Below are 55484 nucleotides of genomic sequence, written 5' to 3'. Positions count from 1 at the left end.
ACTAATTTCCCGACTGAAAGTATATTCCGTCACGTTGAACTATACTGGCAGGTAACGTTGGTGATGTTGAAACAAGTCATTGAGACTTCCATTGTCCAACGCGTGTAACCAATATTTGCGACTTCCTGCTGAAAGAATCTGCTATTAACCTTTAAAAATTTACCTGCTCTTTTGTAAATTGTCTGTTGTGTTGTAACCTTTTTCTAAAATTTTAGTCTCTATATACCTGCCTGAACATCTGCGAAAGGATGCTGTTGTTTCCAATTTCTAATAGCCAAAAAACGACCCACTAAAAATAAATGTTATGAAAAACCTCCATCAACTCGACCGCAGAGATTTTATGAAATCTGCTGCTATATTTAGTTCTGCTTCCTTTGGATTATCTTCAGTGCCTGATGTTTCGATGGCAACATTTTCGATTGCGGATGACCGTCCAAATGTTATAGGACCCAGAGATGGATTTTCTCCACATATAGGCACATTACTCTCTATGATGACCTGGATGCGCACCACTATACTTCGTCCTGTAGCAAAAATGACAACCGAAGAACTGGACTATATACACGATGAGAAATCCAACTCAATAGGTGCCATGCTGCTTCACTTGGCGGCTACGGAACGGTTCTACCAGATCCATACTTTTAATGGTAAAAAATGGGGCGACTGGCCGGAACAGGACAAGAAGCGTTTTGATGTAGCGATGAGTTTAGGAGACGAAGCCCGAAAAGCAATTAAAGGTAATAATCTCGATTATTACCTGAGCACACTAAACGAAGTTCGCGAGAATACTATGAACGAATTTAAAAAGCGTGATGACAAATGGCTGCTTGCCGTAGACGAAGCATGGTACTGGGGGCCAACCAATAACTATTGCAAGTGGTTTCACGTATGTGAGCATGAGTCTAACCACAATGGCCAGATAAAATGGATCAAGGGCAGACTGCCTGGCGCGAAGAGTGGTAACGACTAATAAAAAGATATATAGTGAGGCAAATGAATTGCCGTTTTAGAATTGTATGAATTATATAGTGTTTGATTTGGAAGCTACTTGTTGGGAAGGAGTAGATGTAGGACAAAATGAAATTATTGAAATAGGTGCTGTAAAGATTAATGATCAGAAACAAATTATTTCTGAATTCGAAAGATTTGTAAAGCCGCTCAAATATCCTATACTGAGCGATTTCTGTATGAGCCTGACTTCGATTACGCAGGAAGACGTAAACAACGCAGAATATTTTAACACTGTAGCCGAAGAATTCAAGGATTGGATCGGATATGGTGCGGAGAATTATATACTCTGTTCATGGGGACTCTACGATAAAAAACAATTCGAAAGTGATTGCCAGTTATTCAGTATGGATACCGACTGGGTATTGCCTCATGTAAATCTCAAACAACAACATGGCAGCATCCGGAAATTGCAGCGTGCTATCGGAATGAAGAATGCCCTCCACTTGGAGGGTATACCGTTGGAAGGCACCCATCATCGTGGAATTGATGACGCCCGCAACATCGCTAAGATTTTTCTCAGGTATTTTGATAAATGGTCTTTTGAGACAAATAAAGTATAACCATTTTATTCCGGTGTGTTGAAGAAATGCTAGCTTGTATAGTTCTGAAAAAAAACTGATTATCGTTTATGCGGGTTCTGTTAATTATTGACATGCAGATAGCAATGTTTAGTCCGGATAGTCAGATGTTTGATCTGGATGCCGTGATCGAACGAATCAATTTACTTGCCGATATACTCCGTAAACGTGGCGACCAGGTTATATTCATTCAACACGATGGCTCGAATGAAGAATTTTGTATGCCGGGTACAGAGGGGTTTGAGATACTGCCTGCGTTATCGGTAGGTGAAGATGATTTGCTCATATCGAAAACAGCGAACGATTCATTCTATAAAACCAAACTACAGGAGCAACTCGATCGTCCCGATCTTGATGAACTGATCATAACAGGTATATCCACAGATTTTTGTGTGGATGCTACGATAAAATCCGCTATCGTAAAAGATTATCATGTAACGGTGATCTCGGATGCTCACACGACCGATGACAAGCCACACCTCCGGGCCGAGCAGCTGATCGATCACTACAACTGGGTATGGACGATGATGCCGCCCACTACATCGAAAATCAATGTCACCAGCTTTAATGACTATATAAAGTTTATAAATAACTAATTTAGCCACAAGATATAGTAACAGTAAACATGAGATCTATTGGTGAAAAGGGTTTTGTTCTGGGTGGTTTGGTGATTTTGTTAGCTGCTTACAGCATGTCTGACTCAAAGACGTTGATTCCAACCTCTATAAAAATTGTCGGAGGTATATTCCTTATTCTTTACGGTGTGTTTCGCATTCTGAACAGGAAGCAGTGATGCTTGCATCGATTCATTTTTTGCTTTTGCTCTAACCTAGGATTAAATATAGTGTCTTCGTATTCATTTGTATAGTAACAAGGATACATGTATTGGCTCATGCTTCTGACACCGTTTTCTTATTAAAGGAGAACAATGGAGGCATACCTCTGTCAAAGACCAAAAAATGACTATACATACTATCGATAAAAGAAAGGTATAGCTATATTCAATAATGATGATTGCCGTTACCTGGTGATTCCTGCTCAAAATATACGTGAAGTACCCATTATCGTAAATTACTGTAAGGAACAAAAGAAATCGGAATTCGCGTTTGATGAATCTTATTATAGTAAATCTCCTGGAAGCCGCAGATAACTATCAGGGAAGAGAAATATTCTGCAATTTCTCTGCGGAAATCAGCGGCCTCTGCGCGCAAAAAAGCCTTTGATTTTGGAAGATGATTTTAATATATACAATGTCATGTACATATACTTTTGAATATACCTCCCCAGCCACGGGGAGGTATTTATTAAAGCAAACTATATACAACTGGTGACAAACCAGCAATATCTATACAAGACGATCAACCTGCAATAGCATCAGCTATATTACGGATGATCGGACAGGATACAAAAAGGCATAATAGCATTGTTAAAACCACGTGCAGCACGTAATCTTTTATACCTTTCTCCCTCGAAAATATTCTTAACCGTTACCTAAACACGAATATGAGTTTCCGAATCACATGCCGTTAATTCTATTTAAGAAATTAACTGACAAATGTTGATTGGTTATTTTTATTGACATGTGTTTCAGTTTTGCTTCTGAAATACTGTTAGTGGTGTTCGTTTGAATGAATCTTCCAGCAGACATATGAAATGGTTATACTATATAAAAGGCCACGTTTGCGTTTCTTATATAGTCGGCTATAGTCTAAAAAAAGTATGCCATCATAAACTGCCGGTTAAAATGCAACCGAATGCAGGTTGCGGCTGTTGGATTACTCATTCTGTAATTTAGTTTGTAGAATTATCGAATCTATTCGCATCGCTATAGGCTGCTATATATTTAATACCCGTTACAAGGTCAATACTCTGTTTATCTACTGTTCTTTAAAATCGGCAGGCCTTAACGCGATAAACTTACTATTTTAAACGGCAGATTACCAGCCTTGCGGAATTGTGAGCAGTGGCCACCCCGTTGTATCACATGATAATGCGATAAGCATCGCAAATGTATAGTGCTTGAACTGCAAGCGGTTATTGATAACTTGATTTGAAAAATCACCAAATCTGTATGGAACTCTCTGCTGCAGTTACCAGCAAGTTAAATGAGCATAATGTTGTTGTTAGTACAAACGGAGCGGCTCAGTCTATATCTATTGCACCGAAGCCTTCCGGCTATGGTTCATCAGTAAATGGGGGAGAACTTTTACTGCTGGCACTTGCTACCTGCTTTTGCAACGACCTTTACCGAGAGGCGAACAAGCGCGGTATATCTGTATCCGGAGTAACCGTTCAATGTACCGCAACATTTGGTCGTGAGGGAGAACCAGGCTCCGCATTTCAGTATACGGTAGATGTAACGGCTGAAGCGTCTCGTGAAGTTATCGATGAACTGATTGCGCATACTGACCGCGTTGCGGAGATTCATAACACGCTGCGCAAAGGTGTAGACGTTGTGTTGAAATAGTCGTTTTCCGTGGTACGTACTTCGAATCTTTTTACATTCCTTTACGTGCAAGCATACATTTGTGATATGGAAGTACAGTATACCAAAGGCGATGCCACCGCTCCTATAGGCGAAGGCAATAAAATTATAGTTCACGTCTGCAATGACGTTGGCGGCTGGGGACGTGGTTTTGTGCTGGCCATTTCAAAACGATGGGAGGCACCGGAAAAAGAATACAGAGCCTGGGCTGCCTCGCGCAAAAACTTCTCGCTGGGCGAAGTGCAGTTTGTACAGGTAGAGCCCACTATATGGGTAGCCAATTTGATTGGCCAGCGCGATGTTAAGAAAGATAAAGATGGACAGCCTCCGGTACGATACGCTGCCATAAAGGATGGGTTGATAAAGGCAGGTATATATGCAAAGCAATTGTACGCAACGGTGCACATGCCACGTATCGGCTGCGGCCTGGCGGTGGCACCTGGGATCAGATTGAACCGCTGATTAACGAAGTACTGACGAGCAAAGGCGTTAAGACAGTTGTTTACGACTTTGAATAAAAAAGCCCCAGTGGTATATATAGCACCGGGGCAAATAGATTATTGTTCGCAAATCTCTTTCAGTTTCTCTAGCGCTTTCGGCCAGCCATCGTCAAACATGTCGGCCCATTCGGGGGCAGTCTTTATTTCTACTTTCAGATTGGTTTTTCCATTATGCTCCTCAAAGGTATAGCTCTCGGTAGTGCCTACCCATCCTTTGGCAGCATCACTGGTGCGATCTTCAGAACCATCTCCATTGATAATAGCAACATGTTTTGCCAGAAGATAATCATGTGGTCTGAATTCGGTCAGTGTAGCAAGTGTTCCCCCGCCTCCCTGTTCGCCCGATACAAATCTCAGATCTTTATTCTTTTCCCATGATCCTTCGTAACGGGAACCCGGCCAGCTAACATCAGTCCATTGCCGGTACGTGTCTTGCGCCAGCATGGTATCCCATACCTTTTGTTTGCTGGCAGCAATTTGAATGTTGTACTCGAGGTTTTTCATGTTCTTACTTGTTTATAGGGTTGTTAATGTATACTTACTTTCGATGGTGTTCCGTCAAGAAAAGGTATAATGATAGCCGCGAGTTTATCGGTCTGCATCATTAGTGTAACGTGAGTCATTGCCGGAAGAATAGCCAGTTGAGACCTTGGTAATCCAGTCATGTCTCCAAAAATGCCTCCGCCAAAAGCCTGGTACATTTCCGTGAGGTGGTAAAAATCCACACCATCATTATCTCCTGAGATTAATAGTGCAGGTGATTTTATAGCTTTTATATTTTCTATCCCCAAATCGAACGATTGATTGTCGAAGACAATGTTCTTTTCTACAAATGTTCTCCAATGCGCTTTGTCAGGAGCTACACGATCGTATTCTGTTTTTAACGGAGTTGCATCAAGGAATTCCGGCTTCATCGTGCTAAAGAGATCACGTGCCGCTTTGATCCAGCCTTCATGTTTATAGACGGATGAAATGATAACAAGCTTGTTCACAACTTTTGGGTGACGTATAGCAAGCTGTAATGCTACGGTTCCTCCAAGACTATATCCGAGTATATCAGCACTATCAATCTTTAAATGTTTAAGCAGCCCGGCAACATCATCAGCAAAAGCGGCGTAACCAAACGGACGATTAATATCTGCCGTGCGACCATGTCCTTGCATTTCGAGCGCAATAACCTGATGCGATTTTGCAAGTGCAGGTATAATAGCGTTATAGTTCAGATCAATGGTCATATAGCTGCCATGTAATAGCACCAGCGGTTTGCCTTGTCCGTGTATTTCGTAATACATCTTCAAACCATTAACCGGTGCGTAACCGCTTGACTTTAACGTATTCGGTTTGGGAGCAACTTTAAATTGCGCGAAGCAAACTGGATCTGCTAATAGCAAACAACCTGTGATAAGCACAATCCAATATTTTTTTATAATGGAGTTTTTCATAAGACTAATTTTTTCGGTGACATCTATTGATACAAAGATGCTGGTATCTTTTGGAATAGAGGGGGTATGAAAACGACACTTTAAGTGGCCGATCGCGTCAAATTTATTTCAGATATGACTAAATAGCGGATATGAATCAGGAGTCTTTCAATCAACAGTTTTGCGTAGATCTTGAATACTATTTATGTGACGTCTTTAATAGTATAGATAACGCTGACGTTAAAGGGTTTGGGTGTGATGGAGTTTTGGCGCCTTTTGTTGATAACGAGTTGTCTAAGAAATATGTGATTGATAACAAACGAATTATCGCCCGTGTCTTTGCCGGTCGCGATGGCCAGGAAGAGTATATATTGATTTTGAATTTGGGTAATTACTCCCTTCAGAAATATGCAAGCGGTAATTGCTTAAATGATTGCTTGCCTGATTTAAATTCCAAAGAAAATTTTATCATCGATACTCATCAGAAAACTATAGTGTTGTATCTAAAATAATAAGAGCGTGTTGTAGCCGCAAAACCTTTGTGCAACTTCGCGTCTCCTCTGTGATTTCTTTGTGCAATTGGATTTTCTCAGAGAGAAAAGAAAAATTCTTTTCCATTAGAGAACTTCCTACGAATAACGATTGACCGATAGCGATTAACGTCTCTCCCTGTACACAATCGTTCACCCTACTGTACGCAAGTGTATAACACCATGCCCAGCAAATGAGAAATCTCCTGAAAATCAGACTATATAAAATTGGTAGGCTGTTTGATTAGGTGATCAAACAAACATATTAATATATGAAGACAATATTGGCAATCCTGCTCTGGTGTATCTTATTCGTGCTGTGCTGGCCGCTGGCCATCGCGATGATATTCATTTTGCCCATCGTATGGCTCTTGCTGTTGCCGTTCAGGATTTTAGGATTCAGCCTGGAGATTGTATTTAAACTTGTTGGCGCTGTGCTGATGTTCCCCTTTAAAGTGATTAAAGCTATATAAAGAGAAGCTGCTTAATCTGTACTCCTGTATAAATCGGGTTACGGCAATAGGACAATAACCTATACAACCGTAACCCGATGCTTTTGTTAATTAGTCACAACAATCTTTACCAGTATATCTTCTTTCTTCTTTTTATAGGCTTCGAATACCAATGTGTTTACATCCGTGGCCATCATGCGATAAGGTGCAAATTGAAATACTTCCATGCCGTTAACATCACGCGTATCCAGTAACGATACTTTTGTAACTTCTCCGCTTTTATCATCTACCTGGTAAGCTGTGAGAAACCCACCGGCACCATCTACGTGGCGGGCAGGTACTTCTGTGAGTGGTAATTCTTTATTTTTCTCATTGTCGAGGAACATAAAGAAGTGATAGTCTTTACTGATGAAATACCGGTACGACATTCCTCCAAATCCTGAGGCGCCTTCCTGGCGTTTCGGTAGTTTCTTCATCCAGGCTAATTTACCGGTTGCTCCGATTTTTGCCACCAGCATGTCATTGCAATGATAGGTATAGTATGTATTGGAGCGACCGTTCAAATACGAGGTGTGTGTTCTTATAAAACTTTGTTCACCGGTTAATATAATGCTGCCATCGTCTTCTATCACAACATGATCAAGCGTCAGGTTTTCAAATTCAGCGCGATCATCGTCATCTTTGCGCTCGTTCTTGCGCTTCTCTTTTCCGCTGGCATATTGATTTAATATTTCCACCGGAATCTCATACGTATTTGTGTCAAACACTTTTCCTTCCTGACTCAACTTGAACAGAATTATACCATCTGCGTTGTTAATCTCTCTGCCTTTGTTGTAGAATCCGGCACATATCATAGCGCCTTGAGCGCTTTCATATAGCCATACTTTTTGAACAAATTTATCGGCAATATCTATTTTGGTAGAAGTAATGGTGCCTGCGGGTGCAGCAGCTTTCAGAATTTCAAGGTGATAGTTTGCGTCTTCTTCACCACGTTTTTTCAGGTCGGTAGTGTTGTCGTTAAATACACGCGTTACGATATATACATTTCCTTTTGAATCAACGGAATAGTTCAGGTTGTCCATCTTCTTTTCCGTGTAAGGCATTTTTACTTTGTTGGCCCACTTTTCTTTCAGGTCCTTATCAAACACGTGCATGCCTATCACATCATAGTTTTTGCTGTCGTTTCGCTTTTCAGGTTTGAGGCGATATTGAACAACCAGCGAGCTTGAATCATGCGAAAAGAAGAAATCAAATTTATCAGAAGTTGCTATGCTCCACATACCGGCTCGCACCATAGTGCCGGTTATCTTTTCATTAACAGTAATTACTTTTTTGCCGGTACCTTTAAACGAACCTGCGGCAAAATCGATCTCTCTGCAGAACAACTGCTCCTGTTCATCCTGCCACAGTGAATAGAAAAAGTAATATCGGTTTTTGAATTCGGTAATCTGCTCAACCTGAAAATCCTTCGGGAAGTCATCGTACATTTTTATTTTAATGAACGAAAGGTCCTTTGCATTCATCTTCTGCAGAAAAACAGCTTTACGTTGAATTTTTACGGTGAGAATTTCTCCATTCGCTGTGAAATAGAGTTTACTATCGGCATCAATAACAGCATACGGTTTGCCTACGGTTACTTTGGTTTGGGCAACTGCAACTGCGTTAATTGCCAGGACAAAAATAAGACACAAAAATCTGGTCATACAGGTAAATACGGTTAGATTAAACTGGCTCCTAGATACTAAAATATAACAGCATGGTAAGCTGTTCCGACCGTAAAAATTACCGTAGAGTTGTAAGAGTATAGCCTGCGTCAGTGATTACTGCGTAATAATTTGTCCGGTTAGCTTGTCGATGGTGATCATACTTCCGTGTTCCGGTTTGATACATACATGCTGCCCGCTAATGTAGAGATCTACAATAAAGATATTCTGTACATCGGTTTCCAGGTGTGGAATATATTCACGCGAATAAAATTGTGTTTTCCAAAGTTCCTTTCCACTGGTGTCTGATGCTATAGCATGATGCACTTCGCCTACGTTCCCGTCCATGCGTGCAGACGTTAGGGAATATAGTATACCATTTTCCTGCACGGGCAGAACATGGTATACGCCCGCTTCGCGGGCGCTCAATTGCTCCATACGTGGAGCCGTTCTTGAAGCCTGTGGTTTTGCACCGCCTGTTTTTTCGTCATTCCGATTTGCGATCATAGCCCTGTAAAAGATAAATGCGATACCAAAATAAACAATAAGACAGGCAGCAAGAAAGATAATGATGAATGTATACATTCCGTAAAGGTGTTAAAGGAGGTAGTCAGGCCCTGTTTTCTTTTGCAGATTTAGGATATACTATAAAGAAATAATATTTGAATTGGTAAATTTAATATAGGACACGTGCTGTAAAAACAGTTCCTTATACCCGCTAAATAAATAACAGATATTTAAACCTTACGATGGTAAATGTGTCTTATTAATTAGTATATTTTCAGAGGAGAGGTGGTACTTTTATTCCGTTGTCTGTTTAAACATAATACGATATTGCGTCACCGTGCGTAATTCGAGCGAAAGGGGGATTATGGGGAATACAATTTGTTTTTTTCTGGTTGATGACGATGCAGATGACCAGGAGATTTTCGATCTGGCATTGCAGGGCATAGGCACATCTACAAGACTGGAATTTGCCAATGATGGTGTTGAGGCTATCTCAAGAATTCAGAATGATACGTCCTTTTTACCACATTGCATTTTTATAGATCTGAATATGCCGCGGATGAACGGCCAGCAGTGTCTTCAGGAGTTGCGCAAAATAGATCGCATCAAACAAGTACCTATTGTTATGTATTCCACCACGGTAAATCCTCAATACCTGGCTGATGCGCTGAATCACGGAGCAACCGACTTTATCGAGAAACCTATTACGATAGAAGCCCTTACAGAATCATTGTCCAAGATATTTCACATGCTGCAAAATTCATTTGCTACCATCGATGGTTTGAAACGATAAGTGACGTGATGCCGTGCTTCATTTTTCGGCATCGGGTAATCCTTCAATCTTTAGAATAGCCTTCATCAGCGGTAACAATTTTTCGTTGGCATCTTCATTGTCAAATGAATGCGTTACCGAAGTTGTTTCGTTTGTAATTAGTGTTAGCGTGGAGTGGCGGGCACCATCATACGTTCGTTTCATCGTGGGCGATTTCAATTCAGGTATCTCCGAGAGTTTTACTTTCTTCAAACAATCCATCAACCTACGCCACTCATCTTTTGACAGGGCACGTGCGGTTGATTTGTTCTCTTCACGACCTTCAACGGTAATGGTCAGACTATCCGGTGAAATAATAATGTGCTTCTGATAGCCGCGTGTAAGCGTGGTATACTCTACTTGCTTCACTGCATTCGGTGACTGGCATCGTACTTCAGCCAGGGCAAGCATGCAAAGAAGGAGCAATATGTATTTTGATTTCGTCATGGTGTTAATATATCAAATCAGGAGCCACAAATAAAAATCCCCGGCGTGCTGCTGTTGAGGATACCAACAGGTAACGCCAGGGATAAATTTATAGTACGTTACAGGAACAGAGCGGCTACTCTTTCACAAATTTTTCGCGAATCGTGCCCTTGTCCGTTTGTACCGAAAGTATATACATGCCTGCCGGCAGATCAGACACGTTCAGTTGCTGTTCATATTTTTGAGTGAACTGAAGTGTCGCTCCGTTCACGGTAGATACTTTCAATGATTGTACGGTTACACCTTCGGCAAGTTTAAGCGTGAGGAAATCTTTAACCGGATTCGGATATGCAACGCGTTCGCCACTGGCCCATGCCGATACTTCACCACGCTCGGTTGCTTTGGCTGTACCCGAAACAATATTTACCGTGTAGTCCTCCACTTCGCCATACGTAAACGTTTCGCAGTAGGTAGGCACTGCGTTGTATTTCATAGAAACCCGCATGCGAGTAGCGCCCAGTGAAGCTGTAGTCGGTACGGTAAATGCACCGCTTATCGGAGTGGTGGTGGTAGCAGTACGTGAATACACACGTTCTCCGCTATCCGCAAAATCTCCGTCTTTGTTATAGTCAATCCACACAGCATACCCTTCGCTATAGATTGTACCCGTCCACGTTGGTGTTATGGTAATTGTGTTGGATGCCCCCACGGTAAGGTTGGTAGACTGTGCCGTGAAGTTTCCATATCCTCCGTTGGAACCGCTGTTGTTATTAATAGTACCGAGCTGCACACGACCTATATATTCATCGCCTACATTGTTACCTCGCGAAGTGCAATAGGTGAGCGTTGTTGTGGAAGTAGTAAAGTTGGCAGAAGCGCTATAGGCAGAAGTAGTGCTGGTACATTTACTTCTTACCTGTGCTTCATATTGTGTGGCAGCCGTAAGTCCGCTGAGTGTTGTTGAGTTGGTACTAACAGCAACGGTTGTCCAGGTGGTAGTGCCGGTAGCGCGATACTGGACATCATAAGTCGCATTGGTAACGGCATTCCAGCTCAGGGTAGCACCGCTAGAAGTTATACCAGAAGCAGCAAGCCCTGTTGGTACAGTAGCTGTACAGGTTGCACCTCCGGTGGAGATCGTAAAGTTTACATTCGAAATATCATAGAATATATTATCGGCAGCCTCTACTTTTACACGCGCTGTGGTGGTTGCGTTGTTGGGAACAGTAATTGCTTGTGTGCCATCGTTCGGTGTATTGGCTAACAATGTTATCGGATACGTAAATCCACCATCGGTTGAGAGAAGTATATTTACATTTGCACAGTTAACAGGCGATACGTTTGTGCTGGCAACATTCCACGTAACAGTCTGACTTGATCCTACACTCCAGGTAACAGCAGTATTGGGAGCACTTACTACGAAAGGCCCGGCCGTGCCATTGACCGTTACCACCATCAGATCGTCTGATGTTTGTCCGCCACCCGCTTTATTATCGCGAACCGTTAATGCAAAGTTTAACGTACGTGCTACAGAAGGTATAACTTCCCACGTAGGTGTAAGGTTGTTGGCTACTACATCGCTGATCTGCGGAAAGTAACGGTTGGGTGAAGATGTGCCTTCGCGTGAACGAAACATAGGTCCAACGGTGCGGGTAGACGTTGGTGCAGAATTTGAATTCGGATTGCCGGCATCGTTCTGTTCCCAGGTATAGGTAATCGCATCACCGTCCGGATCAGAGCCTTGTCCTTTCAAAACGAATGCAGTTGATTTTGGTATAGTATAATCCAGGCCGGCATTGGCAGTTGGCGGATTGTTGGTAAGGTTTACGACCTGCGCACAGCCTGAACTTGTGCCACTTTGTACATTGGCTGATATGTCGCGGATGTTTACATAATGAAAATATGCATCACTGTTGCTCTGTACGTTGGCAGCACATATCCCTGCATAACCCATAATGGTACTGCCACTACCCGGCTCTACTTCAGTAGTACCACTGCCGCTGCGGCACGATGAGTTACTTTGCGTGTGATAGCCTCCGAACTGGTGTCCCATTTCGTGTGCTACATAGTCGATATCAAAAGCATCACCGGTAGGATTCGAGCTTCCGGTATAGCCGCTTCCTTTACTGCCGGTCGTACAAACACAACCGATGCAACCTGCATTACCGCCACCGGATGTATTGAAGTTGTGGCCTATATCATAGTTGGCATTGCCGATAGCAGCGTCAATTACTTGTTGTGTTTTTGTGTTATACTCACCAGACCATGGGTCGGCTGATGTACTGCCATAGTATATAATCAGGTTGTTGTTGGCAACAATCTCCATGGTAATGGCCAGGTCGCGTTCATATATACCATTTACGCGAGTCATCGTGATGTTCATCTGCGCGAGTATATTGGCTTTCTTTTGTGCATCGGTGCCGGTAGAGCCTGCAAATAAATTTCCGTACTCCGCGTTACACGACAGCGCCAGTCTATACTTTCTTAAACGCTTGTCGTTTGTGCGGGCTGTGGCCGCACTGCGTGATGATTCTGCGCGAAACCCTTCATCGGTATGGCATTGGAAATCCAGTTCACGTGCCGTGAGGCTTTCGCGGCTATATACCGAGTAACTTTTTTTATCGGTCGAGAAGGGATCTATATAGTAGGTGTGATCTCTATCCGACAGCACCATGCCGTGGAACCCGCGCTGATCTGATACGCTGAAACGGATTGTAGCAGTAGGGTCATCAATGCCTTGGCCTGCATACGATTTTATACCCGGATATTTAGCGGCCAGGTCGGGGTGAAACACAGAAGCTTCGGTTACACGAAAGCGACCGATGTTGCCACTCGGATCAGGGAAGCTTACGATCAACTCGGCTTTGGCAGAAGGTATACCGCGTACAGGTGCTTTACTCACTTCATTTTGCAGACCTGAAAAATCCAGGGTAAATATCTGGTAAGAAGATGGCTTCGATCGCCCTTGAGAAATTTGTTTATCAACGGGAGGTTCGGAAGATTTAGTCCAGAAGTTTTTGACGTTTTGGGAGAATCCCAACGTAGCAGTCAGTAACACGACTGCCAGTAGTAAAAGTTTTTTCATAACGTAAATGGTTTTGGTAATCGAACAATATACCAAAATAGTCTATAGGTATATATAGTCGTTCGTTTATTTATTCTTTTACCTCGTCAGATACATTTTAATATATATACTCAGGTGTATAAGTATGTATAGGTTAATTACTGCAAAACGTTAAAAATGATGAAGAATGTAATTAATTGATACTGGTGATACCGGATTTATAAGGTATTGTGTAATAAAGCGGACAAAAAATACTTTGAGTGTGATCACACCTATATTTATAGGTTGGCCTCCGGAAATTCAGTCTCTATTTGCGGTATATCCGGAGGCATGGGTATATTTTAAATCCGGGAAGCGATGTTGAAGCGATCAGCAACATTATCCCAGTTTATGATGCTGAACAGATTGTCAACAAATTCAGCGCGCCTGTTTCTATACTTCAAATAATAAGAGTGCTCCCAAACATCAATCACCAGCACGGGTATAACTCCCCATTGTGTCAGTTTTTCATGATTCTCGCACTGCAACACTGTGAGCTTTTGTGTTGATGGGTGATATCCTACTACACCCCAACCATTTCCATCAACACCTTTGGATGTTTTGGCGATCAGCAATTTTAACTTATCAAAACTGCCGAAGTCTTTTTCGATCTGTTTTAACAGCGCACCTTTCGGATCACTTTTACGATTGGTGAGGTTTGTCCAGAAAATAGTATGCAGTATATGCGATGAAAGGTGATAGGATAATTTCCTGGTCCAGTAATCAACTGTTTCAACATTGCTTTCATCCAGCGCCTTGCGAATCATCTGCAGATCTTTGTTCGCAGCTTTCACAGCATCACCATGATGGAATGTATAGTGAAGATGTACCGTTTCCTGATCCATAGCCGGTTCCAGAAATGTTTCTGCATACGGCAGTGGTTGCAAGGCAAAGTTGCCATCCTGATCAACAAGTTTGTCCATGCCGCTCTGTTGTAATCCTGCAGAGAAAACACTGTTGACAGGTAATAATGATGTGCCGCCTACAATGGCAGCGTTCTTTAAAAATTCTTTTCGATTCATATTGATAAGAGTATAATTCGTAAGAGTACACCAACACCAGCCGCTACGGCAATAACCAGGGGCTCTTGGATTTTTTTAAATTTGAAAAGAACAATTGCAGTCGTTACCATGATAATTATGGATGGAATGTCTGTTAATGTTCGCTTGCCCAACACCAGGACGGCACCGGCTATAGCACCTATAGCGGCTGCCGTTATGCCATCTACGATTGCTTTGATAGCAGGGTGCTTGCCATATTTTTTGAAATAAGGCGCGGGTAAAATTGTAAACAGGTAGCAGGGTAAAAATGTGGCAAGTGCCGCCACGCATGCACCAGGAAAACCTGCAGCCAGGTAGCCAATAAATCCAACCGTAATTACAACCGGACCGGGTGTTATCATCGCTACAGCAACCGCATCTACAAATTGTTGTTCATTCAGCCATTGATACTCTTTTACTACACCGCCATATAAAAACGGAACAATAGCCAGCCCACTTCCGAAAACAAATGCACCGGCTTTGGTAAAGAACCATGCAACCTGAAGAAGTTTGGCATTGCCTGAAACAACTGGCGCGGCCTGAGCCAGTACGGGTGCTATAGCAGGTAACGAACTTCTTGAAAACGCTGGAGGCACTTTAACAAACCATACCACCACACCTGCTGCTAAAATTAACCAGATGTTTTCCTCTTCGGTAATGAATGTTGTTACTGCCAGTACGATGAATATTCCCCAGAGTAAATAATCTTTACCAATACTTTTTACAGCCAATTTATAGCTTGAAATGGTAATGATGCCGATCACTGCTGCGCCTACACCATAAAATATAGCTTGCATCCACGGCAATCCTCCCAGATGCACATAAGCATAGCCAATGCCAAGCACCATGAGGAAAGAAGGTATAACAAATGCAATGCCTGCGAGTGTGGCCCCCAGAATCCGGTAATGTATATAGCCGGTATATATAGCCAGCTGGGCCGCCAACGGGCCGGGAGCAAGTTGGGCGAGAGCTAACCCTTCTTTATAGTCATCGTCAGCAATCCATTTTTTATTTTCAACCAGATCGCGGTGCATATATCCCACCAGTGCCACCGGGCCGCCAAAGCCCCAGGTACCAAGCTTTAAAAAGTATATAACAAGATGCTGTAATGTATAGGATGGAGGTAGCATAACTTGTATAGTATTGTTGATCATCCTTTGTCTTTCGGACGCAGATCCAGCGAATGAAAAATGAAGAGCCGGATAGCATGCGTTGACAGATAATTATTTCCCGAAGCTTCCTGCTGGTATACATTCATATAGCCAAGCTGGCCATTCAGGTGCGAGGTAAACTGATAGCCCACACCTGCAAAGAACCGATTCTGATCGAACGTGTTGTACACGATCTTGCCTCCGAAGTTAATAAACACTTCGTTCATCACGGCTACAAAAGGCGATCGCGTTGTGATCTCTTTTCCTTTTAGCGGAATGAAGAATGACATGTTATAGCGCAGCCGGTAATTAAAGTTATAGTCGTCCAGCAAAACATCATTTTCAATTTTCCGATTAAAGCGCTCTTCGAGGCGGAGCCATTGAAGCGTTGTGAGCCCGCTATATTTCTGATTCCACCAGATCTGTTGCCAGGCGCGATGCTCCGGCCGTGTAGTATCTTTCCCTTTCGCAGGGAAGTGGTCAACAAATGCGTAGCCTGCCTGCAATCGGAGATTGTCGCGGAGAAAGTACATGAAGGCAGGGCGGACTAAAAATTGAAACGGCCGATCAACAAAGTTATCGGTTTGCCTGTAATGGATGTCGAACCATATACCAAACTTGTTGGTGAGACGTGTCTGGTTGAAATAGCCCAGCCATAATTGCTCGCGTTCATGTATATGCTTTTCGACACTTTGGGGAAAACAGGTCGTTGAGGTAACAATGAATACAATCAGTAAAAATGCATAGCGTAATAAGTTCATACGATGTAAGGGACTTTAGGGCGGCAATGCTACTGAAGTCACTACAGTATAATATAGAATGAAATTTACTATTTGTATCCTTTTTACTTTTTTGAAAAACTTTTCCGGTATTCAGAAGGATTTTTACCGGTGTGTTTTTTAAAGATGCGATTGAAGTGACTCTGATCAGAGAAGCCCGTGAGGTACGCTATTTCTGCCAGCGAATACTTCGGGTCTTCCAGTAGTTGCATGGCCTTTTCAATCCGCAGTTTCCGGATATACTCTCCAAACGAAAGATCATCGAAATATTTGGAGAACTCGCGCGATAAATAAGCCGGATGAACGTTGAGACTTTGAGACAACTCCTTGAGATTAAGGCTGAGGTTGGTGTCAATCTGGTCCTGTATAATTTCCTTTAACTCTTTTGCCCACGAAGGTATTTTTCGTGATGAAGATTTTTGCTGGATGAATCTGTGGTACACATCCAGGAGTAAATTTTCGATTGGATTCTGCGTATGCTTTTCGTGTTGCAGGTGTTTGGCCCAGGTATACAGGGCATCGTAGATAACCAGGCCTTGTCGCAGCAGTTCCTGGTCGCTGGTGATGTTATGTGATAATCCGGCAGATATAGCCCAAAGCCCGGATGCCTGGCTGGCTATATCGTGACGATCTGTATCTGCACCCCGCACAATAACAGCTAATGTTTGTAATGCAGCATCTTTCAAGTCATGCTTCCGGATGAAGTAATCAAACGTACATTCATCGCCATAGTGTGTATATTCCACATCGGGTATATCAAAAGGAGTAGCGTTCAGCTCGTGTGCTTTTGTTTTCACCTGATCGAATGGAACATAAATGATTTCTGCCTCCTGATCAATAAAGCGTTTAATAAGCCACGGACAGGCTATACGGTCTATCTTGGGTCGTTCGCGCGTAATCCACTTCATTTTGATGCCAAGCAGGTTAATAAATTCCAGAAACCAAATTTACCCGACTCATAACCGTGGTGTGCTTCGCGTATGTCTTGCCTGGCTGTAGACTCCGTTTTCATGCAGCAACGGAGTTTCGTTTTTTACTGTTAACATGTTTGCGAAATTCGGAAGGACTCACGCCTTTGTGTTTCTTGAATGTTCGCGTCAGGTGACTTTCATCTGTAAAGCCAAACTCAAAAGCAATTTCATTCATACGAAGATCGCTGTAGCGCAACCGCGTCTCAATCAATTTAAGCTTGTAATCGATAATATACTGTTGCAAATTTTCACCCGTCAGTTTCTTGAAATATTCGCTGATATAGGTTGGTGAAATGTGAAAGCGTTGTGCGATCTGCTCAGCCTTCAGCTTGTCAGCAGAGTATATATTCTGGTGAATGTAGTTGATTATGTCCAATGAAGTGTTGGTCTTGACATTTTCCTTCAAAGGGATATGCATCGATATATTTCGGGCCACGATCGTAAGGAGTGTGTTCACGATCTGTTTTACAACTTCGCGGTGATAATATTGCTGATTAATGTGCTCGCGTATCAATGCATCTATCATCGCCTTTACAAGAGGCTTGTCGGTTTTATTCTTGATAATGCAACCTGGTAAATGCGTATTGTTCTGAAAAATGAATTCCAGTTTTTGGATCCACTCTTTACTTTGCGTTTTCAGATAAATATCATTGAATCGGATGAAGAAGAATTTGGTAACAGTTTTTACTTCAAATGCATGGCAATCTTGTGGCATTAGCAGGAACAATTTTTCCGGGGCATAAGGAAGTCTATTCTTGTTGATGCATTGCACACCCGTGCCCTCTACAATATACACGAGCTCAAAAAAATTATGTTTGTGTGCATGGATAGGACATTCCTTCATTTCGAGAAATTCGATCTCGAAAGGTTCGTACAGATTCTGGATTTCCATATCCCACAAATGTACAAGACATTCCAAAGATTTTACAAGTTTTCAACGCGCGGTTAATTTCAATTTTGTACTGCTGCCAGCGCGACACAAAGTTTAATTTGTTGTTAAAAAAGTAGCGGTAGAGAACTAAGATCCGTATACACCTGTTGCAGATGGAAGTGATCTCCGGGAGAGCGGGTATATATATAGACAGGAAGTCAATCTATACCGGTTGCGTGCCAGCGTGCATGAATTTTATTAACCCTTGATACATGAACACAACTTCGTTTTTAATTATCAGACTGGCCGTGGCTGCCAGTATGTTAGGACATGGTTTGGTGCGCCTGCCCAAGCTCAATGGATTTAGTAACTGGATGGTTAGCTCATTCGAAAAATCAATGCTGCCATCGGCACTGGTTACTCCGTTCAGCTATATTTTACCGATCGCTGAATTTGTGATTGGTTTGTTACTGGTGATTGGTTTATTTACAAGAGCATCGCTCATAGCCGGAGGTTTCACTATGGTAATACTGATTTTTGGCTCGGCCATGGTTGAGAACTGGGAGGCCATGCCGTCACAATTTATACATGCAGCGTTTTTTGCTGTATTACTTTCGTTCCTTCAGTATAATGCTTACGCAGTGGACAACTTTTTTAAAAAATAGATATACATGGATTTACAATTAAAAAACAAGACAGCTTTTGTCAGTGGCTCGACACAAGGTATAGGCTTTGCCATTGCGCAGAGTATGCTTGCCGAAGGTGCTACCGTAATTATAAATGGTCGCTCGCAGCAACGCGTGGATGCTGCTGTTGCAGAGTTGAAAAAGCTTATACCGGGAGCAAACGTTTCAGGGGTGCCCGCAGATTTTGCCAAGGCAGAAGATATAAAACACCTGATCGCTAAACTTCCGGATATTGATATACTGGTAAACAACGCAGGTATATTTGAACCTAAACCCTTTGTTGAAATTACAGACGAAGACTGGCTTCGTTTCTACGAAGTAAATGTGCTGAGCGGTGTGCGTCTGTCGCGACATTTCTTCCCGAAGATGATCGCGAAAAACTGGGGCCGCATCATTTTTATATCGAGTGAATCGGCTATAAATATCCCGGAAGAAATGATTCACTATGGCATGACGAAGACTGCGCAGCTATCCGTAAGCCGTGGTCTTGCTGAGCTTACGAAGGGAACAGGTGTTACGGTGAACTCCGTGTTGCCGGGTCCTACCAAATCAGAAGGTGTAGAAGAGTTTGTAAAACAGCTGGCTTCTACGCAGAAAGTTACGCCACAGGAGGCAGAACAAAATTTCTTTAAGACAGCGCGGCCTACTTCATTACTCCAGCGGTTTGCATCCGTGCAGGAGGTAGCCAACCTCGTAACGTATGTCGCGAGTCCGCTTTCATCAGGAACCAACGGCAGCGCATTGCGCGTAGACGGTGGTGTTGCAAAACTTATTATATAGGTTGAGATGTTCCCGGTAGCAACTGCCGTATGAAGTATATACGTGCAGTTGTTATTGGTGAAAGACGAAAGTATAGGTTCCGCTTTCAATCAGGATGTAAATACCCAGCACGATCAGTATACACGGAAACAGCACGTGATTATAACGGGCAAGGGTATCTTTTAATCGCGGATGTTGAATAAGATATTCGGCAACCTTTACCCACACAAAAACCATTGTCAGGAAGATGCCGATTGTAAGGATGAGGTTTGTAACAGACAGGTTTACAAACAAGGGTATATAGATGCCGATGTTATCGGCTCCGTTCGCTATTGTAATCGATGCTACACTTAGTGTTGCAGGACTGATAACCGATGAAAGTAAATACCTCTTGCCCGGTGTTATGACAGGTGAATCATTGTCATTTTCATTTTTGTCGAATAATTTCCGGATGCCCAGGTATATGGGAAAGAATCCCAGCAAACCTATATATACTTTGGGTATAACGATGCCGATCAATGAACCAATAAGACTAATAGCGATAAGGGTGGCAATACCGAGGTATTGACCTGCGAGTATATTGGATGGCCGGAATGATTGTGAGGTAGCGGTAAACAACAACATGAGTATAAACAGATCATCTATGTTTGTAGATGCAAAAGCCAGTACGGCTGTAACGATGGTTTCAATCATGCAAGCGTAATTGGAGCGAATATATACATGATTTTATATAACGGCTGTGATACTAACAACCGGTGCGGGAGACATTTTTTTATGCACAACATCCCGCACGGTAAAATTCTCTTTCTCCAAAGTCTCTGTTACTTTAGCCGCAATGGTTTTGTTAAAAGCCATGGTTGTGCCGGGAGGTGGCTGATGAAAGATGTATAATTTCCCCTGCGGAGCGAGCAGTTTTTTAATAACCGTCAGTTCCCTGGAAGCATCTTTCCAGAACACACTAACGTTGAATGCGAATATTTTTGTGTATTGCTTTTTTGCCGGGATGTCAACCAATGACACAGGTATAAATATAGCTTTACCTGTTGCCACCAGTGCCGCATTACGCGCGGACGCTTTTTTGATCATCGATTCAGATTGATCGATAGCCGTGATCGTACCCTTCGTTAACGATGCTGCCAGAATGGTTACAGCTACACCTGCACCACAGCCAACTTCCAGGATGTGATCGTCTGGCTTTATGTCCATGATCTCTGCGGCCCATTGGAAACGATCCTGTTTTTCCATTCCTGAAAATACAGAACGTACGAAGAAATGTAAAAAAATATCCGGCAGAAACGTGCCGGATATTTATAGAATCCTCATTCAAATTTTATCCGTAACTAAAATCTCACGAGGTAATACCAACCCTTCAAATCTTCACACCTGTGAAAATTGTTAGTGTACGTTTTTTCGATAAAATGTGCTTGGGACTAGACATGGTACCTCCTTTCTTTTAGTTACACATAAACAGCAGGCGCCTCGTTCAAATACCTTATGACACCTGGCCTGCTGCCGATAACGACCGCTATCGCGAGTAAAACGTCACACTTGTGAAAATCGTTTGTCGCTGACAAAAAATCTTTTTACCAAACTGTTGTTTACAAAGCATGGTTCGTACGGTTGTTTGCCGACCTGTTAAAGAGTTCATAAAAGATCGGAAAGAGCAGAAGGATAAGTACGGTAGCAGTAATCAGTCCCCCGATGATAACAATGGCCAGCGGCTTCTGACTTTCCGATCCAATACCAGTTGATATAGCGGCAGGCATTAAACCAATGGAAGTCATCAGAGCAGCGATGACTACAGGTCGAGTTCGATTTTTATTTCCAGGGCTATGGCTTCCTGCAGATTCATTTTTCTGCTCAGATTTTCGATCGTTTGTAGCGAAGTGCCATTAAAAGAATATTCAGTCGCATATCCCGCCACTGTGTAACTTTTCCGACAAAGACTTTTTTACGTGGTGCCTCACGCGAGAAGTTAATTGAAGAAATGAGTTATCGCAATACACACGCCTTCGATAATCAAAAGTATAAATGTCTTGAACAGGCAAGAAAACAATTCAATAACGGGTGATTGAGAAAATGGTATTGGTATTAAAACATACCAATGAAGATCAGCACTATATATAGTACGAGCTGATGCTTCTGCGGATCATATTTTATTACTAACAAAAAGCTCATAAAGCTATCAACCCAGCAAGACATACGGCCACCATTCCCGGTGAATTTATAATCGATGAACAAGGTAAATTGTCTATCGTGCACTATGGGAGATTTATTGGCGATCATTTACCTGTGCACACATTCTTTTATCTATAGCTATGCAGCAACCCGGTTGGAGGTGTTGGTATATTTCTGTGGGGGCTGCTTTCTGTACTGCGAAGGTTTTATACCTGCATACGACTTGAACCACTTTGTAAAATTGGAAGGATCGTAGGTAAGGATACGGGCAACATCAGCAATAGAGTTTTGTTTGTTGTCCAGTAAACCTTTTGCTGCTTCCAGAATTTTGCGTTCGTAGAAGTAACAAGGATGTTTGCCGGTAAGATTCTTTATTACATTACTCAGGTGCGTGGGGTGTATAAATAGCCGCCCGGCTATTTCGTGCAGTTCAAACATCTCATCCGCTTTTCCGTCAAGTATATCTTGCAAATGCTCATCAATCACCTGCAGGTACTTGTCAAAGATCTCTTCACTTCTGGTTTGATACATAGTGATGTTTTTTTGTTCAACGATTTCTAAAACACGATGGTTGTTGAAGGTCTCAACACCCGGGAACAAAAATAGGGTGAGTTTTTCAGAAAAAATGGTGAGCAGTTCAGTTTTCGTCCTGGTTTACCATAAACATCGCAGTGGGGACAAAACGCTTGAATAATTCATCTTTGAGTGCTTCATCAATGGGCAAATCTTTAAGCGCAACCGACATGCATGAAAGCCAGGCAACGGCATCGTCTTGCGTGATAATGTGTGGCATGTGGCGCGCTCGTAATCGCGGATGTCCGAATTTTTCAGAATACAAAGCGGGGCCGCCAAAGAACTGCGTCAGGAACAAGCGTTGTCTTTCCTTGATTTCGTTCTTATCAGTTTTAAAAAGATGCGCTATCTGTTCGTTTTCAAAAACAAGATCGTAAAAACGATCTACCAAGGTTCTTAAATTTTCTTCCCCCAACTCATCGTACAATGTCGTTTGCATGCGTCAATATTAAAATTATAATTTCAAAAGCAATGTATCATCAGCAGGTCATCAAGTAAACCATTCCGCTGATCAAGCAAATTATTTTCATCCCGGCCGACTATGTTCCTTTACATCGTAAACGGTAAAACAGTTCTTTTCACTTTAAATTTTTAATACTATGAAATCAATAATCAGTACATCCGGCACGCTGAGGCTGCTGATGTGGATTGCCGTTAGTGCAATTCTGTTTTCGTTTTCCGGTGATATGGGCACTGACAGCTACAAAGTTTATCTGAACGACAAACTTGTACTGCAGCAATATGTAATGCGCCAGGCGGCTACAGTCCCTACACTTCCGCTGGAGGGCGCAGAGGCTACAGATGAATTAAGAATTTACTATAATCACTGTGGCAAGATCGGTACATCGCGCAAGATCTCTATTAAGAGCGATGCCGATAAAAAACTGAAGGATTGGAGCTTTGCCGATGTAAGCGGCACCGATACCGGTATGGGCTTCCAGGTAAAAGATATACTCGCGCTTGGCAAAGCGAACGAAAAAGTAAAGATTATCTACACTTCGAACGAAATTCCGGACGGCATCACGCTGGCTTCGGTTGCTACCAAAGACAGAAAGACGGCTTCGAATTAACTGGTTCCGGTAAATATATTAAGCGAGATATAGCGTGGTCCTATATCTCGCTTTTGTTGATATGCATTTTATTGGTCCAGGGCAGGAGCCATATTTGTAGCGACACCAATCCGGGTCCAGCCGTTAATCGCTATAATTGCCATCAATACTTGTGCGGTATATTTCTCTCCCAAAACTTTTATGGCGTTGTTATAGGTAGCATCCGACAGGCGGTTGTGTATCAATGTAACTTCTTCGGTAAGTGCAAGAATGGCTTGTTCTTCTTCCGTGAAGAAAGGAGTTTCCCGCCAGCATGTTAATGCATAGATACGTTGTTCTTTTTCTCCGTACTTGCGTGCGTCTTTGGTGTGCAGGTCAACACAATATGAGCATCCGTTTATTTGAGCTGCCCTGATCTTGATAAGTTCTTTGTGTGTTTTGGATAGTAATGTGGTGCCCAGGTATTTTTCAAAAGCCTGCATCACTTTGTAACCTTCTGGTTCGATTTCGTGCATTTTCATTCGCTTTTCCATAAATCAATTGCTTTTAATTACAGGACAAAGGAGGGGATCCCGATCAACAAAAATCTTAATCTTGTTCAAGAAAGGCGCGAACGCTATCCTTTTCGTGCGCGGATCTTGCTCAGAAACTCGGGGGTAAAGCCCAGGTAGGAAGCGAGCATGTATTGTGGCACCCGTTGTACGAAATCCGGAAATGCATTGTTGAAATGACGATACCGTTCTTCTCCGGAGAGACTGTATATATAGTGTATGCGGTTCAGTGAAGCCGCGAAAGCCCGTTGTAAAATAATTCTGAAGTAGCGTTCCAGCACAGGTACCCTCTGGAATAACTCCTCTTCAATAGATTTTTTTAGAATGATGATCTCCGATTCTTCAACCGCCTGTATAGTATAGAGGGAAGGCTGCTGAAAATCCATGCTGGTGTAGTCTGTGATCCACCAGTTGTCTATCGCAAATTGAATAATTTGTTCTGTGCCCTGCTCGGTTGTGAAATACTTCCGGATGCAACCATTAACGATAAAATAATTTGCCTGGCAAACCTGCCCTTGTTGTAAAATGTATTCCTTATTTGCCACTGTACTAACCTGCAGATACGACTTAATGATTTCTTCCTCGTCTGTAGTTAAAGAGATATACTTTTTCAGGTGGTTAAATAGAGGGGTAAACATGTTGGTAAAGATGGTTAAAATACACCGCAGAACACAGTTTGAAAAACGAATTTCCGAAGGCGTATGAACTTCCGTGATATTATGTGAAGAGATGAAGCTCTCACTTTCATCTTTGATGATTTTGCATTTCCTTCGCAGAGAAGAAAGCTGTGACCCATAACTTCTTTTGTTAGTATGAATTTGAAGGGAAGAGATATGTTTGCCCAGGTTCATTGCCCGACAGCGTTAGCGCCTCATGAGCTTGACGCGTACCTGGAACGTGGATGGTTCAGGATGCGACAAAATATCTTTACAACCAACTTCGTACATTTTAAAGATCAGTTTTATAGCGCACTGTGGTTGCGTATATCGCTTGCTGAGTTAAAGCATGATTCCAGTCGCGATAAGTTATTTAAACAAAACGCAATCTTCCGCACGGAAGTAAGACCAGCTTCTGTTACCGAAGAGAAGGAAGCGCTATATACGCGTTATCGTGAGCAGATTTCTTTTGAGCCGATGGCATCGCTCACGCAGTTGCTATACGGTGATATGCCTGCCGCCGGCATTTACAATTCATTTGAAGTGGCTGTATATGATAACGACAAACTCATCGCAGTTGGCTTTTTTGATGTAGGCGGTATAAGTGCTGCAGGTATTGTGTCGGTGTACGATCCCGCCTATAAGAAATATAGTCTTGGGAAGTATTTGATCTACTCGAAGATTGAATATTGTAAAAAGTTATCGCTGCAATATTTCTATCCGGGGTACTTTGTGCCGGGCTATAAAGCTTTCGACTACAAGTTGACGATTGGCCGATCGGCACTTCACTTTCTGGCGTTGCACTCACAGGAGTGGACTTCCATCGATAAATTCTCACCGGAATATATACCTTACACGGTGATGCAAAGCAGGTTGAAAGAAGTTCAGCAGATACTTGCCGGCCGAACCTTCGAAAGTAAATTGTTGAAGTATGAATTTTTTGACGCCAACCTGTTTCCGGAATTGCGAAGTGCAGCGCTTTTTGATTTCCCGGTGATGTTGATTTGTTCCGATGCCTGGAATAACAATCTTAATCACGTGATTGTCTTCGATGTGCGTGATGCACACTATCATCTGTTGCAATGTATACCGGTATATATACCTAACGTTCAAGTAAAGGATCCGGATTTTTATTCGGAGTATATTATCAAAGAAGAACATGAAATTTTTAGGTCCAAATCTGCTCAGGGCATTGTTGATTGGATGACAGACTATATGACGCACCAGACTATATCCGTATAATTACGGACATAGCTTTGCGTGTTTATCGTTAACTATCTTACGCAATAAACCTGATAACAATTCTTTATACACACCTCTACATTTGCTCTACTCTAATAACTACCACCCAATTGAGCAAGGACTGTAAAATTAATTTTAGCAGGCCGTGTAAACTTGTTCTTTGAGTCTATACTTCTTTTGGTGCGTATACTGAAGTCGCAATATTGAGCGTTTCGTCATGGAAGCGTAACGCTGTCAATATTTTGCGTAGCCCCAACTTCAGCATGCTGTGACAAATGGAAGATGAGTATGATTCTGCATTTTTAAAACAGTTTTCACCAGTGGAAAGTATTTATATACCCCATATCAGGAAGTGTAATAATAGTCGCCATGGTAAAAACGTATGTTGTCAGTGAGCGATTATAGATTTTCCTGATCCTTGTCTGATGATGTCAACGAAGATGCGAATGATACAGGATCAAATGAATGTAGAGTCAGCGGAATACCTGCTTCAGGATTATAAAGGAAAATGATTAATGGCGGGAAAATTTGAAGATAAGGTTAATGTTGATGAAGTCCGCATCCAGCTTGAAACTGAGGCACAACGCAACAAAGAACTTGAGCGCTTAAACACACAGTTGAAAGCGCAGAAGCAAATGCTTTACAAAATCATACAGGAATTGTATGAGAAGGAAAAGGAGAACCTGCTGAAGTCTGAAGAGTTGGTTGCGCAGAAGGAAGAGATCGAGTTGCAGAATCAGAAGTTGCTGGAGTACGCGTTTTATAATGCTCATAAAGTAAGAGGTCCGTTGGCGCGTATACTCGGACTGGTATATCTGCTGAAGCGCGAAGCCGACAACATTGGTTTTGTGGACAAGGATCGATACCTCGAAAAATTATCAGAGAGCGCGAATGAGCTGGATATAGCGGTGAGAGAGATGTCGCATTTCCTGGATGAGTAATGATTTATATACAGAGTTGTAATTATGATATCTAAATTTTAAGAGAATGACGGACGTTACCTTGTTTTATGAGAAGGAGCATGCCTGGATTGGTTATAATGTTACCGGGCATTTTGTAATGGTGACCTGGACTACATCGCCAATATCAGACGAGTATCGGGATACTCTGGAGATGTTGATCGAAGCGATGAAGCAATTCAAAACAGGGAAGCTTGTTGTTGATAACAGAAAGGCAGGAGCACTCCTTCCGGCTGATCAGGAGTGGACTTTCAAAGATTGGCATGCCCGTGCACTTGCCGCGGGACATACACACGTTGCTATTATTCAGTCGCCCGATATATTCTCCCAAATATCTGCCGTAGATGTTATGGGCCATGTTACAATCCCGACAACTTTCTTTGATAATGCAGAGGATGCTGTTATGTGGATAGCGGATTTTCGTTAGTGTCCAAGTTATATAGTCATTCGACTAATTTTCTATTATGTCGATTTATTCTTCGCAGTGGTATCAGAAAAGATGCATTGGCTTGCATATATAGCAATTTGATTGCCGTTGCTGCGTTGGCTGTAAGCACTGAATATAGTTAAGTCATTATAGAATATGTCGCGGCAAATACAGATATGCACTACACCCAAAGACGACTTACGCTTTGTAGAGTATCTTCATAATAACTTTGATTGTGCTCTCTTTCAAAGTTTTGCTACAACAGAAGAAGCTGTATGGATAGAAGGCCTCGAAGATTTACAAGACCCCTATGATACTATCAAAGTATGGAATCGTGATTTTCCCTGGAAGCCAGTTTACAATAAAACCTCACGCGATCAATTGGTATATGTCAGCAATACCGCACGCGCGCCCGTCATCATGCTGGAGCGAACCAACTGGCAAACGTATCAACACGGAAAAATATATTGGAGCAAAGAGATTTCGGAACCTCCGGAATATCACATTGCATACTTTGAAAAGTTCTATAACAAAGTGGCGCAATGGTTTCAGAAAAATGCTTTCGGTAAAGTAAAACAGAACGATGTAAACGTTTATTATATGCCGGATGCGTGGAAGCGATATATGATACAGGTCGATGCCTGAATAACCAGTCTCGTTATGCTTCTTTGTATTGCCGGCTATACCTCTCTGGAATTGATAAAGTCCGATATAGTGCTGAAGGTATATCCCTGCTCCTTCATCCAATGAATCCAGGTTTTAAAGCGATTAATCATTTGCTCTGCAGAATTCTTTGAGACAAATTTAGGCAGGCCATAATCAGGGAGTGTAAGATCTGTAAATTCCCATGGGTGAAAATAAATATTCAGATAGCCGTCCTGGTTGATAGTACGAGCACAGGCAGCCTTATATATCCACAATGGGAAGTTATGAAACGAAAGCCAGAACAACGGTATGCGAACTATAGGTGTTGCTGAAGCCGGTAGTTGAACAAGTGAATCTGTTTTAAAGATAGTTCGCGGTTTGAAGAAGTTGTTATACCGCCCCGGCAAATAGACTGGGTTGAGTGAAGTGTTGTATATATATCCTGCGTTTTCTATCGCAGCATCGTCAACAGGCATCATACGTGCCATGCGAAATCCGTTGATCGATTTTCCGGATAACTTTTCAAGTTCCGATTTTGATTCAGCGAGATGTTTATTTTCAAAGGCGGAATGAAAATAGCCGTGTGAGGCAAGTTCGTGACCCTCCTGCATAATGCGTTGAATCAAATCTTTCGCATTTGTGGCAAACACCACCGTGCTGAAGAATGTTGCCGGAACCTGGTTTTCTTGTAAAATATCAAGGATGATTTTTGTGCCCTTCGATGAGACACTGATCTGATCGTGGAACGATATAGACTTGCCATACTCCAGGGGCATGTCAAATTCTTCTATATCAAAAGAGAGAAGAACTTTTTTCATCGGGCTATACGTTCACGTTCATTGATGTTTGGGCTGCTATAGTTAGTTTCACGAATGAAATATAGCGGCCGCTGCTTCGATTGTATTACCAGTTTGCTGATGTATAGCCCTATAATTCCCATCATGAGCAATTGCAGGCTGCCGAAGAAAATAACCGAGATCATGAGCGAAGTCCAGCCTGAAACAACTCTTCCAATCAGAAAGCTTATCAAAGCATACGGCACCAGAATCAGTGAGATCAGAAAGAGTATCATACCCAGCGATGCAATCATCTGTAATGGCTTTACGCTAAAGGAAGTGATTCCGCGCAACGCAAATGAAATCATCTTCTTTAAATTATATTTGCTGTCACCGGAGAAGCGTTCGCGCGGTGAATAGTCAATTGCCACCTGGCGGAATCCTGCCCATTTAATAAGACCGCGAATAAAAAACTCACTTTCATTCAGGTGGGAGAAAGCATTTAAAACATTTCGGTTCATCAACCGAAAATCGGCTGTCCCGTTTTCAAGCTGCAGGTCTGACAATCTGTTTAGAATAGTATAAAACATCGATGATGTCTTCCGCTTTAGCCATGGAAGATTTTTGTCCTCCATTCTGCGGGTATATACTACATCAAATCCTTCTTCCCATTTAGCGACCAAACTTTTTATGACTTCCGGTGGATGCTGAAGGTCGCAATCCATAGAAATGGCACAATCACCGTTAGACAGATCGAGCCCGGCCTTGAGTGCATATTGGTGACCGAAGTTTCGCGACAGTTCAATATAGTATACGTGGCTGTTTGCCTCTGCCAATTGTTTGATAATAGACAGCGACTGATCACGGCTTCCGTCATCTACGAAAATAAATTCGTATGCATACGGTAGCCCAGATAATACCGATGTGAGCTCTATAAAAAGAGCCTGTATATTGGAAGCCTCATTGTATACCGGTATTACAATGGAAATTTTTTTATTTGCCTTAGCCTGCATTTGAAGGTAGAGTTAATGCTACCCGATCTATACTATCAACGATCGGTTAACGCATAAATTTTAAAATATTCTGATTCATGCACTTTAGGGAGTGCAAGGTTCATGTCACCGTAAAGCTTGCGCACGATCACTATATATTTGCAACCCTTATTCTTGATCTCAGCCAGGTTGTTGGTGTCTGCCAGAAATTCATTTGTTAGCGACCATCCGCGCCTGTGGGCAAAGTACATTCCGGTAGGATTGTCGAACGGACCGTTTACAGCAATCAGGTCGTTACGGTTGGAAACTCCATCCATAATTACCTCCAGGTCGGCCAGCGCTTTGTAGGGTTGGCGTATTCTGAAATCATACATTCTGGCAGCTATACCTTCTATGGAAACGATAATCAGTACAGCGGTAACAATTTTTTTATTCTCAATCAACGAAAGGCCATACCCTGCTATAAAAGCCATACACGGTACTACGGTTATCACGTAATAGGTGTCTCCAATAATACTGCTTCCTGTTTTAATAATGATGAGTAAATATCCTATAAAAGGTAAAAGAAAGGTTGCCAGAACAATCCAGTGTTTTTTGCGAATTACCAGGAAGAGCCCTGCTGCGAAAGCAGCGAACCCGGTATATTTCATAGGGGTATCATAGAAACGTTTTGATATAACGTCTATATGTGCCACTACTTGCTTCCAACCATCCACGAACGATGTACCCATAAAGAAATGTCCTGCCAAACCATAGGTCTCGTTCAGGTACGGTACCCATACAAAATACCATGCATATATAGCGATCAGTATTATAATGGAGAACGAGATCAATGCTACTTTCCTGGAGAGCAGATTCTCCTTGTTTAGCACGGGTATAAGTAGAACGGTTAATATAGTAGCTGCCGAAATTTTGGCGAGGCATCCCAGCAGTCCCAGTACAAAGTAAAGAAGGAGGTTTCGCCATTTTCCTTTTTCAAAATATTCGAAGGCAAAGTGCAGTGCTATAAAGCAGATCGATATGGCAAATACATCGGGTATATTTTTGCGTGAGTACGAAAACCAGAACGATACCATTAAAAGAATGGCTGCGTTAAATGCAGCAGATTCCCCGAAGTATTTTCGAATGAGCCGGTGGAAGAAGAACACGCCAATGGACGAGAAAATGAGCACGATAATTCTTCCGTACCAGTGCTCGTATCCAAATACAAGCGATACCAGGTAAACGGAGTAGTTCAGAAGCGGGAATTCACATCCTACAATGCCTGTTTTTTCTCCGCCTAAATCTACCGCAGGGTAAAAAATATTCGGATCGCGTTCATAAAAATTCCGGGCTATCATTAAGCCATCGGTCTGGCGCCAGTTATGACCAACTTCCAGCGGGGGAAATGTTATACCATATAATCGTACGATAAAGAAAAGTATAATCCAGAATCTGATGTCCTTGAAATACTGAGCCGCCCCTGATGTGAAGTTCATTGCCCGTGGGTTGTTAAAAAAGTTTGGTTTATGAGGGTATTTACGCTGCTAATTTAGAAATAATGGCATTCTGTTGTTAGCACGGCTTTTAGAACCATGTTATCAGGTGTTGGTTGGAATGAGTGTTGATCCTGACAGCGTTAAATTTTTTAGAATTTTTTTCAGTCTCTAAAACCACCTGACATAAGGCTGTCACTGTGCACATATTTCTTTGTATCACTAAACGCAACCATCATAAACATTAAATCCCAAAGAATATGAACAATGTAGCTGAACCTCAAGCAAAAGTAAACCCTGTTATTACTGCTGAACAATTGTTGGAACATTGGCAAGGACATCGCAGACTAACACGCAGAGCGATTGAAGTTTACCCCGAAGACAAGTTTTTCACCTACTCGATTGGCGGTATGAGACCTTTCGCTGATCTTATTATGGAAATGCTGGCCATGCCTGAAGAAGGATTGAAGGGGGCTATTACCGGAGACTGGCTAAAAGGGGAAGATGTAAATAAGCTTTTTGCGAGAAAGGCTCCTGCTACAAAAGCAGATATACTTCGCCTGTGGGATGAAACCACAGAAAAGATCAATGAGCTGTGGCCAAAAATACCGGCACATCGCTTCCAGGAGAATGACATGGCCTTTGGTATGTATGAAGGCCAGATATACTGGACTATTCTCTATTTTATTGATAACGAAATACACCATCGCGGACAAGGTTATGTATACCTCCGCTCGCTCGGCATCGAGCCTCCTGCTTTCTGGGAGCGCAACTAATACGCAATAGTAGCCATAGCGTTGAGGCCCTTCTTTTTACAATTAAAAGAAGGGCTTTTTCGTTTTAGACTATGACGTTATTGTATCGTGCTGGCGATATATACCTATATTGTATGGATGAATGCTTCCATTGTACAGGCCATTAAGTCAAAGCAACGTATTCAGTTTACCTATAATGGCAAAGTGCGCTATGTAGAACCCCAATGCTATGGCGTTGGTATGAAAGACACGGAGTTGTTGCGGGTACATCAACTTTCAGGAGGTAGTGAACGAGAACCGCTATTCAATGTCTCCAAGATTGAAGACTTGAAATTCATGGATGAATACTTCACCGAGCCCGGCCCGAATTATAAGAAGGGCGACTCTGCCATGAAAATAATTTATTGTGAGCTATAGGTGACAATCAACCGGTGATCGCCAACACTTCTTCCATCTCCTCTTTGTTAAGTATAGCCGGGTTGTTTTTGTTGTCTGATGCTTTGATGATTTTATTAAAGTCAGACGAAGAAACGCCACCCGTTTTCAGACCGGGAATCTTAAGCTCCTGTGTTAAACGTTCGATGTGCGTGAGCAGCGCATCGATATAGTAGTCGTCAGATTTATTGTCAGTGGTAGAGAATAATTTTCCGATGGCAGCATACTTGGCCAGAGCTGCATCGTTACTTTTCTCAGTGCGCAATTTTCGTACGGTAATTTTATTCGCAGAAGCCATCAGGGTACTGCAGATTACTCCGTGTGAGATGTTGAAGTATCCTCCAATAGCCGAAGCGAATCCGTGAACCAGACCAAGACCGGCATTCGCCAGGGTAATTCCGGAAAGATAGGACGCCAACGCCATGGCTGTACGCGCAGGCAGGTTAGAACCATCTTTGTAAGCCGGTACTAACGAAATGGAAATATACTTTAGTCCTTTATAAGCCAACGCGTCTGTGATGGGATTGGCAGCTGTAGAAAGATACGACTCTAACAATTGTGTAAAAGCATCCATACCGCTTGCAGCCGTTATAGCTGGAGGGCAGCCCAGTGTAAGTTTAGGATCGATGATCGCTATATTCGGAACAAAATTATTATGACGAAGCGATTTCTTGTATCCGGTCTCTCCAATCTCTGAGAGCACGGCATTCTTTGTGGCTTCACTGCCAGTGCCGGCCGTTGTTGGGATCGCTACAAATGGAATTTTTATTCCGGGATGCGACTTTGTGCCTACACCTTCCAGGTAATCTTTTACCGATTCGTGTAATGGCAACATAGCAGCAATCGCTTTGCCTGCATCCAGTACACTGCCACCGCCAATCGCCACAATAACATGAGGTGGTGTGTGTGTCGCACGGTAAACTGCAGCGTCAACCATGGCCGGTGTAGGTTCCTGGTCAATGATGCATTGCTCAACGGTATAACCGGCCGCATGTAGCTGCTCTAAAAGTTTGCTGCCTGCTGCAGAAGAAATAAATGAACGCGCTCCGGTAACGAGTAGTATTCTTGAGCCGAATGTCTTTACTACTGAAGGGAGCGTTGAAATTTTTTCTGAGCCAAAATATAATTGAGGCGTTGCAGCAAAAGTAAATGCAGAAATCATAGTGCTTTTTATTTCGATGCGGGAAATAAAAGTTTGTGTTTTACACCTTCACGTGGTTTCTCCATCCATGGAGCAACGGTATCGCGCCAGGTAAAATAATGTTGTGTTTCCTTGTGTGCTGCTACAGCTTCGGCATGAGCGTATGCTTCATACAGAATAAATTTAGCCGGGTTCTGATCATCCTGCAGGATATCAAAACGAAGATTGCCGGGTTCCTTTACTGAATTTTCGTGGTTTATTCGTGTAGCTTCAATGAAAGCATCAACAAACTGTGGCTTTACAAACACATGCACAAGGGTTACGATCATAGTGATTGGTATTTATATATCAATTAAACTTTGGACATGCGCAAAAGTAATATACTTTTATAGTAACCATTTGATCTGCTTTGGACTTTTCTGTCCTGAATAGATTTGCAAACGGAGCCCAAATCGTTTATCGAAACATGATCGTAATGATGTGTAGCGATCCTCGCTTACCAACCCCCTATGCTTTGACAAAAGCAGCCCGGTTTCTTTTGTTCCTTAATTACCATAGGGTAGCTTCTCTCCTTGCCCATGTAAGATTTTTACTCCGTTACATAAAGCAGAGTCATCAGAAGTTCGGAAACTTGCTTACCTATATGTCTGGCAATAATCGGTTCGCGTGGTGGAAGAATATGCTTTCGCTAACGGCAGGTACTAAATCTGTTTGGGTTGGTATCTTTTTCTTTTTAGGCGTGTCACACCTGGCGCTCAGCCAGTCGAAGCCCGGTTTATCCGAGAACATCAAGCTATACGATCAGGCCGTTAAAAGTAAAGAATATAAAAAGGCTGCACAGTATGCTACTGATGTCGCCAGGATCTATACTGAATCAAAGGATCTCAATAAAGCCGCTGATTATTTTACCCATTCGCTAACACAAGCTAAAAAGGCCGGAGATCAAAACCTGTTGTTTGCCGGATACTATCAACTGGGCGTTACAAATGCAGCTTTGAAAAAATACTCGATGGCACAGGAAAATTTTGAAAGTGCGCTCGCTATAGCTCGCCAACTGAAAGATGCCGAGAAGGTAAAGCAAACGCTCATCAGTATAGCAGACAGCTATGCACAGGGCGAGAAGTATAAAAAATCAATTGAATACGGAGATGAATTGTTGTCGATAGCACTCACGGAAAATGATATTCTTCTTCAACAAAAGGCTTATCAGCTACTGACCGATTATTATAACAGGCAAGGCAACAAGAAAAAATCATCGGAGTATCTGGCACAATATAATCAGCTCGTAAAATCACAACAGAACGAAGAGCAGAAGAAACGCGAAATGAAAGAGCTGCAGCAGAATATCGCTAAAGCCGGAGATGAAACGCGTGCAGCGCAGTCTAAACTTTCAGAGCAAACAAAGATCCTGCAGCAAACCAATGAATCACTCCGCCAGGTGGAGAGTTCACTTCGGGCAACAGCCGATTCGTTGAAAGAAGTCGAGATGATCAACAAGAATCGCGAAATGGAAATTGATCTCTTGCAAAAAGATAAGGAGCTTGCGAGCATACGCATTAAAGAGCAGGAGTCGCGCATAGAACACGAGGCACTGGTGCGTAATTCTATAATGGGTGGCAGTTTACTTTCCCTGGCTTTAATTGCTGTGTTGATCAGCAGTTATCGGAAGAAGTTGAAAGCAAACGAAAAAATTGATCAGCAGAATAAGAATATCAAAAGCAGCATCAACTACGCCAAGCGAATACAGGAAGCTATGCTGCCCAAGCTGGACCAGCATCCTGGTATATTTGACCATTCATTTATACTATTCAAGCCGCGCGATGTAGTAAGTGGAGACTTTTATTGGATATCGGATATAAAAAATGAAAAACATTCTGATATAGCATTTGCCGCGGTTGATTGCACGGGGCACGGTGTGCCCGGAGCGTTTATGTCGATGATTGGTATAAATGCGTTGAATGGTTTGATTAACCATGGAATTACCGACACCAATAAAATTCTGGATTCACTGGATTACGAAATCCGCACCGCCCTACGCCAGGAGATAACCGGTAACAATGATGGTATGGATGTAGCCTTGTGTATATACCGGCAACACGAGCAAATACTTGAATTCTCAGGCGCAAAAAATCCGTTGGTATATATTCAGGATGGAAACCTCATTCAGATTAAAGGTGATGTTCATTCCATTGGTGGTGTAAAAAATAAACATGCTTTCCTTTTCAAGAAACACCAGATAAAAATAGATAGGCCTACCGTTGTATACCTGTTCTCTGACGGTTATAAGGATCAGTTCGGAGGAAAGGATAACGGGAAATTTTTATCGAAAAGATTACATAAACTTTTACTCGACATTCATCAACTCTCTATGCCGGAGCAGATGAATATTCTGCAAAGAACTATAGAAGAGTGGAAAGGCAATCGCGAACAAACCGATGATATCCTGGTAATCGGTCTTAAACTTCAGCCAGCGTAATTCTTTGTGACTCAGTAATCTTTAAATGTCTGAACGCTTTCGGTGTTCTGTCATCTGTTAATTTTTCATGTATACGGAACTATGGGTGCCTGATCTTTGTATGGAACTCATGCAGATGACAAAGTGATTTTACTTTGTTCTCCGTTCCCCAAGCAGAAACCCTAAATACACTATACAATGGAAACTGTTAACCACCCGACAGCAGAAGACATGGCTGTGAAAGTTCTTCTTAAATCATGGACAGCCCAGGTTGCCAGAATAACAGATCTGGTTGCAAGCCTTTCGGACAGTGATCTTCAAAAGGAGATTGCTCCCGGAAAAAATACAGGTATATATATACTCGGTCACCTGGTTGCCGTGCACGATGCACTGTTGCCATTGCTTGGTTTCGGTAGCAGACTATACTCTCAAGAACTGGAGCAGATTTTTGTGAAAAGTCCCGACAAAGCCGGCCATACCTTTCCTCCGGTTTCTGAATTAAAAAAATACTGGAGTGAAGTGAATGATGTTTTGCTGCAACATTACAACAAACTGGATTTCGAAGCGTGGCTCACACGACACGAAGCCGTATCACCGGAAGATTTTGCAAAAGAACCTCATCGAAATAAACTCAATGTGCTCATCAGCAGAACTACACACATGAGCTATCATCATGGCCAACTTGTTTTACTGAAGAGTAAGACACAGGATTAATAATCTGTGAAGATCTATATGTTAAAAAAGGCCGCGTATGAAGCGGCCTTTCTTATATAGGTTGTTTCTTGTGAAAGTATAGTTGTCTACGAGTGTGAATTTTCGAATTCTTCCGGAACGGCCTCGTATACAGTTTCAATCCAGTTCAATGCATAATCTGCTACTTCCTCCCAGCCGGCTTGGCCTAAAATAAAATGATTACGACCTTCAAATAATTTGAAGTCTGTAATAGAAGCATTGTGTTTATAGCGATTATAGTTCGCCATATTTAATGACGGAGGTATAGTATGATCCACTTCACCTGCGATTAGCAATAACGGTCCTCTTGTTTTGTTGAAATCAACTTTGGCAATGCTGGTTAGTCCATCGCGCAAAGCCAGTTTGGACTCCGGTATAGTAAAAGCATCATATGCTGCACGTTGTTCATCCAGCGACATGCCATTGGTAAATGCATACTGCCAGTCTTCAAACGACATCAGGTAAGGCTTACGCGTAGAAGTAAGAAAGCCTAATGCCTTCCAGGTAGATTTATAGAAACTTAACTGTGTGGGAATAACGCCCTGCGGAGCAACGGAATCAATCGCAATACCGGCAGAAGCAAAGCCGCGCTCAAGCAATATCTGTGTAATAAGACCTCCTAACGAATGACCAACTAAAATGGGTTTCTCCGGTAGTTCCTGCACGATGTTGATGTAGTGCTCGATAACTTCTTTCAGTCGTACCGATGCAATCTTTGATTCTGTCTCATTTCGTAATTCACTTGCCGAAGCATCCTTGCCCGGCCATGAGGGGAGAACAACCCGATACCCCTTCCTTTCAAAATATACTTTCCAGTTGTCCCATCCATGATGACTTACAAATGCGCCCGTGATGAATACTACCGTTTTGAAGCTGGTCTTTTCCATAGCAGTAAAAGTTTAGAGTGGGTGATTTTATTGTCTATTGCTCCAGGCAGCTGGCAGGTGTTTCTAAGTTAGCACCCTTTATGTGTTATTTCGTTTCTTTTCGATATTAAATTTTAAAAGTGATATATACTTCTCTCCTTCGTATTTGCCGGAGCGAAGTATACATTACTTTCTTGTTGGAACATTCTTATAGCTTTATCAGGTTGAGAGCCGGCAGCGGGCCTCCGAATTGTTGTAGTCTGCCGCCAGTAGAAAGCCCACCCAGGTCAATGGGTGCGAACCCTGTACGATCTATGATTTCCTTCACAACGGTCTTTGCTCCTTCATCGTTTCCGGATATAAATACGACTCGACTGCCATTATTTTCTTTCGGATTGGAAGCAAGTATAGCGGCCGGCAATGTATTGAAAGCTTTTACCACACGTGCTTCCGGTATCAATTCCTGTATAATCTCGCTCGATGTCCGATCGCCCAGATCAATGGGCTTGAATTGCGGAAAAGCTATAGCGTTTGTAGGATCGATCACAATCTTTCCTTTCCATTGTCCTGGTGCATCAACCACCTGCGGCACTTGTTTCCAGTTAACAGCAAGAAAAATTATACCCGTTTGTAGAGCTTCGGCTGTTGTTACAGCTTGTATACCATGACCAATTTCTTTTACAACATCAGCAAGTGATTCCGGTCCGCGGCTATTAGCGATTACCACTTCGTATCCGGCCAGCGCGGCATGCCTGGCAAACGCTTTGCCAATGGCACCTGCACCTATAATTCCGATTTTCATATATACTTTCGTGAAAATTACTGTTTAAGAAGTTGTATGCTGGCGATCAGTTTTACTTCGTCACTTACCACCGCACCGCCAGTTTCTGTTAATGCATTCCATGTCAATCCAAAATCTTTGCGACTGATTTTGCCAGTCAATTCAAAACCTGCTTTCACATTACCCCATGGATCTTTAGTTATGCCGTTGTGTTCAACAGCAAGTTTTACTCTGCGCGATACTCCTTTTATAGTCAGATCACCTTCCAATGTATAGTCACCACTATCTCTGGTAAAATTCACAGAAGAGAATGAAAGCTTCGGAAATTTCTCTGCGTCAAAAAAGTCAGCACTCTTCAGGTGGCCATCGCGTTGTTCATTGTTGGTGTTGATCGAGTTGATGTCTGCTTCAAAAGCAATCTTCGCAGTATCGAAATTTTCCGGAGCATCTATAGTTCCTGTGAATTGTGTAAAGCTTCCGGTTACGGTGCTGATAACAAGGTGTTTTACTTTGAATTGAATTTCAGAATGAGCAGGGTCGATTGTCCATTTAATAGTTTCCATAATAATTCGTTGTTTGATTGTTTTAGTTTGTTTTGTTTTTGATGATTCAAAATTGGCGTTCTGCCAATTGTTTTTAAATGATAAAGGATAAGAAAGCGCATTGACATTTGTTAAGTCGGCATGCGTTATACCTCACCGCTTAATTGTTTGTAGTCGATTTTGCCATACTTACCGTCAAAGAAATCTTTATAAGCCAGTGCGATATCGTTGTGACTGTTCATAACAAAAGGACCTTCAGCAACGATCGGTTCTGCATACCGCTCACCTCCAAAGAGAATAATATCTACTGCGTATGTACTCTTGTTACTCAGTTCTATTCCACCGTCTTCAGTGCGGAAGAATACAATTTCACTATTACCAAAATCGGTTCCGTTAATCGTTGCTTCTCTCAGTGGAATAAATGCTGCGGCTTCCTGTCCGCCAGGTATAGTGAGTGTAAATTTTGATTTCGGCTGAAGAACAACGTGATACAGAAATTGCTCGCTATAAGTTTGTACAGGCGACTGCCTCCCACCGATGTTGCCAATGACAACGCGAAGGGTACCCGCATGATCAGGCAATTCAATTTCCGGAATATCACTGCGATGTAATGCAAGGTAATCCGGGGCTTCTGCTTTGTTCTTGGCTGGCAGGTTGATCCAGAATTGCAATGAATGAAGTATACCACCGGTTCGCTGAAACTCCGGACTGTTATGTTCATCGTGTACAACACCATTGCCGGCCTTCATCCACTGCGCGCCTCCGGCCTCAACTATACCGTGTCCGCCATGACTATCAAAATGTTCCAGAGAACCACTGAATATATAGGAGAACGTAGCGATACCGCGATGCGGATGCGCAAACTTTCCGGAAGGCAGTGCAGGCGTTTTTGCTTTTTGCTCGGTTGGGTATAAATGATCCAGAAATACAAATGGACCAACGGTATGAACTTCAGAACCGGGAAGTAAACGGTTCACCAAAAAGTCTCCCACTTTCGAATTCATGCCACTATAACTTCCTTTAACAGATCGTTGTTGTGTCGTTTTCATAACACAAACTTCGGCAGCAGACCACGCGAATTAAATATCAATTGGTAAGAAGGAGAATTGACATTTGTTAAGAATGTGTTTAGGTGTTTACGTGTGTATGCTTTATGTGTTTAGGTGTTTATGTGTGTATGTGTTTATGTTCGGTGTGGCTGTGGGTTGGGCTGTAGATATAGATATAGATGCGTTGCGGCTCCGCTCTTGTAGTTTATTTATGTATTTGTTCTGCGTTGATCTGTGTTATCTGCGGAAACAATTATTTTGTTGCCAGCTTTTTTCGGATGCGACTGAGTGATTCCGGAGTTATACCTAAATACGATGCGATCATATTTTGCGGAAAGCGTTGAAGAAACACGGGGTTTGTTTTCATAAGATCCAGAAAACGATCTTCCGCTGTGAGACTTATTGCATTGTGAATCCGCTTTTGCATAGCGATGGAGTGACGCTGGTCCATCATGGTAATCATACGTGCTATGATTGGCATGGACTCTACGAGCGGAACCATTTTCTCATACGTTACCAGTAACACGTCACAATCTTCAACAGCATCAATGTTGTATTGAGATGGTGTTAACATCGCATAACTTTCCCGATCAGACATCCACCAGTTCTCGATACCCAGCGATACAATATTCTCCACTCCGTTAACAAGCGAATACTGGCGCATAGCCCCTTTCACAATAAAGGCGCTATACTTGCACACCTCTCCTTCCTGCAAAAAGAATTGCCGTTTTATAAAATGCTTGGGAGTAAATGCATTCGTAACAATCTCAAAGTCAGCGTCAGAGATTTCAGAAGAGGTATACTTGTTAATATATATTCGCAGGGCTTCGTACATGGATACAGTATTGGGAGTGCTAAAATAGAATTTTGTGTCCACATTCGGTATCAAAAAACAATAGTGGAATTGTAATAATCCACTCCTATGCTTTATTTTTCAAGGCTTATTGTAGCCCATCGAAAATTCTCCGATTATGTTTAACTGGTTTAAAAAGAAGAAAGCAAAGTCAAACGAGCGCGAGCACGTTAACGATAATAACTCCTACAATTTCAAATGGTATGAAATAGGGCCAGACAATCCTTTCAATAAACGAATACTGGACATTCGCTCTTTTACCTTGAACATGATCGCCACTACTTCCAGCCGTGAAGTAGCGGAAAAGTATGACAAGCTGAGATCTTCGATGGGCGATGAATATATAGGGATGCGTGTTAACGATTCGATTGTTTCTCACGTGAATCTGGTATATCCGCATAATGGAACTGTGCTGGAAGGTGTTGTGTTTAAGGCAGACTCTATGGACTGTAAGTGGGACATCTACGCATACAACGACTACTTTTATTTTGTGCGTAGCTGGACAGGTGACTTAACCTTTAAAGCGCATTTTAAAATAACCAGCGATTCGCTTATAGTCGATGCAATTGAACATGCAAAAGCTGACGAAATAAAAGATACCATCAACGATGTACATTTCCTTTTGATATCTCACGCTATGGGCAGACCGTTTCCACACAAAGTGCCAGACGGTATTACAAACGAAAAAGAGGTTGCGATGTGATCATTCAGCTTTTTTGGAAATCGGGCCTGCTACGCCTGCTTCGATGATATTACTGATACTGTTGTGACGGCAAAAGAACAATAATGCCGTTCAAGTATATTGGTGTTAAGATTTCCTTAACGGTATATATCTACAGATTTTTCACTTTCGTCTCGTTGTTCCAGGTGTGTCGTCTCGTGTAGCACAGTTTAAGGTAGGTGGTTACGTTCTTTACGTAACAATTTCTTAACCTGATAAAGACTTATGCGCAAAACACGTTTTATTATTCTGCTGCTGATTGCTTTTACATGTATAGCTATATCTTCCTGTAACGATGAAGATGATGACCCGGAATCAACCGATACAGACACGGAGACAACAGTAGATGTGGAGGAAGACGGTGGATATGCGGCTACGATAGCTGATGCTTTAGCCGCGAATGCCAGCACGCACGAAGAAGATGCTGACTATATATGGAATGAATCGGATGAAGTGACGATAACGCTCAATGGAAGCTCGATTACCGTAGAACCTGCAGTGGCGACTGTTGATGGAAGTACAGTAACAATCACTGCAGCCGGTACCTATCGCGTTAGCGGCACGCTCGATAACGGACAGGTAATTGTGAATACGGAAGACGAAGCAACCGTTAGACTGATTCTTAATGGTGCTACACTCAATAATTCATCTACAGCTCCGCTATATATAGCGAGCGCTGAAAAGACCGTGATTGTACTGGCCGAAAACACCACGAACACCATTACAGATGGCGACACATACATTTTTGCCAGCGAGGATGAAGATGAGCCAAATGCAGCGCTATTCAGTAAAGCTGATCTTACTATATATGGTAGTGGTTCACTAACGGTGAACGGTAATTACAACGATGCTATTGGAAGTAAAGACGGCTTGATCATCAACGGAGGCTCTATTACGGTTACCGCTGCTGACGATGGTATACGTGGTAAAGATTACCTGGTAGTGAAAGATGGTACGATAGAAGTAAATTCAGGTGGCGATGGACTTAAGTCTGATAACGATGAAGATACAGACGCAGGGTATATATCTATAGGAGGTGGCGATATTACAATTACTGCTGCCGGTGATGCTATAGCTGCAGAAACCGATGCGCTGATTAGCGATGGCAAACTTACGCTTATTACCGGAGGAGGCAGTAACAGCAGTATAAGTGATGATGATTCTGCAAAAGGTGTTAAGGCAGGTGCGTTACTGATTGTGGAGGCAGGAACATTCGACATAAACTCTGCAGACGATGGTGTTCACAGCAATGCTAATATATCCCTTAATGGTGGCACGCTTAACATTGCTACCGGAGACGATGCCGTTCACGCTGACGCTTACCTTGGTATTAACGGAAGTGACATCATAATTTCCAAATCATACGAAGGTATAGAAGCAGCGGTGATTGCCGTTACGGACGGAACAGTACATGTCACATCAAGCGATGACGGTGTAAACGGAGCAACTGACGCTTCGATTGAACCCTACCTGTACGTATATGGCGGATATATATATGTAGACGCTTCTGGTGATGGTATAGATATAAACGGATCGATCGTAATGACTGACGGTACGGTAGTTGTTAACGGACCTACCGCGAATAACAATGCTCCGATTGATTATGATGGATCTTTCAGAATCACCGGAGGCTATTTACTGGCGGTGGGCAGTTCAGGCATGGCACAGATACCCGGGGCATCTTCTTCGCAGAACTCTGTTTTAATAACACTAAGCGCTGCTCAAACGGCAGGTTCGCTGGTACATTTACAGGCAAGTGACGGCACAGCATTGGCAACCTTCAAGCCATCGAAAAAATATCAATCTGTTGCATTCTCATCACCTGATTTGAAGACCGGCACAACGTATAGCCTATACCTTGGCGGAAGCTCTACGGGCACGGCCACCGATGGTTTGTATAGTGGAGGTAGCTATACTGTGGGCACGTTGAGTAAGAGCTTTACTATATCAAGTGTGTCAACAAAAGTAAATTGACGTAAAAAAACATAACTCCGGATTTAGTGATGGTCCGGAGTTTATGTTTGTAACCGGTTACCACAATCTCACGCCCTTCACTATATTTATAGGGTAATGGCAAAGACAACGACCCCTCGCAAAAAAACATCTTCGCTTTCAGGCCCAGCGCAGGTGGCAGAATTTATTCAAACCACCAGCCATCCGTTAAAACCAGCGGTAGAGCAAGTTCGTGATATAATTCTAAGCGTTGATAAAGCAATCACCGAGCACATCAAATGGAATGCACCAAGCTTTTGTTTTGATGGTGATGATCGTATTACATTCAATCTGAGTAAAAACGATCGTATATTATTGATCTTTCATCGTGGTGCAAAAGTGAAAGACAGCAAGAATAAAGAACCATTAATTGAAGACACCACCGGTCTTCTCGAATGGCTCGCACCTGATAGAGGCGTAGTAAAGTTTCAAAGTATAGAAGATGTAGCCGATAAAAACGCTGCGTTGAAAAAAGTAGTGAAGCTGTGGCTGGCGGCAACGAGCGGTCAATAAATCAACAAATAAAAAAAGCCGGCAATTAAACCGGCTTAGTGTTATTATAGCTTTATAGCTAAGTTAGTCTGCTATGCAACCCTCGCGCTATCCGCAACATTGGCAGCAGGTTCATGTTTATACTTAAACACAAACGGAAAGACAATTCCCAGTATTAAAGTATATCCTGCAAAGGCAAGCCATATACTTTGCCAGTCGCGATTCTCACCAACGGTAAAGTAATCTACAACCCAGCCACTCAATATACCTCCTAAAAATGCACCTACACCGTTTGTCATGAGCATGAATAAACCCTGCGCGCTTGCCAGAATGGAATGGTCTGCTTCATTCTTTACAAATAGCGATCCGGATATATTAAAGAAGTCGAAAGCCATGCCGTAGATAATCATTGAGAGCACCAGCAGTATAAATCCATCACCAGGATTTCCAAATCCAAAAAGTCCGAACCGTAATACCCAGGCAAAAATACTCATTAACATCACCCTCTTGATACCAAAGCGTTGCAGGAAGAATGGTATAGTAAGAATAAATAATGTCTCCGATATCTGTGATATCGACATCAGTATACTCGGATGTTTAACTGCGAAAGAATCCGGATAGTCTGCCGTGAACGAGTGGATGAAAGCTTCACCAAATGTATTAGTTATTTGCAGGGCAGCGCCCAGAAACATAGCGAAGATAAAGAACACTGCCGTGCGAGGTTTCTTGAATAACACGAAGGCGTCAAGACCGAGGTATGATAAAAATGAATTGCCGCGCTTTATTTTTGTTGGCGGGCAAGGCGGAAGCGTAAATGCATACAGCCCGAGGAGTAAGCCTGACCCCGCGCTTACATAAAGCTGTATAGGACTTAGTGACCACTTGCCCAGGTCGATTACCCACATAGCAACTACAAACCCAACGGTGCCCCATACGCGAATAGGCGGAAAGAATTTCACTACATCAATTCCTTCTTTCTCCAACGCTGCATACGACACCGAGTTGTTCAGCGCGATGGTGGGCATGTAGAACATGGAGTTTATGAGCATGATGAAATACATGGTTTCATAATCCGTAACGCTGGCAGCATAGAACAATGCTATAGCTCCAATAATGTGACAAATACCCAGCAGCCGTTCGGCATTTATCCAGCGGTCGGCCACAATACCAATGATGGAAGGCATAAACAACGAGGCGAGTCCCATGGTAGCATAAATGCTGCCGACTTGTCCTCCTGAAAATTTCAATGTAACGATCATGTAACCTCCCATGGAGATCAGCCACGCACCCCAAACGAAGAACTCCATGAAGTTCATCACGATAAGACGGCCCTTAATATTCATTAAGCAGGATTTAGGTAAAGTAATGAGTTATGTAAATGTTAAAGGCCTCGAATATAAAGGCATTTTACTTAATATCTAAGTAATTTCATTTTCTCAATCCGCCACCCTGCCTTGTGCCGGAGAAGTGTGATTTGGCAGTCGAAATTTTGTATCGGTGCTTGCGCATTTATCCTTCCGGATTATTCGTTACAAACGGTTACTGATTTATATTTGAACGACATCGCCTTGTAACTAACTAACTATATTTTGCTATGATCCGCCCCTCAATTGAGAACGAAACTTTTGATGGAATTAACTTTACTGAAACCGAACTGAAAAAAGGTGAGTATGAGAATTGCATTTTCAAGAACTGCATTTTTTCCGGAGCGGATCTGTTCGAAATAATTTTTTCAGAATGTCGGTTTGAAGCGTGTGACCTGAGCATGGCTAAACTGCGCAATACGTCATTTCGCAACGCCCGATTTAAAAACTGCAAACTAATGGGATTGCGTTTTGACGAATGTCATAAAATGCTGCTGTCGTTTTCGTTCGAAGAATGTATACTGAACTTCTCATCCTTCTATAAACTCAAGATCAAGGGCACATCGTTTATGGCATGTAAACTTCATGACGTTGAATTTATAGAAGCCGAACTTCCACAGGCAAATTTTGACCGCTGCGATCTGCAAGGTGCAACATTTGAAAATACAAAACTGGAAGGAGCCGATTTCAGAACAGCCTATAATTATACTATCGATCCGGAAATGAATCGCATTGCCAAAGCCAGATTTTCATTGCCCGATGTTGTCGGCTTGTTGTATAGACACAATATTGTGATTGGCTGATTTACATTCTGTTCCTGTAATATATACTTCATCGCTTGTAGTTGAACGGATAATATCATCAGATTGCGATTATACTTTTGTCGCAAATAACCTGCTTTCTGTCGCCTTAGCCCCTCACACCAGCCTGCCTCATTGCTGTAAGTTTGTAGTGTAAGCAAACGCTTACGCATTTATCTGTAAGTAAACACTTACCTATATATGACGGTACAGGCACGAAGAGATGTATTCCAGGCAATAGCCGATCCGACACGCAGAGATATTCTGAGTTTGATCGCGCACCAGTCACTGAACCTGAATGCTATAGCAGAACAATTTGATGTGAGTCGCCCCGCTATATCTCAACACATCAAGATACTAGCGGAATGCGGACTCATTATTATTCGCGAACAGGGACGTGAGCGGTATTGCGAGTTGCAACCTCAGAAGCTCGAAGCAGTATCCGATTGGCTGAAACCTTTTCATAAACGATGGGAATATAATTTCAACAAGCTCGATATCGTGTTACGAAAAATGAAACCAACTAAAAAAACAAAAAAATGACAACGACAACTAAAAACCAGCTCAAAGTGGTTGCCGAGCCAGGCAAGCAGGAGCTCTTTATCTATCGCGAATTTGATGCACCACGCGAAGATGTATTCAAAGCATTTACGGATCCTAAACTTGTTACACAGTGGTTAGGACCCCATGGTCTCAAAATGGAAATTGAGAAGTATGATATTCGTACTGGTGGTTCATACCGATACACGCATGCTGATGCAAATGGTAAATATGTTTTTAATGGTGCCGTACACGAAGTGCATGCTCCGGAACGTATTATTCAAACTTTTGAATTTGAAGGATTGCCCGAGCGCGGTCATGTTAGCCTGGATATAGCGTTGTTCGAAGCATTGCCGGGAAACAGAACACGCGTAACCATGCAATCTGTGTTTAGATCGGTAACCGATCGTGACGGCATGGTTCAGTCTGGAATGGAGCGCGGTGTGCGCGAAGGTTTTGAAAGACTCGATGCACTACTGGATCAATAATGTATAGCCATTGAATATATAGCATAGATTTAAAAATCATATCAATAGTAAAGCGATGACAAAAGAATTGTGGATCAACCTCCCGGTAAAAGATGTGAAGAAATCAAAAGATTTTTTTACGGCAATCGGATTTACCATTAATAAAAACGCACCGGCTTCTGATAGTTCTGCGAGTTTCCTGATTGGAACTAAGAATATAGTGATGATGCTTTTTGAGGAATCACTTTTTCAGAAGTTCACCAATCATGCCCTTGCCGATACCAGTAAAAGCACAGAAGTTTTACTTTCATTTGATGCCGAAAGCAGGCAGGAAGTAGACGAGCTTGCCAGGAAAGTAACTGCAGCCGGAGGTAAAGTTTTTGCACAGCCCGGAGAAAGCCAGGGATGGATGTACGCATTTGGGTTTGCTGACCCGGACGGTCATCGCTGGAATGTACTATATATGGACATGGCAAAAATGCCCAAAGGCTAGCCTGTAATTTTCTCCTCTCATTATCCATTGCCATGGGATTAATCCCATGGCAATGGATATATTTGTATTTTGATCATTCATGAAACCGCTCATCAATAAAAAATATATACTCGAAAGATTTGAAGGCAAGGGTGGTTGGACATTCGCGCGTATACCGGAAATACCTCAGGATAAAAAAGCTCATTTTGGCTGGGTAAAAGTGCGCGGCACAATTGATGGTTATGAAATACGAAAGTATCACCTCATGCCCATGGGTAATGGCAAATTATTTTTGCCGGTAAAAGCGGAGATCAGAAAGAAAATCAAGAAAGATGTTGGTGATAAAGTTCATATAATTCTATACCCCGATAATGAACCATTGGAAGTGCCCGAAGAAATGTTGCTTTGCCTGCAAGACGAACCACAAGCACTAAAGTTTTTTAATTCACTTTCCGAAAGCGAACAAAAGTTCTACATCGATTATATATACTCCGCGAAAAAGGAAGAAACGAAGATTGACCGGATGGCTAAATCAATTAACCGATTGCAGCGCGGACTCAAACTTTACGAGCAGGAAATATAGGTATACACAGTCAGCTATAGTAAGAAAACTACTTTTTATTAAAGACGAGCCCTGCAGATTTCAAGGCCTCGCGCAGCTTGGGTATAGAGGATGGTCCCATACCATGAAGCGTTAGTATATCAGCTTCATTTTTTTGTGCAAGTTGTTGCAATGTTCTAATGCCCGCATTTTCTAATGCGCGCCTGGCGGGAGCAGCGAGTAACGCGGCAAAACCTGCTACCGGTTTGCGTTGTTCTTCGCAAACCGGGCAGGTTGGACAATGACTGCTTTTATAGTATTGATGTCGGTTTTTACAAACGCAAGGAATGCTCTTCGAAACAGTCATTGATAAAAATTGTTGATGACGGAATTATACGTTAGTCTCAACGTATGTCTTGAAGTTATCAAGAATTGCCTGCCAGCCACCGCGTTGCATTTCGATAGGGTTTGTATCTTCGGGATCAAATGTCTCAGACACTTTTGTCTCATTGCCGTTGGAAGTAAAAACGATCTTTACTTTTCTTCCATCCGACATAGCGTATTCAATTACTTTGTGTTTTTCAACGTTGCTATATACACCTTCAAAGTCAAAACTGAAACTGCCATCTTTAGCGGCCATTGTTGTCTTGAATTTGCCATCCTTGCGCAGATCATTGTCTGCATACGGTGCATGCCAATCTTCAGATGCCTGGCACCACTGCATAATGTGATTGGGTTCTGACCACATCGTCCATACTTTTTCTATAGGAGCTTTGATTGTTGCTTCAACGGTGATGGCGGCTTTAGTTGTTGTTTCCATAATATAAGTTGTTTTAGGGTTTGCTATTTTGTTGTTTTCGTTTTGACATTACAAACATAGTACAATAACCCGGTCTGATGGTTGGCGAAAAACGACTTTGAGGGAGGCGAATTGCGACAAAAATCCACTTGTTGGAACGTGTATAATTCAGTTGGTCGTGTTCTTTATAGAAAAGCATAGACCATACGTTGTGGAATGGTTGGTATTCAACTAGAAAGAGCAGAACATTCCTAGAAAGAGTAGAACATTCCCGTAGATAAACCAAATGCATAGATATACTCCTTCGTGTCGTCATCAACTGTAATAGATCGTATGGTGCGCTGGTAATACGGTTCTACCCGTAATGCAAATCGTTTCATGATCTGGTAATCAATACCAACTCCACCGCTTGCCATAGCAGAGAATGTAGTATAGCCCGCACGTTTGGAAAATGCATAGTCGCTGTCGCTTCCATTAGCAAATGAGGAGTGCACTTTGGTTCGCTTCGCAAGAAAGATGTTGGTGGCAATTCCAGCCGTTGCAAATAGCCTGATCTTTTTATGAGTATAAATTCCGTAATTAATATTCAGCGGAAGCGTAATATACTTGAAGCGGTAAATCGTTCTGCTTTTCATTGGCAGGGAGGCATCATCGGGCGTCCACTGCAGATCTTCGAATTTTGTTTTATAGCTCCGGTTAGCATATCCAACTCCACCTTCCAGATATACCCGGTTATTGAATTTATAGCGCACTTGTGAGTGTACAGTGAACCCGGTGTGGCCTGTTTCGTTTTTATTGCGCGTAGCTTTTGTCCATTCATTGTTAGAACTGAAATCAAGCGTTCGGCTGGTGTAGTCGAACGAGCCCATCAGACCGATGGCCGTAAATCCTCTTGACTTTTCCTGTTGACATTGTGCCGCAACGGGAAGCAGCAGGAATAGTATATATAGCCTGAATTGCATGTGGTATAGTTTATAAACTCTCCATGTAAGCCTTAACCAACTCCAGCCCTTCGGCATGTACCACGGTTGTGCCGATAAAAGGCATCTCCAGTGTTTCCATTCTTTCAATAATTCTGCGCTTGTTGTCAGGTATATCAGTGTGGTTTAAATCGGTCTCATAGCTCAGATTCAAACCTCTGTCGGAAGCCATGCCCAGAGGATTGTGACAATGAGCGCATTGGATGTCCAGGTAAGCGCGTGTGCGTTGGGCTACGGTATATTTAGCCGCGTCTTGCCACGCGGGCAGTACAGAAATGGACGAAGGCTCGACTTCGTTTATGATACCTTCATTATATAAATGCGTAAGCTGATTGATTACGATACCATTTCGCAATACATCTTTATTGAGGTTTCGAAGTTTTGGCCCAATCGGAAATATAGTATTGCTGTTATAATGACACGAAGTGCATTCGCGGTGCGAAGGAATACGATAGGCAATCACTTTACCTTCGCCTTTTGCATCGATCCAGTTAACAGTCTTGTCCAATCCGGTAGTTATGAGGAAGGCATCGTCCTGACTTTCATTCCATATATAGGTAGCGACATTCCATCGCGCGTTTTCTTTTATTAACAAGCGCGTCTCGATAATTTTTCTGCCTTTTGTATGATCACGTTTGTCATTATAATAATAGAACGTTTTTACCAGTATGGTGCCCTCCGGAAAATCAGGCAACCCATCGTTGCGTGATATTAGTGTATGTCCTTCCGGAATTTTTATGAGACGTTGTTTTTCGGCATAGTCTGAAAATAGTTCTGTGCTGAGTTCGTATACTTTGAAATTATTCGTTGGTTCCAGGTCTGATAATTTTCCCTGAAAGATTGTATACTCGGATAATTTCGTATGTACCTCTGTAGCATTCTCGATACCGACAAGACCATCGTCATTGCATGACCAACACAGTAGCGAAAGCATAATCAGTAAGAAAGAATTCGAACAACCTTTGATTGTACTCCTTTCAATGCGCATGTAATATCCGTGTTCGCCCATGATTTTGTTCTTCTGTTGCCTCGGCTAGATGACAACCCACGTTTTCTTAACCCCTATAAGAATTGAAAATATGTGGCTGGTATTTTTTAAGATTTATCAGCGCTTGGATGATGTCGGGTTCAAGTTTCTGAAAGCAGCGATAAACAAAGGGAAATAGCCGTTGAACCGTTTGGGGGCGGAGGCGGAACTATGTGCTATAAGGTTGAAGCTGCTAGTGATGCTTCATGGTGAACTCATTTAAAAAATCAATGATTATGAAAAGATTGATGTATTTATTTCTTGTAGCGGGTCTGGCGACTGCGTGTAGCAATGATGACTCCAATGCTAAACTGGAAATTCGGTTAACGGATGCCCCTGGCGATTATGAAGAAGTGAATATTGATATTCAGGAAGTAGAGATTCATGCTTCGTCTGGTGAACAAAACTCCGGCTGGCAAACTTTGGACATTAAGCCTGGTATATATAATGTGCTCGAGCTTACCAATGGATTGGACACGCTGTTGGGTTCTATTGAATTACCGGCAGGGCGTGTATCGCAGATACGTTTGGTTCTTGGTGACGACAACAGTGTAAAGATTAATGGTGTTACCAAACCTCTTGCAACTCCGAGCGCACAAATGTCAGGATTGAAACTTAATGTTCAGGCTGATTTGGTAGAAGGTGTTACGTATCGCATGACACTTGATTTCGATGCTGCTCGTTCCATCGTAAATGAAGGTAACGGAAGCTACAGTCTCAAACCGGTAATCCGCACGTTAAGCGAAGCAACAAGTGGTGCTATAAAAGGTACAGTTACTCCGCTTGAGGCAACGCCTGCAGTATTTGCTGTAGCAGCGAGTGGCGATACCGTTGCAACAGCCTATACCGATGTAACCGGTAAATTTTTATTACGTGCTGTTGATGCTGGAACCTACACAGTGAAGTTCAGTCCTAAAACAGGTTACGAGTCAACAGAAAAAACAGGTGTTACAGTTTCCATTGGTTCGGTAACAGATCTGGGAGTGGTAAGTATCTCGCAATAAACCCTGGGGTGGTTTTCAGGTTTTAAGTTAAACATTGGCGGATACTGTTTTCGATGAAGAGCCTGCAAGTCTTTTTGACGAGCAGGCTTTTTCATTCAATATTTTCAATATTGAAATTATTATCTTGTGCTTCTTATAGCATATGAATCGATTTCTTTTGACGGTTATTGTTTTGTTACTGTTGTTGGCATGCATCAGTTTATTTTTCCCTTTCGTTGTGGAGACCGGGGTATGGATCACCGTAGCAGAAATTATGTGCATGATGGTGATGCTGATTAATGGAATGTTTAAGAAATCAGTTTTCTATAAATTTTTTACAGCTTCAATTTTTGTTTTCATACTTGGAGTCTTGTTTAAGATCCTGCATTTGACAGGTGCTGATCAATTAATGGCATTACCATATTTTTTTATACCGCTTGCGTACACGTTGTATTTTATTCGTAAGAAGTCAGAAGATCATTTGAGTATAATGAAGTTGCTGGCTGTACTCTTCTTTTTTATACCAGTACCGCTCAGTGATTTTGCACTGATTTCCGATGATGTAGCAGACATATTATTCCCGGTTGGCCATATTATATTTTGGTTGGCGTTTGCTGATTTTATTGTTGTTGGTTTTAGAGGACGAACCTTATTCAGTCGCTAAAATTTAATTTACATCAGCGATATAATTCAGGCCTTGTCTGCCACGACTAAATACATTTTTTAAGTATACTTGCCAGACCGACCTGTTTATTGCAATGAATTTCTCTGAAGAACAAATTCTGGCGATGGCTCCTGATGATTCCTCAAAAAAATCAGGAAAAGAATTAGCCAATCCTTCCAAGTGGGTAAAGCGCGAATGGAGTGACCGCGCGTTGTGGGGCGAGTGCCAGGGAAGTGGTAAGCTTCCGTATCAAACACAAATTGATCTTGGCAACATTGCTTTCAAGTGCTCCTGCCCCAGTCGCAAGTTTCCATGCAAGCATGGACTTGGATTGCTGCTGCTGTATGCGCGCGATAAAAAATTGTTTAATCAGGCTGCCGAACCCGACTGGGTAACGGGATGGCTGGATAAACGAAACGAACGCGAAGAGAAAAAGACAGAGAAGCAGGAGAAGGAAAAAGAAAAGAAGGCCGATCCTGTGGCACAAGCCAAACGACAGGAGAACCGGATGAAACGTGTGGAAGATGGTATGGCGGATCTGCGACTCTGGATTGGCGATATTATACGCAACGGCCTGATAAATATACCCGGTAAAGACCCATCGTACTTTGAGACAATGGCAAGGCGAATGGTTGATGCGCAGGCCACCGGACTCGCTGCGATGGTGCGATCGCTTCGCGATACATCGTTCTACCAGGATGGATGGCAGACACCATTCCTCGATCAATTGATTCGTATATACCTCGTACTCGAAGGATTTACCCGGTTCGATTCTTTGTCAGTTGAATTACAGGAAGAATTGAAATCACTGATTGGCTTTACGCAAAACCAGGACGAACTAAAGAATGAGACAGGTGTTCGCGATGAATGGTTTGTGCTGGCGAAACGGACTGATAAAGAAGATAATCTTACCACCGAGCGCAACTGGCTATATGGAGTACGCTCGAAAAAATATGCACTCATCCTTCAGTTTTATGTTAAAGGACAGTTGCCGGCTATAAATCTTTTACCCGGTTCATGCATCGATGCTGAAGTGGTATACTATAAAGGTGTAAATCCGCAACGCGCGCTTATCAAACAGCAGTATAGCGTTACAGCAAAATCGGATATTCATGGTTTCCGCCACTGGAGTGATGCACTTGCATCGGCAGCTGATGCGTATGCTATAAATCCGTGGATATATACCACGCCCGTGGTGGTTGAAAATGTTGTTCCCTATAAAGTGTCCAATCAATGGATATTGAAAGATGAACAGGGTAATGGCGTAACCATCAGCCATAATTTTGCACAGCTGTGGAAACTGATGTCCGTAAGCGGAGGGAAACCCGTGCGGTTATTTGCACTGGGTCGTGAACATAGTTTTGAACCAATGGGTGTATGGGTAGATAATCAATATATACTGCTGGCATGAAATCGTGGGAAGATATAGTCAATAAAGCATTGCTCGGAAGTGAAAAGGCATCACTTCGTGTAGCTGATATTCCTGCTTCGATCGCGCAGGAATATGATCTCGTGGCATCCGGTAATCATGAAGAAGATTTCCTTCGATTCACCTCACTTGTATACCAATTCAGACAAGGCGGAGCACACCCGTTGGATTTCAATGCGGTTAAGTCTGTTGAAGCGGCAGTTGAGACAAAGCAGTATTGCTCAACGCAGGCCAACGACACGCTGAAGATTATACTGGACGAAGAGTTGCCACAACTTTTGTATTTGTGGTTACAGACTTGTGCGTCCAGACAGGAGGTTGTGTCTCCGGAAATGATACCGGCACTGCTGGATATAGCACTGCGTAAAAAAGAATTACGCAAGGTGATTGTGGAGGTGACTGGTAATCGCGGACTGTGGCTGGCGACTATAAACCCGCCATGGAATTTTAGTTTGCCTGCGGAGGATGCGAAAACTGTATGGGACACCGGCACACCCGAGCAACGAAAAGAAGTGTTGCGTGAACTTCGTATAGCGAATCCGGAGGAAGGACGAAATATACTTGAATCAACCTGGACAACGGAAGGTGCCAATGAAAAAGTATCTTTCCTGGATATACTCAAGATCAATCTGTCAAAGAGTGATTTGCCGTGGTTGGAGAGTTTAAAAGAAAAAGGTCAGAAGGTAAACAACGCCAGTCTTGAATTGCTGAAATTGATACCAGAGTCTGCTGTTGTTCAGAATTATAGAAATATACTTTCGGAAGCTGTAGGCATTAAAACCGGCAAGGCGCTACTCGGTATGATCAATAAGACAATGCTTCAGGTAGATGAATCGGTAGCCGTTCCCGATGCTGTTTTTAAAACAGGTATTGAAAAACTCAGCAGCGATAAAAACGTAACGGACAGTAAATATATTCTGGCCCAGCTTATATCCGCTGTGCCGCCATCGTTCTGGAATCAGCACCTGTCTCATTCGACTCCGGAAATTATAGAGTTGGTTCAGAAAGAAAAGAATACGGCCTTCTATCTTCCGGCTATAGCCATGGCTGCCATTCGGTTCAAGGATCAGGAATGGATAAAGTATATATTGGACAAGGCTGATCGCGATATAATTCGAAGTTCTGTGGTATCAATGATTGGTGCATTACCGGCAGTCGATCGCGATCGTTATGCGCTGAAATTCCTCAAGGATAGTCCCCATGATATCATTGGTTTGATGGCCAACAGTGATGTGGAATGGAGTATGGAATTAGCGAAAGCTATACTCGCACAAACGGCCCATGAAGTATATTCCTA

Annotated in this window: 64 protein-coding genes and 1 pseudogene (2 of these 65 cut by a window edge); 32 read left to right on the top strand and 33 right to left on the bottom strand. The window is 42.5% G+C overall.

What is annotated here, in order from left to right; genetic code table 11:
* The 6 genes from ACFQ21_RS22095 to ACFQ21_RS22070 form a co-directional block, all read left to right on the top strand.
* Positions 1 to 108, top strand: partial view of an SRPBCC family protein gene (locus ACFQ21_RS22095; RefSeq protein WP_377582747.1) — the 3' end only. Its footprint begins 342 nt before the window's first position; only the last 108 of its 450 coding nucleotides appear in the window; its start codon lies beyond the left edge, outside the window; it ends in the stop codon at positions 106 to 108.
* 196 nt (positions 109 to 304) lie between these two features.
* Positions 305 to 970 carry a DinB family protein gene (locus tag ACFQ21_RS22090; protein WP_377582745.1) on the top strand — a complete coding sequence of 222 codons (666 nt, stop codon included), beginning with the start codon at positions 305 to 307 and terminating at the stop codon, positions 968 to 970.
* A 46-nt stretch (positions 971 to 1016) separates the two neighbouring features.
* Entirely contained in the window at positions 1017 to 1571 is a 555-nt protein-coding gene (locus tag ACFQ21_RS22085; protein ID WP_377582743.1) for an exonuclease domain-containing protein, read from the top strand.
* A 68-nt stretch (positions 1572 to 1639) separates the two neighbouring features.
* Positions 1640 to 2185, top strand: coding sequence for a cysteine hydrolase family protein (locus ACFQ21_RS22080; protein ID WP_377582741.1), 546 nt, complete (start codon positions 1640 to 1642; stop codon positions 2183 to 2185).
* 1475 nt (positions 2186 to 3660) lie between these two features.
* The gene (locus ACFQ21_RS22075; RefSeq protein WP_377582739.1) at positions 3661 to 4056 is read left to right on the top strand and encodes an OsmC family protein; all 396 of its coding nucleotides are present in this window, start codon (positions 3661 to 3663) and stop codon (positions 4054 to 4056) included.
* A 66-nt stretch (positions 4057 to 4122) separates the two neighbouring features.
* Positions 4123 to 4536, top strand: a complete 414-nt coding sequence (locus ACFQ21_RS22070) for a hypothetical protein (protein ID WP_377582737.1) — start codon at positions 4123 to 4125, stop codon at positions 4534 to 4536.
* 95 nt (positions 4537 to 4631) lie between these two features.
* Here ACFQ21_RS22070 and ACFQ21_RS22065 read toward each other — a convergent pair whose 3' ends face one another.
* Both ACFQ21_RS22065 and ACFQ21_RS22060 read right to left on the bottom strand, forming a co-directional pair.
* Complete coding sequence (locus ACFQ21_RS22065) at positions 4632 to 5078, bottom strand: SRPBCC family protein (RefSeq protein WP_377582735.1); 447 nt, start codon at positions 5076 to 5078, stop codon at positions 4632 to 4634.
* A gap of 23 nt (positions 5079 to 5101) precedes the next feature.
* Entirely contained in the window at positions 5102 to 6016 is a 915-nt protein-coding gene (locus ACFQ21_RS22060) for an alpha/beta fold hydrolase (RefSeq protein WP_377582733.1), read from the bottom strand.
* 131 nt (positions 6017 to 6147) lie between these two features.
* Between ACFQ21_RS22060 and ACFQ21_RS22055 the strand changes: the two genes are divergently transcribed.
* Together ACFQ21_RS22055 and ACFQ21_RS22050 are read left to right on the top strand one after the other, a co-directional pair.
* Positions 6148 to 6507, top strand: coding sequence for a hypothetical protein (locus tag ACFQ21_RS22055; protein WP_377582731.1), 360 nt, complete (start codon positions 6148 to 6150; stop codon positions 6505 to 6507).
* A 290-nt stretch (positions 6508 to 6797) separates the two neighbouring features.
* Positions 6798 to 6998: a hypothetical protein gene (locus ACFQ21_RS22050; RefSeq protein WP_377582729.1), complete on the top strand. Its 201-nt coding sequence runs from the start codon at positions 6798 to 6800 to the stop codon at positions 6996 to 6998.
* Positions 6999 to 7084: 86 nt separating this feature from the next.
* Here ACFQ21_RS22050 and ACFQ21_RS22045 read toward each other — a convergent pair whose 3' ends face one another.
* Both ACFQ21_RS22045 and ACFQ21_RS22040 read right to left on the bottom strand, forming a co-directional pair.
* Positions 7085 to 8680, bottom strand: a complete 1596-nt coding sequence (locus tag ACFQ21_RS22045) for a hypothetical protein (RefSeq protein ID WP_377582727.1) — start codon at positions 8678 to 8680, stop codon at positions 7085 to 7087.
* A 117-nt stretch (positions 8681 to 8797) separates the two neighbouring features.
* Positions 8798 to 9187, bottom strand: a complete 390-nt coding sequence (locus ACFQ21_RS22040) for a hypothetical protein (RefSeq protein ID WP_377582725.1) — start codon at positions 9185 to 9187, stop codon at positions 8798 to 8800.
* Positions 9188 to 9551: 364 nt separating this feature from the next.
* Between ACFQ21_RS22040 and ACFQ21_RS22035 the strand changes: the two genes are divergently transcribed.
* On the top strand, positions 9552 to 9980 hold the full coding sequence (locus ACFQ21_RS22035) for a response regulator (RefSeq protein WP_377582723.1): 429 nt from the start codon (positions 9552 to 9554) through the stop codon (positions 9978 to 9980).
* An 18-nt stretch (positions 9981 to 9998) separates the two neighbouring features.
* On the opposite strand, the gene ACFQ21_RS22030 is transcribed toward ACFQ21_RS22035, so the two are convergent.
* From ACFQ21_RS22030 to ACFQ21_RS22000, 7 genes are all read right to left on the bottom strand, one after another.
* Positions 9999 to 10445 (bottom strand): hypothetical protein, encoded by a 447-nt coding sequence (locus ACFQ21_RS22030; RefSeq protein ID WP_377582721.1) that lies wholly within the window; start codon positions 10443 to 10445, stop codon positions 9999 to 10001.
* A 115-nt stretch (positions 10446 to 10560) separates the two neighbouring features.
* Complete coding sequence (locus tag ACFQ21_RS22025; RefSeq protein ID WP_377582719.1) at positions 10561 to 13509, bottom strand: reprolysin-like metallopeptidase; 2949 nt, start codon at positions 13507 to 13509, stop codon at positions 10561 to 10563.
* A gap of 320 nt (positions 13510 to 13829) precedes the next feature.
* A complete protein-coding gene (locus tag ACFQ21_RS22020; RefSeq protein ID WP_377582717.1) occupies positions 13830 to 14549 on the bottom strand; it encodes a superoxide dismutase in 720 nt (239 codons plus the stop codon).
* The gene (locus ACFQ21_RS22015) at positions 14546 to 15697 is read right to left on the bottom strand and encodes a chromate transporter (protein ID WP_377582715.1); all 1152 of its coding nucleotides are present in this window, start codon (positions 15695 to 15697) and stop codon (positions 14546 to 14548) included. Before ACFQ21_RS22015 ends, ACFQ21_RS22020 begins: the two co-directional genes overlap by 4 nt.
* 20 nt (positions 15698 to 15717) lie before the next feature.
* The gene (locus ACFQ21_RS22010) at positions 15718 to 16479 is read right to left on the bottom strand and encodes a DUF2490 domain-containing protein (RefSeq protein WP_377582713.1); all 762 of its coding nucleotides are present in this window, start codon (positions 16477 to 16479) and stop codon (positions 15718 to 15720) included.
* A gap of 83 nt (positions 16480 to 16562) precedes the next feature.
* Positions 16563 to 17405, bottom strand: a complete 843-nt coding sequence (locus tag ACFQ21_RS22005; RefSeq protein WP_377582711.1) for a chromate resistance protein ChrB domain-containing protein — start codon at positions 17403 to 17405, stop codon at positions 16563 to 16565.
* Positions 17406 to 17505: 100 nt separating this feature from the next.
* Positions 17506 to 18360, bottom strand: a complete 855-nt coding sequence (locus ACFQ21_RS22000) for an AraC family transcriptional regulator (protein WP_377582709.1) — start codon at positions 18358 to 18360, stop codon at positions 17506 to 17508.
* Between the two features lie 251 nt (positions 18361 to 18611).
* On the opposite strand from ACFQ21_RS22000, the gene ACFQ21_RS21995 reads away from it, so the two are divergent.
* A complete protein-coding gene (locus tag ACFQ21_RS21995) occupies positions 18612 to 19004 on the top strand; it encodes a DoxX family protein (protein WP_377582707.1) in 393 nt (130 codons plus the stop codon).
* 6 nt (positions 19005 to 19010) lie between these two features.
* On the top strand, positions 19011 to 19805 hold the full coding sequence (locus tag ACFQ21_RS21990) for an SDR family NAD(P)-dependent oxidoreductase (RefSeq protein WP_377582705.1): 795 nt from the start codon (positions 19011 to 19013) through the stop codon (positions 19803 to 19805).
* 51 nt (positions 19806 to 19856) lie between these two features.
* Here the strand turns inward: ACFQ21_RS21990 and ACFQ21_RS21985 are convergent, their stop codons facing one another.
* From ACFQ21_RS21985 to ACFQ21_RS21965, 5 genes and pseudogenes are all read right to left on the bottom strand, one after another.
* Positions 19857 to 20477 (bottom strand): cadmium resistance transporter, encoded by a 621-nt coding sequence (locus ACFQ21_RS21985; RefSeq protein WP_377582703.1) that lies wholly within the window; start codon positions 20475 to 20477, stop codon positions 19857 to 19859.
* Positions 20478 to 20510: 33 nt separating this feature from the next.
* Positions 20511 to 21029, bottom strand: a complete 519-nt coding sequence (locus ACFQ21_RS21980; RefSeq protein WP_377582701.1) for an SAM-dependent methyltransferase — start codon at positions 21027 to 21029, stop codon at positions 20511 to 20513.
* Positions 21030 to 21382: 353 nt separating this feature from the next.
* Positions 21383 to 21678: pseudogene (locus tag ACFQ21_RS21975) on the bottom strand (efflux RND transporter permease subunit); the annotation flags it as partial.
* 422 nt (positions 21679 to 22100) lie between these two features.
* Entirely contained in the window at positions 22101 to 22493 is a 393-nt protein-coding gene (locus tag ACFQ21_RS21970; protein WP_377582699.1) for a helix-turn-helix domain-containing protein, read from the bottom strand.
* Positions 22494 to 22599: 106 nt separating this feature from the next.
* Positions 22600 to 22974, bottom strand: a complete 375-nt coding sequence (locus ACFQ21_RS21965) for a globin domain-containing protein (RefSeq protein WP_377582697.1) — start codon at positions 22972 to 22974, stop codon at positions 22600 to 22602.
* A 160-nt stretch (positions 22975 to 23134) separates the two neighbouring features.
* Between ACFQ21_RS21965 and ACFQ21_RS21960 the strand changes: the two genes are divergently transcribed.
* The gene (locus tag ACFQ21_RS21960; RefSeq protein WP_377582695.1) at positions 23135 to 23605 is read left to right on the top strand and encodes a hypothetical protein; all 471 of its coding nucleotides are present in this window, start codon (positions 23135 to 23137) and stop codon (positions 23603 to 23605) included.
* Between the two features lie 68 nt (positions 23606 to 23673).
* Here ACFQ21_RS21960 and ACFQ21_RS21955 read toward each other — a convergent pair whose 3' ends face one another.
* Together ACFQ21_RS21955 and ACFQ21_RS21950 are read right to left on the bottom strand one after the other, a co-directional pair.
* The gene (locus tag ACFQ21_RS21955) at positions 23674 to 24117 is read right to left on the bottom strand and encodes a carboxymuconolactone decarboxylase family protein (RefSeq protein WP_377582693.1); all 444 of its coding nucleotides are present in this window, start codon (positions 24115 to 24117) and stop codon (positions 23674 to 23676) included.
* A gap of 83 nt (positions 24118 to 24200) precedes the next feature.
* On the bottom strand, positions 24201 to 24773 hold the full coding sequence (locus ACFQ21_RS21950; RefSeq protein ID WP_377582691.1) for a Crp/Fnr family transcriptional regulator: 573 nt from the start codon (positions 24771 to 24773) through the stop codon (positions 24201 to 24203).
* Positions 24774 to 25118: 345 nt separating this feature from the next.
* On the opposite strand from ACFQ21_RS21950, the gene ACFQ21_RS21945 reads away from it, so the two are divergent.
* The 4 genes from ACFQ21_RS21945 (at position 25119) to ACFQ21_RS21930 (ending at position 28064) form a co-directional block, all read left to right on the top strand.
* Positions 25119 to 26033: a GNAT family N-acetyltransferase gene (locus ACFQ21_RS21945; protein ID WP_377584044.1), complete on the top strand. Its 915-nt coding sequence runs from the start codon at positions 25119 to 25121 to the stop codon at positions 26031 to 26033.
* A gap of 515 nt (positions 26034 to 26548) precedes the next feature.
* Positions 26549 to 26974, top strand: coding sequence for a hypothetical protein (locus ACFQ21_RS21940; RefSeq protein WP_377582689.1), 426 nt, complete (start codon positions 26549 to 26551; stop codon positions 26972 to 26974).
* A 46-nt stretch (positions 26975 to 27020) separates the two neighbouring features.
* The gene (locus ACFQ21_RS21935; RefSeq protein ID WP_377582687.1) at positions 27021 to 27419 is read left to right on the top strand and encodes a hypothetical protein; all 399 of its coding nucleotides are present in this window, start codon (positions 27021 to 27023) and stop codon (positions 27417 to 27419) included.
* Between the two features lie 156 nt (positions 27420 to 27575).
* The gene (locus tag ACFQ21_RS21930; protein ID WP_377582685.1) at positions 27576 to 28064 is read left to right on the top strand and encodes a hypothetical protein; all 489 of its coding nucleotides are present in this window, start codon (positions 27576 to 27578) and stop codon (positions 28062 to 28064) included.
* Positions 28065 to 28099: 35 nt separating this feature from the next.
* Here ACFQ21_RS21930 and ACFQ21_RS21925 read toward each other — a convergent pair whose 3' ends face one another.
* From ACFQ21_RS21925 to ACFQ21_RS21915, 3 genes are read right to left on the bottom strand one after another with little or no spacing between them, the layout of a single operon-like run.
* Positions 28100 to 28882 (bottom strand): polysaccharide deacetylase family protein, encoded by a 783-nt coding sequence (locus ACFQ21_RS21925; protein ID WP_377582683.1) that lies wholly within the window; start codon positions 28880 to 28882, stop codon positions 28100 to 28102.
* Complete coding sequence (locus ACFQ21_RS21920) at positions 28879 to 29853, bottom strand: glycosyltransferase family 2 protein (RefSeq protein ID WP_377582681.1); 975 nt, start codon at positions 29851 to 29853, stop codon at positions 28879 to 28881. The genes ACFQ21_RS21925 and ACFQ21_RS21920 overlap by 4 nt, the downstream gene beginning before the upstream one ends.
* A 35-nt stretch (positions 29854 to 29888) precedes the next feature.
* Positions 29889 to 31310 carry an ArnT family glycosyltransferase gene (locus tag ACFQ21_RS21915; RefSeq protein WP_377582679.1) on the bottom strand — a complete coding sequence of 474 codons (1422 nt, stop codon included), beginning with the start codon at positions 31308 to 31310 and terminating at the stop codon, positions 29889 to 29891.
* Positions 31311 to 31567: 257 nt separating this feature from the next.
* Here ACFQ21_RS21915 and ACFQ21_RS21910 point away from each other — a divergent pair, with 257 nt between their 5' ends.
* Both ACFQ21_RS21910 and ACFQ21_RS21905 read left to right on the top strand, forming a co-directional pair.
* Positions 31568 to 32083 carry a DinB family protein gene (locus ACFQ21_RS21910; RefSeq protein WP_377582677.1) on the top strand — a complete coding sequence of 172 codons (516 nt, stop codon included), beginning with the start codon at positions 31568 to 31570 and terminating at the stop codon, positions 32081 to 32083.
* A gap of 87 nt (positions 32084 to 32170) precedes the next feature.
* Positions 32171 to 32479 (top strand): hypothetical protein, encoded by a 309-nt coding sequence (locus ACFQ21_RS21905; protein ID WP_377582675.1) that lies wholly within the window; start codon positions 32171 to 32173, stop codon positions 32477 to 32479.
* A 7-nt stretch (positions 32480 to 32486) separates the two neighbouring features.
* On the opposite strand, the gene ACFQ21_RS21900 is transcribed toward ACFQ21_RS21905, so the two are convergent.
* Both ACFQ21_RS21900 and ACFQ21_RS21895 read right to left on the bottom strand, forming a co-directional pair.
* Entirely contained in the window at positions 32487 to 33659 is a 1173-nt protein-coding gene (locus tag ACFQ21_RS21900; RefSeq protein ID WP_377582673.1) for an iron-containing alcohol dehydrogenase, read from the bottom strand.
* A gap of 8 nt (positions 33660 to 33667) precedes the next feature.
* Positions 33668 to 33967, bottom strand: a complete 300-nt coding sequence (locus ACFQ21_RS21895) for an antibiotic biosynthesis monooxygenase (RefSeq protein ID WP_377582671.1) — start codon at positions 33965 to 33967, stop codon at positions 33668 to 33670.
* A 314-nt stretch (positions 33968 to 34281) separates the two neighbouring features.
* Between ACFQ21_RS21895 and ACFQ21_RS21890 the strand changes: the two genes are divergently transcribed.
* Positions 34282 to 36114, top strand: a complete 1833-nt coding sequence (locus ACFQ21_RS21890) for a SpoIIE family protein phosphatase (protein ID WP_377582669.1) — start codon at positions 34282 to 34284, stop codon at positions 36112 to 36114.
* A 177-nt stretch (positions 36115 to 36291) separates the two neighbouring features.
* Positions 36292 to 36807, top strand: coding sequence for a DinB family protein (locus tag ACFQ21_RS21885; RefSeq protein ID WP_377582667.1), 516 nt, complete (start codon positions 36292 to 36294; stop codon positions 36805 to 36807).
* 86 nt (positions 36808 to 36893) lie between these two features.
* Here the strand turns inward: ACFQ21_RS21885 and ACFQ21_RS21880 are convergent, their stop codons facing one another.
* From ACFQ21_RS21880 to ACFQ21_RS21860, 5 genes are all read right to left on the bottom strand, one after another.
* On the bottom strand, positions 36894 to 37712 hold the full coding sequence (locus ACFQ21_RS21880; RefSeq protein WP_377582665.1) for an alpha/beta hydrolase: 819 nt from the start codon (positions 37710 to 37712) through the stop codon (positions 36894 to 36896).
* 187 nt (positions 37713 to 37899) lie between these two features.
* Positions 37900 to 38493: an NADPH-dependent F420 reductase gene (locus tag ACFQ21_RS21875; protein ID WP_377582663.1), complete on the bottom strand. Its 594-nt coding sequence runs from the start codon at positions 38491 to 38493 to the stop codon at positions 37900 to 37902.
* Between the two features lie 17 nt (positions 38494 to 38510).
* Complete coding sequence (locus tag ACFQ21_RS21870; RefSeq protein ID WP_377582661.1) at positions 38511 to 39035, bottom strand: YceI family protein; 525 nt, start codon at positions 39033 to 39035, stop codon at positions 38511 to 38513.
* 125 nt (positions 39036 to 39160) lie between these two features.
* Positions 39161 to 40063 (bottom strand): pirin family protein, encoded by a 903-nt coding sequence (locus ACFQ21_RS21865; protein WP_377582659.1) that lies wholly within the window; start codon positions 40061 to 40063, stop codon positions 39161 to 39163.
* Positions 40064 to 40316: 253 nt separating this feature from the next.
* Positions 40317 to 40940 (bottom strand): Crp/Fnr family transcriptional regulator, encoded by a 624-nt coding sequence (locus tag ACFQ21_RS21860; RefSeq protein ID WP_377582657.1) that lies wholly within the window; start codon positions 40938 to 40940, stop codon positions 40317 to 40319.
* Positions 40941 to 41034: 94 nt separating this feature from the next.
* On the opposite strand from ACFQ21_RS21860, the gene ACFQ21_RS21855 reads away from it, so the two are divergent.
* From ACFQ21_RS21855 to ACFQ21_RS21845, 3 genes are all read left to right on the top strand, one after another.
* Positions 41035 to 41619 carry a hypothetical protein gene (locus ACFQ21_RS21855; protein WP_377582655.1) on the top strand — a complete coding sequence of 195 codons (585 nt, stop codon included), beginning with the start codon at positions 41035 to 41037 and terminating at the stop codon, positions 41617 to 41619.
* A 243-nt stretch (positions 41620 to 41862) separates the two neighbouring features.
* Positions 41863 to 43611, top strand: coding sequence for a carbohydrate-binding domain-containing protein (locus ACFQ21_RS21850; protein ID WP_377582653.1), 1749 nt, complete (start codon positions 41863 to 41865; stop codon positions 43609 to 43611).
* 96 nt (positions 43612 to 43707) lie between these two features.
* The gene (locus ACFQ21_RS21845; protein WP_377582651.1) at positions 43708 to 44142 is read left to right on the top strand and encodes a DUF1801 domain-containing protein; all 435 of its coding nucleotides are present in this window, start codon (positions 43708 to 43710) and stop codon (positions 44140 to 44142) included.
* 71 nt (positions 44143 to 44213) lie between these two features.
* Here the strand turns inward: ACFQ21_RS21845 and ACFQ21_RS21840 are convergent, their stop codons facing one another.
* Entirely contained in the window at positions 44214 to 45464 is a 1251-nt protein-coding gene (locus tag ACFQ21_RS21840) for a nucleoside permease (RefSeq protein WP_377582649.1), read from the bottom strand.
* A gap of 251 nt (positions 45465 to 45715) precedes the next feature.
* On the opposite strand from ACFQ21_RS21840, the gene ACFQ21_RS21835 reads away from it, so the two are divergent.
* The 5 genes from ACFQ21_RS21835 (at position 45716) to ACFQ21_RS21815 (ending at position 48347) form a co-directional block, all read left to right on the top strand.
* The gene (locus ACFQ21_RS21835) at positions 45716 to 46288 is read left to right on the top strand and encodes a pentapeptide repeat-containing protein (protein WP_377582647.1); all 573 of its coding nucleotides are present in this window, start codon (positions 45716 to 45718) and stop codon (positions 46286 to 46288) included.
* A gap of 198 nt (positions 46289 to 46486) precedes the next feature.
* Positions 46487 to 46828 (top strand): ArsR/SmtB family transcription factor, encoded by a 342-nt coding sequence (locus ACFQ21_RS21830; protein WP_377582645.1) that lies wholly within the window; start codon positions 46487 to 46489, stop codon positions 46826 to 46828.
* Positions 46825 to 47313 (top strand): SRPBCC family protein, encoded by a 489-nt coding sequence (locus ACFQ21_RS21825; protein ID WP_377582643.1) that lies wholly within the window; start codon positions 46825 to 46827, stop codon positions 47311 to 47313. The genes ACFQ21_RS21830 and ACFQ21_RS21825 overlap by 4 nt, the downstream gene beginning before the upstream one ends.
* Positions 47314 to 47368: 55 nt before the next feature.
* Positions 47369 to 47785: a VOC family protein gene (locus ACFQ21_RS21820; RefSeq protein WP_377582641.1), complete on the top strand. Its 417-nt coding sequence runs from the start codon at positions 47369 to 47371 to the stop codon at positions 47783 to 47785.
* A gap of 79 nt (positions 47786 to 47864) precedes the next feature.
* Positions 47865 to 48347, top strand: coding sequence for a DUF1905 domain-containing protein (locus ACFQ21_RS21815; protein WP_377582639.1), 483 nt, complete (start codon positions 47865 to 47867; stop codon positions 48345 to 48347).
* 28 nt (positions 48348 to 48375) lie between these two features.
* Here ACFQ21_RS21815 and ACFQ21_RS21810 read toward each other — a convergent pair whose 3' ends face one another.
* The 4 genes from ACFQ21_RS21810 to ACFQ21_RS21795 form a co-directional block, all read right to left on the bottom strand.
* A complete protein-coding gene (locus ACFQ21_RS21810) occupies positions 48376 to 48672 on the bottom strand; it encodes a DNA-directed RNA polymerase subunit alpha C-terminal domain-containing protein (protein ID WP_377582637.1) in 297 nt (98 codons plus the stop codon).
* A gap of 24 nt (positions 48673 to 48696) precedes the next feature.
* Entirely contained in the window at positions 48697 to 49125 is a 429-nt protein-coding gene (locus tag ACFQ21_RS21805; RefSeq protein ID WP_377582635.1) for an SRPBCC family protein, read from the bottom strand.
* Between the two features lie 230 nt (positions 49126 to 49355).
* Entirely contained in the window at positions 49356 to 50066 is a 711-nt protein-coding gene (locus ACFQ21_RS21800; protein WP_377582633.1) for a porin family protein, read from the bottom strand.
* 10 nt (positions 50067 to 50076) lie between these two features.
* Positions 50077 to 51018: a hypothetical protein gene (locus tag ACFQ21_RS21795; protein WP_377582631.1), complete on the bottom strand. Its 942-nt coding sequence runs from the start codon at positions 51016 to 51018 to the stop codon at positions 50077 to 50079.
* A gap of 329 nt (positions 51019 to 51347) precedes the next feature.
* Here ACFQ21_RS21795 and ACFQ21_RS21790 point away from each other — a divergent pair, with 329 nt between their 5' ends.
* The 4 genes from ACFQ21_RS21790 to ACFQ21_RS21775 form a co-directional block, all read left to right on the top strand.
* Positions 51348 to 52115, top strand: coding sequence for a DUF4382 domain-containing protein (locus tag ACFQ21_RS21790; protein ID WP_377582629.1), 768 nt, complete (start codon positions 51348 to 51350; stop codon positions 52113 to 52115).
* A 142-nt stretch (positions 52116 to 52257) separates the two neighbouring features.
* The gene (locus tag ACFQ21_RS21785) at positions 52258 to 52758 is read left to right on the top strand and encodes a hypothetical protein (protein ID WP_377582627.1); all 501 of its coding nucleotides are present in this window, start codon (positions 52258 to 52260) and stop codon (positions 52756 to 52758) included.
* Positions 52759 to 52852: 94 nt separating this feature from the next.
* Positions 52853 to 54169, top strand: a complete 1317-nt coding sequence (locus ACFQ21_RS21780; protein WP_377582625.1) for an SWIM zinc finger family protein — start codon at positions 52853 to 52855, stop codon at positions 54167 to 54169.
* On the top strand, positions 54166 to 55484 hold the 5' portion of the coding sequence (locus ACFQ21_RS21775; protein WP_377582623.1) for a DUF5691 domain-containing protein. The gene runs 175 nt beyond the window's last position; the window shows 1319 of its 1494 coding nt (coding positions 1-1319); it begins with the start codon at positions 54166 to 54168; the stop codon falls past the right edge of the window. Before ACFQ21_RS21780 ends, ACFQ21_RS21775 begins: the two co-directional genes overlap by 4 nt.

This window comes from Ohtaekwangia kribbensis (assembly GCF_042676245.1).
Lineage (GTDB): Bacteria > Bacteroidota > Bacteroidia > Cytophagales > Cyclobacteriaceae > Ohtaekwangia > Ohtaekwangia kribbensis.
Note: the sequence above shows the minus strand (reverse complement) of the source record. Positions and strands in the feature narration are given on the sequence as shown.

Excerpts from the sequence above, each read along its gene's own strand:
- ACFQ21_RS22090 (WP_377582745.1), top strand. The coding sequence starts at position 305 with ATGAAAAACCTCCATCAACTCGACCGCAGAGATTTTATGAAATCTGCT.
- ACFQ21_RS22085 (WP_377582743.1), top strand. The coding sequence starts at position 1,017 with ATGAATTATATAGTGTTTGATTTGGAAGCTACTTGTTGGGAAGGAGTA.
- ACFQ21_RS22080 (WP_377582741.1), top strand. The coding sequence starts at position 1,640 with ATGCGGGTTCTGTTAATTATTGACATGCAGATAGCAATGTTTAGTCCG.
- ACFQ21_RS22075 (WP_377582739.1), top strand. The coding sequence starts at position 3,661 with ATGGAACTCTCTGCTGCAGTTACCAGCAAGTTAAATGAGCATAATGTT.
- ACFQ21_RS22070 (WP_377582737.1), top strand. The coding sequence starts at position 4,123 with ATGGAAGTACAGTATACCAAAGGCGATGCCACCGCTCCTATAGGCGAA.
- ACFQ21_RS22065 (WP_377582735.1), bottom strand. The coding sequence starts at position 5,078 with ATGAAAAACCTCGAGTACAACATTCAAATTGCTGCCAGCAAACAAAAG.
- ACFQ21_RS22060 (WP_377582733.1), bottom strand. The coding sequence starts at position 6,016 with ATGAAAAACTCCATTATAAAAAAATATTGGATTGTGCTTATCACAGGT.
- ACFQ21_RS22055 (WP_377582731.1), top strand. The coding sequence starts at position 6,148 with ATGAATCAGGAGTCTTTCAATCAACAGTTTTGCGTAGATCTTGAATAC.
- ACFQ21_RS22050 (WP_377582729.1), top strand. The coding sequence starts at position 6,798 with ATGAAGACAATATTGGCAATCCTGCTCTGGTGTATCTTATTCGTGCTG.
- ACFQ21_RS22045 (WP_377582727.1), bottom strand. The coding sequence starts at position 8,680 with ATGACCAGATTTTTGTGTCTTATTTTTGTCCTGGCAATTAACGCAGTT.
- ACFQ21_RS22040 (WP_377582725.1), bottom strand. The coding sequence starts at position 9,187 with ATGATCGCAAATCGGAATGACGAAAAAACAGGCGGTGCAAAACCACAG.
- ACFQ21_RS22035 (WP_377582723.1), top strand. The coding sequence starts at position 9,552 with ATGGGGAATACAATTTGTTTTTTTCTGGTTGATGACGATGCAGATGAC.
- ACFQ21_RS22030 (WP_377582721.1), bottom strand. The coding sequence starts at position 10,445 with ATGACGAAATCAAAATACATATTGCTCCTTCTTTGCATGCTTGCCCTG.
- ACFQ21_RS22025 (WP_377582719.1), bottom strand. The coding sequence starts at position 13,509 with ATGAAAAAACTTTTACTACTGGCAGTCGTGTTACTGACTGCTACGTTG.
- ACFQ21_RS22020 (WP_377582717.1), bottom strand. The coding sequence starts at position 14,549 with ATGAATCGAAAAGAATTTTTAAAGAACGCTGCCATTGTAGGCGGCACA.
- ACFQ21_RS22015 (WP_377582715.1), bottom strand. The coding sequence starts at position 15,697 with ATGCTACCTCCATCCTATACATTACAGCATCTTGTTATATACTTTTTA.
- ACFQ21_RS22010 (WP_377582713.1), bottom strand. The coding sequence starts at position 16,479 with ATGAACTTATTACGCTATGCATTTTTACTGATTGTATTCATTGTTACC.
- ACFQ21_RS22005 (WP_377582711.1), bottom strand. The coding sequence starts at position 17,405 with ATGAAGTGGATTACGCGCGAACGACCCAAGATAGACCGTATAGCCTGT.
- ACFQ21_RS22000 (WP_377582709.1), bottom strand. The coding sequence starts at position 18,360 with ATGGAAATCCAGAATCTGTACGAACCTTTCGAGATCGAATTTCTCGAA.
- ACFQ21_RS21995 (WP_377582707.1), top strand. The coding sequence starts at position 18,612 with ATGAACACAACTTCGTTTTTAATTATCAGACTGGCCGTGGCTGCCAGT.
- ACFQ21_RS21990 (WP_377582705.1), top strand. The coding sequence starts at position 19,011 with ATGGATTTACAATTAAAAAACAAGACAGCTTTTGTCAGTGGCTCGACA.
- ACFQ21_RS21985 (WP_377582703.1), bottom strand. The coding sequence starts at position 20,477 with ATGATTGAAACCATCGTTACAGCCGTACTGGCTTTTGCATCTACAAAC.
- ACFQ21_RS21980 (WP_377582701.1), bottom strand. The coding sequence starts at position 21,029 with ATGGAAAAACAGGATCGTTTCCAATGGGCCGCAGAGATCATGGACATA.
- ACFQ21_RS21970 (WP_377582699.1), bottom strand. The coding sequence starts at position 22,493 with ATGTATCAAACCAGAAGTGAAGAGATCTTTGACAAGTACCTGCAGGTG.
- ACFQ21_RS21965 (WP_377582697.1), bottom strand. The coding sequence starts at position 22,974 with ATGCAAACGACATTGTACGATGAGTTGGGGGAAGAAAATTTAAGAACC.
- ACFQ21_RS21960 (WP_377582695.1), top strand. The coding sequence starts at position 23,135 with ATGAAATCAATAATCAGTACATCCGGCACGCTGAGGCTGCTGATGTGG.
- ACFQ21_RS21955 (WP_377582693.1), bottom strand. The coding sequence starts at position 24,117 with ATGGAAAAGCGAATGAAAATGCACGAAATCGAACCAGAAGGTTACAAA.
- ACFQ21_RS21950 (WP_377582691.1), bottom strand. The coding sequence starts at position 24,773 with ATGTTTACCCCTCTATTTAACCACCTGAAAAAGTATATCTCTTTAACT.
- ACFQ21_RS21940 (WP_377582689.1), top strand. The coding sequence starts at position 26,549 with ATGGCGGGAAAATTTGAAGATAAGGTTAATGTTGATGAAGTCCGCATC.
- ACFQ21_RS21935 (WP_377582687.1), top strand. The coding sequence starts at position 27,021 with ATGACGGACGTTACCTTGTTTTATGAGAAGGAGCATGCCTGGATTGGT.
- ACFQ21_RS21930 (WP_377582685.1), top strand. The coding sequence starts at position 27,576 with ATGTCGCGGCAAATACAGATATGCACTACACCCAAAGACGACTTACGC.
- ACFQ21_RS21925 (WP_377582683.1), bottom strand. The coding sequence starts at position 28,882 with ATGAAAAAAGTTCTTCTCTCTTTTGATATAGAAGAATTTGACATGCCC.
- ACFQ21_RS21920 (WP_377582681.1), bottom strand. The coding sequence starts at position 29,853 with ATGCAGGCTAAGGCAAATAAAAAAATTTCCATTGTAATACCGGTATAC.
- ACFQ21_RS21915 (WP_377582679.1), bottom strand. The coding sequence starts at position 31,310 with ATGAACTTCACATCAGGGGCGGCTCAGTATTTCAAGGACATCAGATTC.
- ACFQ21_RS21910 (WP_377582677.1), top strand. The coding sequence starts at position 31,568 with ATGAACAATGTAGCTGAACCTCAAGCAAAAGTAAACCCTGTTATTACT.
- ACFQ21_RS21900 (WP_377582673.1), bottom strand. The coding sequence starts at position 33,659 with ATGATTTCTGCATTTACTTTTGCTGCAACGCCTCAATTATATTTTGGC.
- ACFQ21_RS21895 (WP_377582671.1), bottom strand. The coding sequence starts at position 33,967 with ATGATCGTAACCCTTGTGCATGTGTTTGTAAAGCCACAGTTTGTTGAT.
- ACFQ21_RS21890 (WP_377582669.1), top strand. The coding sequence starts at position 34,282 with ATGTCTGGCAATAATCGGTTCGCGTGGTGGAAGAATATGCTTTCGCTA.
- ACFQ21_RS21885 (WP_377582667.1), top strand. The coding sequence starts at position 36,292 with ATGGAAACTGTTAACCACCCGACAGCAGAAGACATGGCTGTGAAAGTT.
- ACFQ21_RS21880 (WP_377582665.1), bottom strand. The coding sequence starts at position 37,712 with ATGGAAAAGACCAGCTTCAAAACGGTAGTATTCATCACGGGCGCATTT.
- ACFQ21_RS21875 (WP_377582663.1), bottom strand. The coding sequence starts at position 38,493 with ATGAAAATCGGAATTATAGGTGCAGGTGCCATTGGCAAAGCGTTTGCC.
- ACFQ21_RS21870 (WP_377582661.1), bottom strand. The coding sequence starts at position 39,035 with ATGGAAACTATTAAATGGACAATCGACCCTGCTCATTCTGAAATTCAA.
- ACFQ21_RS21865 (WP_377582659.1), bottom strand. The coding sequence starts at position 40,063 with ATGAAAACGACACAACAACGATCTGTTAAAGGAAGTTATAGTGGCATG.
- ACFQ21_RS21855 (WP_377582655.1), top strand. The coding sequence starts at position 41,035 with ATGTTTAACTGGTTTAAAAAGAAGAAAGCAAAGTCAAACGAGCGCGAG.
- ACFQ21_RS21850 (WP_377582653.1), top strand. The coding sequence starts at position 41,863 with ATGCGCAAAACACGTTTTATTATTCTGCTGCTGATTGCTTTTACATGT.
- ACFQ21_RS21845 (WP_377582651.1), top strand. The coding sequence starts at position 43,708 with ATGGCAAAGACAACGACCCCTCGCAAAAAAACATCTTCGCTTTCAGGC.
- ACFQ21_RS21840 (WP_377582649.1), bottom strand. The coding sequence starts at position 45,464 with ATGAATATTAAGGGCCGTCTTATCGTGATGAACTTCATGGAGTTCTTC.
- ACFQ21_RS21835 (WP_377582647.1), top strand. The coding sequence starts at position 45,716 with ATGATCCGCCCCTCAATTGAGAACGAAACTTTTGATGGAATTAACTTT.
- ACFQ21_RS21830 (WP_377582645.1), top strand. The coding sequence starts at position 46,487 with ATGACGGTACAGGCACGAAGAGATGTATTCCAGGCAATAGCCGATCCG.
- ACFQ21_RS21825 (WP_377582643.1), top strand. The coding sequence starts at position 46,825 with ATGACAACGACAACTAAAAACCAGCTCAAAGTGGTTGCCGAGCCAGGC.
- ACFQ21_RS21820 (WP_377582641.1), top strand. The coding sequence starts at position 47,369 with ATGACAAAAGAATTGTGGATCAACCTCCCGGTAAAAGATGTGAAGAAA.
- ACFQ21_RS21815 (WP_377582639.1), top strand. The coding sequence starts at position 47,865 with ATGAAACCGCTCATCAATAAAAAATATATACTCGAAAGATTTGAAGGC.
- ACFQ21_RS21810 (WP_377582637.1), bottom strand. The coding sequence starts at position 48,672 with ATGACTGTTTCGAAGAGCATTCCTTGCGTTTGTAAAAACCGACATCAA.
- ACFQ21_RS21805 (WP_377582635.1), bottom strand. The coding sequence starts at position 49,125 with ATGGAAACAACAACTAAAGCCGCCATCACCGTTGAAGCAACAATCAAA.
- ACFQ21_RS21800 (WP_377582633.1), bottom strand. The coding sequence starts at position 50,066 with ATGCAATTCAGGCTATATATACTATTCCTGCTGCTTCCCGTTGCGGCA.
- ACFQ21_RS21795 (WP_377582631.1), bottom strand. The coding sequence starts at position 51,018 with ATGCTTTCGCTACTGTGTTGGTCATGCAATGACGATGGTCTTGTCGGT.
- ACFQ21_RS21790 (WP_377582629.1), top strand. The coding sequence starts at position 51,348 with ATGAAAAGATTGATGTATTTATTTCTTGTAGCGGGTCTGGCGACTGCG.
- ACFQ21_RS21785 (WP_377582627.1), top strand. The coding sequence starts at position 52,258 with ATGAATCGATTTCTTTTGACGGTTATTGTTTTGTTACTGTTGTTGGCA.
- ACFQ21_RS21780 (WP_377582625.1), top strand. The coding sequence starts at position 52,853 with ATGAATTTCTCTGAAGAACAAATTCTGGCGATGGCTCCTGATGATTCC.